The sequence below is a fragment of the Bradyrhizobium sp. SZCCHNRI20481 genome (assembly GCF_032485055.1).
GTDB lineage: Bacteria > Pseudomonadota > Alphaproteobacteria > Rhizobiales > Xanthobacteraceae > Bradyrhizobium.
This window is the reverse complement of record NZ_JAUEUE010000010.1, coordinates 1-57,671: the sequence shown is the minus strand read 5'-3', so window position 1 is coordinate 57,671 and position 57,671 is coordinate 1. Positions and strand designations below refer to the sequence as shown.

Below are 57,671 nucleotides of genomic sequence, written 5' to 3'. Positions count from 1 at the left end.
AGCGGACCGAGTTGACCTTGGCGAGCACCTCGGTGAGCGCCTGGTTCGGATCGAAGTTGAGCTTGATGAAGACCTGGATCGTGCTGGTGCCCTGCACCGAGGACGAGGTGATGTAGTCGACGCCCTCGGCGGACGCGACCGCCTGCTCCAGCGGCGTCGTGATGAAGCCCTGGATGAGGTCGGCGGAGGCGCCGGGATAGACGGTCGTGACGTTGACGACCGTGTTGGACAGCTTCGGATATTGCCGGATCGGCAGCTCGAACGCCGCGCGCAGGCCGAGCAGCAGGATGAGCAGGCTGACGACGACCGACAGCACCGGGCGCTTGATGAAGATATCGGTGAAACGCATCGCGGCAATCTCGTCAGCAGGAGGCGGGTGAGGTGCGGGCGGGCCGCCTCATGGCGGCGGCCCGACATTGGCTCAGAGGCTCGCTCAGTAGCGCGGCGGCTTCGCCGGCACCGGCGGCGGCGGATCGGTCGAGATCGCGACGGCAGCGCCGGACTGGATCTTGAGCTGGCCGACGGCGACGACGCGATCGCCCTCCTTCAGGCCCTTCAGGATCACCGCGCGGCCATTGATGCGATCTCCGGTCTGCACATAGATCCGGTCGGCCGTCAGCGCGGTCTTGCCGTCGTCGGTCTTCTTCTCGTTGATCACGAACACCGAGTCGCCATAGAGCGTGTAGTCGACCGCGGTCTCCGGCACCGTCAGCACCGGCGGCTTCTCCGGCAGCACCACGGTGGCGGTGGCGAACATGCCCGGCTTCAGGATGCGCTCCGGATTGGCGATCGTCGCCTGCACGCGGATGTTGCGCGTGTCGGTCGCGATCTGCGGCTCGATCGTGGTGATCTTGCCTTCGAAGGTCCGGCCCGGATAGGCATCGACGCCGATGCGGACGGTCTGGCCGACCTTGAGCTGGCCGCTGTCCTTCTCCGTCACGGTGAAGTTCACCCACAGCTCCGACAGATCGGTCAGCGACACGATCTGCGTGCCGGCGCTGAGATACTGGCCGACCTCGACCTTGCGGACGCCGAGATCGCCGTCGAACGGCGCGCGCACCAGCTTCTGCGCGATCAGCGCCTCGGTCTTGGCGATGCCGGCCTGCGCCTGGTCGTAGGCGGCCTGGGCCTGGTCGACGGTCGCCTGCGGCCCGAACTGGCGCGACGCCAGCTGCTTGGCGCGATCGAGCGACAATTGCGCCACGGTCACCTGGGCCTTGTAGTTGGCGAGATCGCCCTGATCCGGCGCGTCATAGAGCTGCACCAGCGGCGCGCCCTGCTTCACCGTGGAGCCCGGCGTGAACATGATGTCGGTGATGCGGCCGCTGACGTCCGAGGTCACGTTGACTTGGTGCACGGCGGCGAGATCGCCGACGGCCGTCAGCAGGTTCGGCACGGTCTCCGGGCTCGCGGTCGCGACGGTGACGCTGATCGGCGGCGGCTTCATGTTGGCGAAGAACTGCGCGATCATCTTGTCGCGGAACATGTTGAACCACACGAGGCCGCCGACCAGCGCCGCGAGCAGGCCGCCGATCACGATGAACCACAGCACCGGGCGGGTGCGCTTGCGCGGCTTGTCGTCGACCGGCTTTCCGGAGAGCTTGGGTTCGGTCGCAATGTTCATGTCATGCACTTTCTGCCGTCGCCGGCCGGGCCGGAGGTTGCGACAATTCGTGATCGAGGTAGCACGCAATGGCGGCGTCGGTCAGTCCGATGCCGCGCAGGATGAATTCGCTGAGCTGGCGCTCCAGGCTCGCCGCAGTTCCATACGGCACACATGGAACGGATGGAAGCCGCGTCAATGCCGCCATCAACACGGTGTGATGCGCGAACCAGAACAGGTCGCGGGGCGCGGCCACTAAGCGCACGGCGTCGCCGGAGGCAACGGCTGTCACCAGCGAGTCAACGAACTTGGCGCCGATCAGATCATCGATCTTCGCATACAGCAGCCTTGCGAATTCGCCATCATCGAGATGGCTCGATGCCATCAGCCGCAGCCGCTGCTCTTCTTCCTCATTGGGGCCGTCGGCAATGCCGAGGAAATGCCGGACCATCCCGGCCATCAGCATGACCAGCGTCGCGGTCGAAGGTTCCTGGCTGAGCAGCACCTCGAAATCCGGATCGGTCTCGCACTCCTCGGTGAGGATCTCCGCATACAGCGCCGCCTTGGAGGAGAAATGCTTGAACAGCAGCGCTTCCGAGATCGCCGCCGCGGCAGCCACGCTCTTGGTCGTGGTGCCGGCATAGCCATGACGCGCGAAGCAGCGCTTGGCTGCACCGAGGATCAGCTGCCTGCGGAGATCGCTTGTCATGCGCAAAGTGGACATCGGCCGTGAGTAAATACTCACTTGATCTATGTCAAGAAAGATGCCGCGGCGCAGCAGGGTTTGGCGGCCAAGTCCCTGAAATCGCTGGCGGGATTTCACCGTCGCCAAAGGCAATTCTATACCTCTGAAAGCGGCGGATCTGCGGCAGGGCGGGCGGTCCGATCCTGCCCTCGGTGCCCGGCACTGCCGGGTGGCGCATTTTCTTCTACTGCCGGCCGTGCGACGGTCGCAGCAACAAACGAGACTCGGCCGGGAGGACGATCGATGACCGACGACGCAGCGCTCGCCAGCCAGTTCGATCTCGAGCGCCTGACGCCTGAGTTCTACGCCGATCCCTACCCGACCTACCGCGCGCTGCGCCAGCATGCGCCGGTCAAGCGCCTCCGCAGCGGCTCCTATTTCCTCACCCGCTACGACGATCTCGTCACCGCCTACAAGGCGACGAAGACGTTCTCGTCCGACAAGAAGCGCGAGTTCGCGCCGAAATATGGCGACACGCTGCTCTACGAGCATCACACGACGAGCCTCGTGTTCAACGATCCCCCGGCGCACACGCGGGTGCGCCGCCTGATCATGGGCGCGCTGTCGCCGCGGGCGATCGCCGAGATGGAGCCCGCTCTGATTGCGCTCGTCGATGGGCTCCTGGACCGGATTGCAGCGAAGGACAGATTCGAGCTGATCGAGGATTTCGCCGCGGCGATCCCGATCGAGGTCATCGGCAACCTGCTCGGCGTGCCGCACGAGGAGCGCGGCCCCTTGCGCGACTGGTCGCTTGCCATCCTCGGCGCGCTGGAGCCGGTGCTGACGCGCGAGCAGCTTGCCCGCGGCAACCAGGCGGTCGGCGATTTCCTCGCCTATCTGGAAACGCTGGTCGCACGCCGCCGCGCGGCACCCGGCAATCCGGAGCGCGACGTGCTGACGCGCCTGATCCAGGGCGAGGCCGACGGCGAGCGGCTGAGCGAAAAGGAGCTCCTGCACAATTGCATCTTCCTGCTCAATGCCGGACACGAGACCACCACCAATCTGATCGGCAACGGCCTCGTCCTGCTGTGCCAGCATCCGGCCGAGCGCGAGAGGCTGATCGAGGCCCCCAACCTGATCCGCACCGCCGTCGAGGAAATCCTGCGCTACGAGAGCTCCAACCAGCTCGGCAACCGCATGACCACCGAGCCGGTCACGCTCGGCGACATCACGCTCGAGCCCGGCACCTCCGTTACGCTGTGCATCGGCGCTGCCAACCGCGATCCCGCCCAGTTCGACGATCCCGAACGCTTCGACATCACCCGCCTCGCCAACCGCCACCTCGCCTTCGGCACCGGCGCCCATCAATGCGCAGGGATGGCGCTGGCAAGGCTGGAGGGCGCGGTGGCGATCTCGCGGTTTCTGGCGCGGTTTCCGAACTATCAGCTCGACGGCGCCCCGGTGCGCGGCGGACGGGTGCGGTTTCGGGGATTCATGAACGTGCCTTGCGTGGTCGGCTGAGGCGAGGATCACGTTGTGCGGAGTGACCGGAGCACCTCAGTCTGTGATTTGTAGGGCGGATGAGCGAAGCGTAATCCGCCGCTGACACGGCCGGATGCTGTCGAAAGACCCGCATTTCATCAGCGATATCTCCTCGCCGGTCACAACCAGCGCTCAAGCGACGCCTTGTGACATGCATGTTCACTGCTGCCGGCGCGGCGGATTACGCTTCGCTCATCCGCCCTACGCGCTGCTGTCGGAAAGTCTGACCGGCTACATAAAGAAGGCGATACTCGCCCGCTCCGGCCGACACCCACTCCTCGAAAAAATCTCTTTCTTTTTTTCAGAATTGATGTATACGTTCTCCCGTCCCGCCTCACAAGAGGGGCGCTTCGCGGTCGTCACGAACGTCGAGTGCGGGATGCGGTGGGCGTGTTGGTGCTGCAGCGTGGGTGATCCCTGCGCCGACGAACGGCAGCGATGCGCACGGTCAAGTCGCGTGGTCCTGATACCCCGATGCTGGTATTACGCCTGCGTTGGCGCTCACGCGTCGCGCGGGCAACGGTGGCCAGAAAGCCCGGCGCACCGGGGAGAACGCGAAGCAGCCGTGAAAACCATCGCGCGGGGAATGCCGGGTGTTCTCGGCTGAACCTGTGGTTCCTGCCGCCTGCATTTTTTCCGCAGGCGGGCCATGGGTGCGGCCAGCGCCCGGCATTCCCCGTGCCCTCTTCCCAAGGAGGGCAGGACGATCAGCAAAGCTCGGACGCGAAAACGCGCCGCGAGATGGTGAACTCATGTCTCACCGCCCCGACACAACTCTCACCATCGTCATTGCGAGCGAAGCGAAGCAATCCAGGGCCGCGCACGCGACTCTGGATTGCTTCGTCGCTTCGCTCCTCGCAATGACGGGGAGACAGACGGGACTCAACGGTCGGGCGGACGATCGAGTAGGTCAGCCCCTGCTCCAGCAGATGCGCTTCGAACGCCAGCTTGGCCTTCTGGAACGCCAGCAGCGGCTTCTGCACGCAGATGGCGGACAGCAGGACGAAGTGACTCACACCAGCACTCCGTGCAGCATCCAGCGCGTTCACATGGGCTTGATAGTCGATCGCCTGGGCATCCGTCGGCTCGGCTTCGACCTCACGCCGCCGCGCGCGGCGTCTTCTCCAAAATCAGCGTGTGGATGCCGCAGGTGCCGCTGTAGAGGCTCATCACCCGCGTGCCCGGCTTGCGGCCGGCGCGCGGCTCGGAGACCTGCAGGCCGGCGGCGAGCAGCCGCGCGCGCGTCGCCTCGATGTCGGCGACACGCCAGCTCAGGCCCCACAGCTTGTCATGGGCCTTGTCGTTGCCGGCGACCGGCCGCTTCACCACCTCGACGATCAGGTCGCCGCAGCGGAAGAACATCAACTGCCCCCATTCCTGATGGCTGCGGTCGAGCGCCATGTCGAGCCCGAGCCGCGCGCCGTAGAGCGCGGCGGCGCGTTCGGGATCCTCGGTCGAGATCACGATATGGTCGAGGCCGAGCACGGCCGTATCGGCGGTCTTGGCGGACGGCGGGCGCGGCTCGGCAAGCTCGAGGAAGAACATGCGCACGCCACGCGTGAGATCGGTCATGGCGCGGGTGCGCTTCCAATGCAGCGTCTGGCCCGAGACGCGATCGGTGTTCTCGACCTCGGTGATCGGGTCCGGCTTCAGCGCCACGCGCTCCAATCTGCGATGCATCTTGGCGATGTCGTTGGTGGCAAAGCAGATGCTGGCGAGCCCCTCGCCCCAGATCTTGATGACGTTGCGGATGCGGTCGGCCGCCACGCTCTGGCCCATCGGGGCCATCAGCTCCAGGCTCATATTGTCGAGCGTGAACAGGACGCGATCGGCGCCCTCGCCCGAATTCTGCCAGGACGGCTTGCGCGCCAGCAGCGTCTCGAACGCGGCGCTGCCGGCCTGGACGTCCTGCAGCAGGACGACGACGTGGTCGAGCCCGGTGATCACGGAAACAGCCCTCGCGAGTTCTTGGCGGCGCGCACCTTCTCCACTCCGATCGCCATCGCCGCGGTCCGGTGGGAGATGCCGTCGGCCTTGCCGCGCGTCAGCATGCGCTCGAAGGCACGGTCGAGGATCTGGTACTCCCTGCGCATTACCTCCTCTTCCTCCCAGAACAGCTGCTGCAGATCCTGCACCCATTCGAAATAGCTGACGATGACGCCGCCGGAATTGCAGAGAATGTCGGGAATGAGGAAGATCTCGTTGCGGCGCTGGTCGAGCACCAGATCGGCATCCGGCGTGGTCGGGCCATTGGCGGCTTCCGCAATGACGCGGCATTTCAGGTTCGCCGCCACCTTGGCGTCGATCACGCGCTCGACAGCCGCCGGCACGAGGATGTCGCAGGCCAGGGTCAGGATCTCCCGCGGATCGAAGGCGAGCTCGGTGGAGAAGCCGGCAATGCTGCCGTGCCTGGCGGCGTGCGCCATCAAGGCCGGGATGTCGAGACCGCGCGGATCATGGAGGGCGCCGGTGTGATCGCTGACCGCAATCACCTTCATGCCCATCTGGTGGAAGCCGAGCGCGGCATAGGAGCCGACATTGCCAAAGCCCTGCACGACCGCGGTGGACTTGGTCGGGTCGATGCCCAGCTCATCCATCACCCGCCTCGACACATGGGCGACGCCGCGGCCGGTCGCCTCGCGGCGACCCAAGGTGCCGCCGGAGAACACCGGCTTGCCGGTCACGATCTCCATCACCGTCTGCCCCTGGTACATGGAATACGTGTCCATGAACCACGCCATCACCTGCTCGTTTGTGCCCATGTCGGGCGCCATCACGTCGGTGTGCGGCCCGACGAAGGGGATCATCTCCTGCATGTAGCGGCGGGACAGCGATTCGAGCTCGCGCCGGGACAGCTTGGACAGATCGACGTTGACGCCGCCCTTGGCGCCGCCATAAGGCAACCCGACGAGGGCGCACTTCCAGCTCATCCAGATCGCCAGCGCCGCCACCTCGCCGATGTCGACGGTGGGAGCAAAGCGCGTGCCGCCCTTGGTCGGTCCCATGGTCAGGAGGTGCTGGACCCGGTAGCCTTCATAGACCGCGATCGTGCCGTCATCCTTGTGGATCGGACACGAGACGGTGATCGCCCGCTTCGGCAAGAGAAGCCGGTCCCGCTCGTCGGCTGGGATGCCAAGATGGTCGGCGATCACGTTGAACTGATTGGTGGCCATCTCGAAGACCGGACCCGCATAGACAGTCATATTCCACTCCCGAATCTGCGTTTCTGCAGGCCGGCAACCATAGCGCGACCCGAGCGCCGGCGGCAGGGGGCCACCGGTAGCAGAGGGCCGATCTCGACCACCATGGTGACGATTTGACGAAGAATTTCAGCGTTGATCCGCTTTGATCGCTTGCTAATCTGCGGCGCCGGGGCCGCAATCACCCCTTAGTGAGACAGAAATGGCAATGCAGGCCCTCTTCATCGGACAGACCTACATCGACGTTACGTTCATCACCGACCACATGCCGACGGGGGACGAGAAGCACGTGGCCTCCGACTATGCCGTCTCGTTCGGCGGCAATGCGGTGACTGCGGCATTTTGCTGCGCCAAGCTCGGCATCGTGCCCGACCTGATCGCCACCGTCGCGAATGACTGGCTCGGGCGGATGTTCCAGGACATGACCGCGAAATACGGCATCTCCGTCCACCCCCGGAAGGTCAATGCCTCCTCGCTGTCCTTCATCATGCCGAAGGACGGCAAGCGCGCCATCGTGCGTTGCCGCGACGATGCGCATATCCACCCGTTCCCGCTGCTCAATCTCGGCAGTTGCCGGGCGCTGCATGTCGACGGCCACCAGCCCGACGCCGCGTTGCATTATGCCAGGCTGTGCCGCGAGGCCGGCGTCCTGACCTCGCTCGACGGCGGCGGCCTGCGCACCAACACCCATGAGCTCCTGGAATATATCGACGTCGCGATCGTGGCCGAGCGGCTGTGCGAGCAGATGGATCTCACGCCGGAGAAGATGCTCGACTACCTGAAGAGCCGCGGCTGCCGCATTGGCGGCGTCACCCAGGGCGAGAAGGGCCTGCTCTGGTATGATGAGGTCGGCGCCGTGCATACGCTGCCGGCCTATCCGATCCCGCGCGAGCGCGTGATCGACACCAACGGCGCCGGCGACGTCTTCCACGGCGCCTATGTGTATTCGTACCTCGCCAATCCGGCGAAGGGCTGGAAGGAGCATTTCGAGTTCGCGCGCGCGGCCTCGACGTTCAAGATCCAGAAGCTCGGCAACGAGGCCGGCCTGCCGACCCTCACCGACATCGAGCTGGTCAGGCAGGAATTCGAGGCGCGCGTCTAGCGGTTGTGGGGAGCAAGCGGATGGGGCGGATCGTCGTCGCCGGCAGCATCAACATGGATGTGGTGGCGACGGCCGAGCGCCATCCGCGCATCGGCGAGACCGTCGCCGGCCGGTCGGTGATGTACTTTCCCGGCGGCAAGGGAGCGAACCAGGCGGTCGCCGCAGCCAAGCTCGGCGCGCCGACGGCGCTGATCGGCCGGCTCGGTCGCGACGCCTTCGGCGAGCAGTTGCGCGCATTTCTCACGGCTCAGGGCATCGATCTCACCGCCGTGAAGGACAGCGCGGGCGCGTCGACCGGAACGGCGATCATCACGCTCGCACAAGCCGACAACACGATCGTGGTGATATCAGGCACCAACGCCGAGGTCAGCGCCGACGATGTGGCGCAGGTGTCTCTTGGCTCGGGAGACGTGGCCGTCAGCCAGTTCGAAATTCCGCAGGCGACCATTACCGCGTTCTTCCAGCGTGCCAAAACGGCCGGCGCCACCACGATCCTCAACCCCGCCCCGGCGAGCGCCTTCGACAGCACGCTGTTCGCGCTGGTCGATGTGCTCGTGCTGAACGAAACCGAGCTCAGTTTCCTGGCCGGGATCGAACTCGGCAACGCGCCGACGCCGCAGCAGGTGAATGAGGCGGTTCGCGCGCTCAAGCCTCGCGACGACCAGACGGTCTGCGTCACGCTCGGCGCGCGTGGCGCGGTCGCGGTTTCTGGCGCCGAGGCCCGGCTGGTCGAAGGCCGCGCGGTCAAGGCCGTCGACACCACCGGCGCCGGCGACTGCTTCGTCGGCGCGCTCGCCGCGCGGCTGTCGCAGGGCGCGGCGATCGCGGATGCGATCGGCTATGCCAACATCGCCGCATCGATCTCGGTGCAGCGGATGGGTGCCGGCCCTTCGATGCCGACCGCAGAGGAGGTGCGCGCGCTGCTCTAAGCGAGAGCGCTCTTCAGATCGAAGCTGGGATCAGCGGCGTTGGCTGCATCCAAGGTGCCGCCCGCAGCAAGCAACTTGCGGCCGAACATATGGTCGCCGGCACGGTTGACGGACTCGATGCCGACCAGCCTGCCCTCTTTGTAACAGAATGCGGAGAATGCCTTTTGCGTGGGATCACCGCGCAGCACGACCTGGTCATAGCCGGTGGTGAGCCCCGCGATCTGGAGCTTGTCATTGCCCTGGTCGCTCCAGAACCACGGCTGTCCGTCATAGGGCTTGACGTCGCCCGTCAGCCGCGCCGCGACGCAGCGGGCGTGATCGGTGGCGTTCTGCACCGACTCCAGCCGCAGCGTCCCGCCGAAGCGCTGGCTGACGAACAGGGCGCAGTCGCCGATGGCCGAGATGTGCGGATCGCTGGTGAGCAGATATTCGTCGACGACGATGCCGGAGGCGACCTGCAATCCAGCCTCGGCGGCGAGCTCAACATTCGGCAGCACGCCGACGCCGACCACGACGAGGTCAGCGGGGATGTGCCGACCATCGCTGAGGCTGACGCCGGTGACCTTGTTGCCGTCGGCCTCGATGCTGGTGGCCTGCACGCCGAGATGGATGCGCACGCCGGCTTCCGCATGCTGCCTCTGGAAGTAGTCCGAGATCTCGGCGGTCACGGCCCGCGCCATCACCCGCGCGCCGAGCTCGAGCACGTCGACCTCGAGCCCTTTGATGCGTGCGGTCGCCGCGAATTCGAGACCGATGAAGCCGGCGCCGATCACGACGACCCGCTTGGCATCGCCCAGCAAGGTCCTGAGCGCTTCGCTGTCATCGAGGATGCGCAAGTAACGAACCGCCGGAAGATGGGCGTTGGGGATGTCGAGCAGGCGGTTGCGAGCACCGGTCGCAAATACGAGGTGTCCGTAGTCCAGGGACTTGCCCGAGGCGAGCAGCACCTTGCGGGCTTCGCGCTGAACCGCGACCACACGGTCGTAGACGAGATCGATGGTCTGGTCGGCGTAGAATTTCTGCGGCCGGAACATCAAGGTCTCCGGGCCGCCCGTTCCCTTGAGATACGCCTTCGACAGCGGCGGGCGCTGATACGGCAGATGCGGCTCGTCGTTGATCAGGTGAATGGGATCGGCAAAGCCTGCCTGACGCAGCGAGGTCGCGAGCTGGAAACCCGCATGCCCCGCACCCACGATCACAACCGGTCCCTTCGTCACTGCGTCCTGCCCCATTCTGTCCATATCCCGTGTTTGCACGCCTTGTCTGCTGCGGGTTTACCTCCCGTCATGCCAGCCGAGCCGGGTTGTCGCAGACTTCCCCGGCATTGTCACCGGCCTGCTGTGCGCTTTAAATGCGGCAACAACCATGCAAGGGAGGATTGAATGTCGGACGCAGCCGCGGACCCCGCTCGCCTGAGCATTGACGGCCCGATCGCGACCATCACGCTGGACCGACCGGCAGCGTTCAACGCCATCAACCTCGCCATCGCGCAGCGCCTGGAACAGCTCGCGGCGCAGGTCGAGGCGGACCCGACCATCCGGGTGCTCGTCCTCAAGGGCGAAGGCCGCGCCTTCTGCGCCGGCGGCGACCTGCAGACGATCGGCGCTGCCGCCGAGGCCGACACCATCACGCCTGTCGTGAGCGAGCTGCTGCACCACTACCACGCCTTCATCGCGAGCCTGCGGCGCATGCCCAAGATCGTGCTCGCCAGCGTGCACGGCTCCGCCGCCGGTGCAGGAATGTCGCTGGCCTTCGCGGCCGATCTCTGCATTGCGGCCGAGGATGCGCGCTTCACGCCGGCCTACGCCAAGCTCGGTGTCTCGCCCGACGGCGGCGGGACGGTCGGCGTCGTTGCGACCGTGGGTGTGCGGCGCGCCCTGCAGATCTTCCTGGCCGAGGACAGCTTCACCGCGGCGCAGGCTTACGAATGGGGACTGGTGGCGAAAATCGTCCCCGCCTCGGAGCTTGCTGCAGCCACCGACGCGCTGGCCGCGCGGCTGGCGCAAAACGTGCCGGCGGGGATCGCTACGACCAAGGCGCTGATCCATCGCGCACCGACCAGCTCGGTCGAGGACCAGCTCGCCGCCGAACGCGATGCCATCGTCAACTGCATGCACACGGATGAATTCCGCGCCGCCGTGAAGCGGTTCACCAGCAAAGGAAAGTAGGACTGCGCTCACCCCTTCCCTTTGCGGCGCATGAAGTCGAAATCGCAGCCGTCGTCGGCCTGCAGGATCGTCTCATGAAAGAGGTGCGCATAGCCGCGCTCCGCCCATTCCGGCGTCGGCGCTTGCTTCAGGGCAGCACGGCGCCGGTCCAGCTCGGCGTCGTCGACCAGCAGGTCAATGCTGCGCTTGGCGACGTCGAGCCGGATCATGTCGCCGGTCCGGACCAGCGCCAGCGGCCCGCCGACGGCGGACTCCGGAGTGATGTGAAGGACGATGGTGCCAAAGGCGGTGCCGCTCATGCGCGCATCGGAGATGCGCACCATGTCCTTGGTGCCGCCGCGCGCGAGCTTCTTCGGGATCGGCAGATAGCCGGCCTCGGGCATGCCCGGGGCGCCTTTGGGGCCGGCATTGCGCAGCACCAGCACGTCATCGGCCGACACATCGAGAGCGGGATCATCGACCCGCAGGGTCATGTCCTCCACCGACTCGAACACGACGGCGCGCCCGGTATGCTGCAGCAGCTTGGGGCTCGCTGCCGAATGCTTGATGACGGCGCCGCGCGGCGCCAGGTTGCCGCGCAGCACCGCGAGCCCGCCCTCCGGCTTGATCGCGTCGTCGCGCGAGCGGATCACGTCCTGCCCCGGCACGTCCTCGGCGGCGGCCACGATGTCGCGCAGCGGTTGGCCGGTGATCGAGCGGCAATCGAGATCGATGAGATCACCGAGCTGCTTCATCAGCTTCGGCACGCCGCCGGCGTGGTGGAAATGCTCCATGTAGTGATCGCCGGATGGCTTGAGATCGACCAGCACCGGCACCTCGCGGCCGATGTGGTCGAATACATCGAGATCGATTGTGTGCGGGGTCCGGCCAGCGATCGCGGTGAGATGCACCAGGCCATTGGTAGAGCCGCCGATTGCCTGCAGCACCACCTGCGCATTCTTGAAAGCGGACGGCGTCAGCAGCTCGCTCGGTTTCGGCCCCTTGGCCTTGGCCATCTCGGCCGCGACGCGTCCGCTGGCTTCGGCCGAACGGAAGCGCTCGGCATGCGGCGCGGGAATCGTTGCGCTCATCGGCAGCGACAATCCGAGGGCCTCGGTGATGCAGGCCATCGTCGAGGCCGTTCCCATCACCATGCAGGTGCCGACCGACGGCGCCAGCCGGCCGTTGACCGCCTCGATCTCGCTGCCGTCCATCTCGCCGGCGCGATACTTCGCCCACAGCCTGCGGCAATCGGTGCAGGCGCCGAGCACCTCGCCCTTGTGATGACCGACCACCATCGGACCAACGGGGATGACCACCGTCGGCAGGTCGGCCGACACCGCCGCCATGATCTGCGCCGGCAAGGTCTTGTCGCAGCCGCCGATGACGACAACCGCATCCATCGGCTGGGCACGGATCATCTCCTCGGTTTCCATCGCCATCAGGTTGCGCAGATACATCGAGGTCGGATGCGCGAAGCTCTCGGCGATCGAGATCGTCGGAAACACGAACGGCATCGCGCCGGACAGCATGACCCCGCGCTTCACCGCTTCTAGGATCTGCGGCACGTTGCCATGGCAGGGGTTGTAGTCGCTGTAGGTGTTGGTGATGCCGACGATGGGCCGGTCGAGCGCGTCGTCCGAATAGCCGGCGGCCTTGATGAAGGCCTTGCGCAGGAACAGCGAGAAGCCGGCATCGCCGTAGGCAGTCAGTCCCTTGCGCAGGCCATCGGTCATGGTCTTCTCTTCTTTCATTCTCAACGTCATTCCGGGGCGCGCGAAGCGCGAACCAGGAATCCAGAAGTTGTCTTGCGCTCTCACATCGAGATTCCGGGTTCGCGTCCTGCGGACGCGCCCCGGAATGACGACGCCCAATTACCCCCAGTCGATGATCCGGCTGGTGTCGCCATCGAACTCGGTGGTGCAGAAAGCGCCGCCCTGGAAGTAGTCGCCGATCGGATCGGCGGGCAGCTTGGCTTGCTCCGCAAAAGCATGCTCGCGGAAATCCTCGGCGCGGCCGGTCGGGCGATAGCCGAGATCGTAGGCGCGCTGATTGTCCCACCAGGCGCGCTCGTTCAACGAGGCGCCATAGAGCACATCGAAATGAATGTCCGGATGCTCGAGGCCGATGCGGCAGAGCTGGACCAGATCCTCCGGCTTCAGCCAGATCGACAGCCGGCGCCGGTCGAGCGGCTTGTCGCCGAAATTGCCGATGCGGATGCACGTCACCTTCAGCCCGTGCTTGTCGGCATAGAGCGAGCCGAGCGCTTCGCCGAACACCTTGCTGACGCCGTAGCGGCCGTCGGGACGCGGTTGCACGTCGTTGTCGATCTTGCGATGGCGCGGATAGAAACCAACCGCGTGGTTCGACGACGCGAACACCACGCGCTTGACGCCCTTGCGGCGAGCCGCCTCGAACAGGTTGTAGCCGCCGATGATGTTGGCCTGCAGGATGTCATTCCATGGACCTTCGACCGAATAGCCGCCGAAATGGATGATGCCGTCGATGCCATCGCACAGTGCTTCGACCTGGGAGAGGTCGGCAAGATCGGCCGCCTTGAACGTCTCCTGGCTGGAGAGATCGGCAGGCGGTCGGAGATCGCTGAGCAGAAGGTCCGGATAGATCGGCGGGAGCAGCTTCCGCAAGGAAGTGCCGATTCCACCGCTCGCTCCGGTCATCAAGATACGTGGCATTTCATCCCTCGTGTTCGGCCCGCAGGTTTGCGGTCATTGCTTGCGGATGATAGCAGAGATCGTAACGGTGCAATAACAGGACCGGCCAGATGTCCGACGGAAACGCTCACGCCCAGGGCTTTCGCCCTGCCACCTTCTATCCCGATCCGGCGATCCAGACGCTCGATCCGCGCTTCGAGAAATACTGGCTCAAATTGTCGGCCGTCGAGCGGCTGGCGACGGGCCTGCGCTGGGCCGAAGGGCCGGTGTGGTTCGGCGACGGCCGCTATCTCTTGTGCAGCGACATTCCCAACCAGCGCATCCTCAAATGGGAGGAGGAGACCGGGGCTGTCTCGGTGTTCCGCAAGCCCTCCAACTTCGCCAACGGCAACACCCGCGACCGGCAGGGCCGGCTGGTCACCTGCGAGCATGGCGGCCGCCGCGTCACCCGCACCGAATATGACGGCTCGATCACGGTGCTGATCGACAGCTTCGACGGCAAGCGGTTGAATTCGCCGAACGACGTCGTGGTCAAATCCGACGGCTCGATCTGGTTCACCGATCCGACCTTCGGACTGCTCGGCAATTACGAGGGCTACAGGGCCGAGCCCGAGATCGACGCCAACGTGTACCGCATCGACGGCACCACCGGCCGGGCGACCATCGTCGCCGAGGGCGTGCTGGGACCGAACGGGCTGTGCTTCTCGCCCGACGAGAGCATCCTCTACGTCGTCGAATCCCGCGGCGCGCCGACCCGCAAGATCCTCGCCTACGACGTCTCCGGCGACGGTACCAACCTTACTAACAAGCGCATCCACATCGATGCCGGCCCGGGCACGCCGGACGGCATGCGCTGCGACATCGACGGCAATCTCTGGTGCGGCTGGGGCATGGGCACACCCGAGCTCGACGGCGTCATGGTGTTCGCGCCCGACGGCGCGCCGATTGGCCGCATCGCTCTGCCCGAGCGCTGCGCCAATCTCTGCTTCGGTGGGCTGAAGCGCAACCGGCTGTTCATGGCCGCCAGCCAGTCGATCTACGCGCTCTACGTGAATACGCAAGGCGCGCTGGGGGGCTAAGCTTCCACCGAGTAGGGTGGGCAAAGGCGCGGAGCGCCGTGCCCACCAGCTCTGTTGTTGGCGTGAATGGTGGGCACGCTGCGCTTTGCCCACCCTACACGTCCTCACGCGATCAAGCCGCGTTGTAGCCCGCGACCGCCTTGACCTCGAGATATTCCTCGAGACCGAAGCGGCCCCATTCGCGGCCGTTGCCGGACTGCTTGTAGCCGCCAAACGGCGCGGTGCGGTCGTTCGGGACACCTTGAAGGTTGACGTTGCCGGCGCGGATCTTGCGGCCGACCTCGCGGGCCTTCTCGATCGTCGGGGCCGTGACGTATCCGGCAAGACCATAGGGCGTGTCGTTGGCGATACGCACCGCCTCGTTCTCGTCCTTGGCCCCGATGATCACCAGCACCGGCCCGAAGATCTCCTCGCGCGAGATCGTCATCTCGGGCTTGACGTCGGCGAAGATCGTCGGCCGCACGTAGAAGCCCTTGTTGACGCCCTCGGGCAGGCCGGGACCGCCGGCGACGAGCGTGGCGCCCTCCTCGATGCCCTTGTTGATCAGGGCCTGGATCTTGTCCCACTGGCCGCGATTGACGACCGGGCCGATCGTGGTGCCTTCGCCACGCGGATCGCCGGCCTTGGTCTTGTCGGCAACGCCCTTCGCGATGGCAGCCACTTCCTTCATCCGTGCGGCCGGCACGATCATGCGCGACGGCGCGTTGCAGGACTGGCCGGAATTGTTGAACATGTGCATGACGCCGCCCGTCACCGCCTTGACCAGATCGGCCCCCTCCAGGATCACGTTCGGCGACTTGCCGCCAAGCTCCTGGCTGACGCGCTTCACGGTCGGCGCGGCGCGCTTGGCGACGTCGATGCCGGCGCGGGTCGAGCCGGTGAACGAGATCATGTCGATGTCCGGATGCTCGCTCATGGCGGCACCGACCTCCGGCCCGAGGCCGTTGATCAGGTTGAACACGCCCTTCGGCACGCCGGCCTCGTGCAGGATCTCGCCGAAGATCAGCGCCGAGGTCGGGGTGAACTCCGACGGCTTCAGGATCATGGTGCAACCCGCGGCCAGCGCCGGGGCGACCTTGCAGGCGATCTGGTTGAGCGGCCAGTTCCAGGGCGTGATCATGCCGACAACGCCGACCGGCTCGCGCACCACCACGGACGCCGGCAGCGTCTCCTCGAACTCATATTTCTTCAGCACATCGAGCGTCGACATCAGATGGCCGAGACCGGCGCCCGCCTGCAGCTTCTCCGCCATCGGCAGCGGCGCGCCCATCTCGTCGGAGATGGCAGCACCGATTTCCTTCATGCGGCCCTTGTAGACGGCGATGATCTTCTCGAACAGCGCGACGCGCTCCTCGCGCGAGGTCTGCGAGAACGTCTCGAAGGCGCGCTTGGCGGCGGCGACCGCCTTGTCGACATCGACCTTGGAGCCCAGCGCAACCTCGTACATCGCCTCTTCAGTCGCCGGATTCACGACCGGCGTGGACTTCTTGACGACCGGATCGACCCAGGCGCCGTCGATGTAGAATTGCAGGCGATTGACCATCGGAAAACCTCTTCACGTGGAAGCATCTGGAGGGGGCGGCAGCACGCGGCCGGCATCCTGGCACGCGCGATCCGCGGGATGAACCCGCCACATGCGGGGACCGGGGTTGCGTCCCGCGGATATAGGAGCAAGGCCGCGACCGGCGCAAGCCGACGGCCCTGCGTTTCGTCGCCGCTCCATTTTGCATCGCAGCAAATGCGATTGCGGCGATCATTCCGGATGGCAGAATTCCCAGTCCGCAGATTCATTTTCAACATGTGAACTGCTTCACATCGTGGCCCGGTCGTGCCGGTTACTCTCTCCTTCATAGACAGCCCAGCATCTCGAAAGGACGCTGGAAAACATTTCACAACGAATGACTTCGCCAGTTTTTATTGCGTGGCTTTTCAGCACCTAGCCCTTTTGCTCCAAGTTGCGACGCCGTCTCCTTCATCCAGGTGGGGGAGACGGCGCAGCTGTTTTCAGCTCCCTCTTCCCCCCGCCCTCACACCGCCATCTTGCGATGCCGCACCGGAGCGCCGGTGAGGCTCTCGGCCGCATCGATGATCGCGTTGGCATCCATGCCGTTGTGGCGATAGAGGTCGTCGATCGTTCCGGTCTGGCCGAACTTTTCGACGCCGAGCGCCTCGACACGATGGCCGCGCACCGAGCCGAGCCAGCCGAGCGTCGCCGGATGGCCGTCGATCACGGTGACGATGCCGCAATCGCGCGGCAGCGGCGCCAGCAGCTGCTCGACATGACTGAGATGCTGCACGCCGCGGCGATGCCGCCGCAGGCTGCGCGCCGCCGTCCATCCCGCATGCAGCCGGTCTGCCGAGGTGATCGCGAGCAGGCCGACGTCGCGCCGGGATTCGCCGATCAGGCCGGTCGCCTCGATCGCCTCTGGAGCAAGGGCGCCGGTATAGGCGACGATCACCTCCGCATTCGGCCCCGGCTTGCGCAGCCAATAGGCGCCGGCGGCGATGTCGGACTCCAGCTCCGGCGTCATGATCCGCTGCGGCTGATCGATGGTGCGCGTCGATAGCCGCAGATAGAGCGAGCCGCCCTCGCCTGCCTCGCGCTGCATGTGGGCAAAGCCCCATTTCATGATCGCGGCGAGCTCATCGACGAAGGCCGGCTCGAACGACGACAGCCCGTCCTGCGCCATGCCGATCAGCGGCGTTGCGATCGACTGATGCGCGCCGCCTTCCGGTGCCAGCGTCACGCCCGACGGCGTTGCCGCCACCATGAAGCGCGCATCCTGATAGCAGGCGTAGTTCAGCGCATCGAGGCCGCGCTCGATGAAGGGATCGTACAAGGTCACCACGGGCAGCAGCCGGGCGCCATTGATGGCGTGCGACAGGCCGAGCGCGGAGGCCATGATGAACAGGTTCATCTCGGCGATGCCGAGCTCGATGTGCTGGCCCTTCGGCGATGCCGCCCAGTTGAAGGTCGACGGGATCTTCTCGCTACGGAACAGGTCGGCCTTCTCGGCGCGCGCGAACAGGCCGCGGCGGTTGACCCAGGCGCCGAGATTGGTCGACACGGTGACGTCGGGCGACGACGTCACGATGCGCGAGGCCATCGCGGTGTCGCTGCGCGCGAGATCGTTGAGGATCAGGCCAAAGCCCTGCTGCGTCGACATCTGCGCCGCGGCCGTAAAGGTCAGCCGCTCCGGCACGTCGAACACGGCATCGTCAAGCCGGCGGCCGTCGCGATTGAACGGCACGGCGGCGAGAAACGCCTCCAGCTTTGCCGGGTCCTGCTTCAGGCCTTCGAACTTGTCCCACTCATGGCCGGGGCGGATGTTCTGCAGGGCGCGCCATTTCTCCATCTGCGCGACGGTCATCAGGCCGGCGTGATTGTCCTTGTGGCCCTGGAACGGCAGGCCAACACCCTTGATCGTGTAGGCGATGAAGCAGACCGGGCGGTCGTGATCGATGGACTCGAACGCCTCCAGCATGCTCGCCATGTCGTGGCCGCCGAGATTGGACATCAGCGCCAGCAGCTCGTCGTCGCTGCGCTTGTCGAGCAGCCGCGTGACGTCGCCCTGATCGCCGATGTCGTCCTGGATGTGCTTGCGGAAGGCGGCGCCGCCCTGGAAGCACAGCGCCGCGTAGAGCGCGTTCGGGCAGTTGTCGATCCAGCGCTTCAACGCCTCGCCGCCGGCTTCCGCAAACGCCTCACGCATCAGCCGACCGTATTTCACGATCACCACGTCCCAACCGAAATTGCGGAACATGGTCTCGAACTTCTCCCACAGGCCTTCGCGCACGACTGCGTCGAGACTCTGGCGGTTGTAGTCGACGATCCACCAGGTGTTGCGCAGGCCGTGCTTCCAGCCCTCCGCCAGCGCCTCGAAGATGTTGCCCTCGTCCATCTCGGCATCGCCGACCAGCGCGATCATGCGGCCTTCGCGGCGGTCCTTCATCCAGCCATGCGCCTTGACGTAGTCCTGCACCAGCGACGAGAACAGCGTCTGAGCGACGCCGAGGCCGACCGAGCCGGTCGAGAAATCGACGTCGTCGATGTCCTTGGTGCGCGAGGGATAGGACTGCGCACCCTTGAAGCCGCGGAAATTCTCCAGCTTCTCGCGGGTCTGCCGGCCGAACAGATACTGGATGGCGTGAAACACCGGGCTGGCATGCGGCTTCACCGCGACGCGGTCCTCCGGGCGCAGCACCGAGAAGTACAGCGCCGACATGATGGTCGCGAGCGAGGCCGAGGAGGCCTGGTGGCCGCCGACCTTGAGGCCGTCAGTATTCGGCCGGATGTGGTTGGCGTGATGAATGGTCCAGGACGACAGCCACAGCGCCTTGCGGGCCAGCGCGCTCAGCATGTCGAGACGGTCTGACGGTGCGGATGGCGTGGCCATGGCGCGGCTCCCGGGGAGTTTTGTTGGATTGCTGGATTCTAATCCTCTTGGGGCGGCCATTATTCTCAATTTTTCGCGTGCAGAGGACCATTATTGGGATATTTTCCCATCCAACAGCCACTTTCAGCGATTTGATCCCAATGCCCGGCCTCGATGCCATCGACCGCAAAATCCTCGGCCATCTCCAGGCCGACGGCCGCATCACCATGCAGGAGCTCGCCGACAAGGTCGGCCTGTCGGTCTCGCCCTGCCATCGCCGCGTCAAGCTGCTGGAGGAGCGCGGCGTCATCACCCGCTATCTCGCCACCGTCGACCAGAAGGCGCTCGGACTGCACGTCTCCGTCTTCATCTCCATCAAGCTGGCGCGGCAGAAGGAGGAGGATCTGAAGCGGTTCGAGAAGGCGATCTCGGCCTGGCCCGAGGTGCTGGAGTGCTATCTGATGACGGGGAATCGCGACTACCTCTTGCGCGTCGTCGCCACCGATCTCTCGTCGTATGAGGCGTTCCTGAAAACCAAGCTGACTCGTCTCGACGGCATCGCCTCGATCGAAAGTAGCTTTGCGCTGAGCCAGGTGAAGTATTCGATCGCGCTGCCGGTGTGAGGCCAGCTGCCTCAGCAATCTCAGCTGTCGTCCCGGCGAACGCCGGGACCCATACTCCGCGGCAGTTATTGTGAAGAAAGACTGGGTCGACATCGTGCGCAACAACATCTCCCTGGGGTTATGGGTCCCGGCGTTCGCCGGGACGACACTGGAATCCTGGGCGAGAGCGCTCGTCCCCCCAACGCCGGCGATCTATCGCCACATGCGTTCGCAGTCCCGCGGCGGGTTGCGCCCGAGCTATGCTGATCGCTTCACCCTCCTCGACAACAGAGGGCGCAGGGAAGGCCGGGCGCTGGCCGCGCCCGTGGCCCGCCTGCGAAAAAAAAATGCAGGCGGCAGGTACCACAGGTCTGGCCGAACACGCCCGGCCCTCCCTGCGCGATGGTTTTGACGGCTGCTTCGCGTTCTCCCCGGTGCGCCGGCTTTTGGCCACCGTGCGCGACGATGCGCTTTGCGCGCTCCGCCGCGGGACACCAGCATCGGGGTGCCAGGACCGCGCGACTTGACCGTGCGTGCATCGCTGTTCGTCCGCGCGAATGATCACGCTGCAACGACACACGCCCATCGCATTCCGCTGCCGACGTCCATGACGACCGCGATACGTCCCCTCCGACGCAACGGAACGGGCGGGACTCTAATGCTGATTTTACGAAATAGACAAGCGATTTATTTTTCCGCACAGGGCTGGACAGGATTTCTCGCGCACGCCCCGATTTGCCCGACGGGCAGCTTTCGCATGCCGCATCCCACGCACACGCGCCTTCATTGCGCCTGCGATCTGTCACGGTGAAGGCCGTCATTGATCCAGATCAAACGCACTCGAAAACAAACCTCGATCCAGATCAAATGCTTGATGCTCCTCGATTTGATCCAGATCAAACGGCCGCAGGCCCACCGCAGCATGGCCCAGACACGTCCATATTGGCCGTCAAAAAGCGCCACATCTCGTCGGCAGATTCCGCGGCACAGCATGCGCTGATGACGCGAACTAACAGGCCTGGCGGACGAGCACGTCTGGCCCGGCCTCGTCACACCAGCGCGCCGTGCCAAGTAACCAGCGTCCTGGAAAGCAATGCGAAACAACAGCGCTCAACGTTCGTCCCAATACGACTACGCTTCGCACCGTCGAGAGGCCCGGCCACTCACCCACGTAGCCGTGCAGGTGGCTCCCGCCAGGTATCAGCCGGCCGCGCAGCCCGGCAGCCGCAGCACCGGCCGGGCCGAGCGGCGATTCTGGCTGACCATGCAGACCGTCATGCTGGTCGTTGGCGTGCTGCTGGTGAACCTGCTGCTGTTCTTCCCTGCGCTCGGCATCGCCCTGATGTGGAATCTGCTGATTCCGGTCGCGCCGGCGCTGGTGACGATCTCGCCCGGCCTGTGGCGCAACATCTGTCCGATGGCGACCTTTCATCTCTTGCCGAACAAGATGGGCATCTCGCAGAACATCCGGATGCCGGAATGGGGCGCGGCGACCTTAGCGGTGATCAGCGTAACCTCGCTCTTCATCGTCGTGCCGATGCGGCGCATCGGACTCAATGTTGACGGGCCGTTGACGGCGCTCATGCTGCTGTCGGCTGCGGTCATGGCGTTCGCGATGGGCTCGGTGTTCGAGATGCGCTCGGGCTGGTGCACCTCGCTGTGCCCGATCCACCCCGTCGAGCGTCTGTACGGCACCAACCCCGCTCTCACCTTCAAGAACGCCCGCTGCAATATCTGCGAGGCCTGCAGCAATCCGTGCCCGGACTCGACGCCGGAGCTGACGCCGACCGCGGGCGTGCCGACGAAGGTGCAGCAGTTCCTCGGCAACTTCCTGATCGGCAGCTTTCCCGGCTTCGTCTGGGGCTGGTTCCAGGTGCCGGATTATCCGCCGCAGCAGGTCGGGAGTGCCGAGATCATCACTGCCTATGTCTGGCCGTTCGGCGCGGCCGTCATCAGCTACATCGTGTTCAGGATCGGCGAGCACATGCTGCGCTACAAGCCGGCCACCCGCACCCGGATGCACCGCATCTTCGCCGCGACGGCGGTCAGCACCTACTATTGGTATCGCCTGCCCGGTCCGGCGTCGCTGCTGCCGGACTGGTTTCCGCTGGTCTCGCACCTCGTCACGACGCCGTTCTTCTTCTGGTTCCTGGTGCTGCGCTCGCCGAAGGTGAGCTGGCTGAAGCGGCCGGTGATGGCGTCGAACTACTGGTCGAGCCGGTTCGAGAGCACGGCCAACAAGAACCTCATCCGCGTCTCACCCGACAGGGCGTGATCCCGCGGCGTCCTTCAGCCCACATTGTCACAGCGTATTCGATCGAGGAGTGAACCATGTCGAACTTCAGGACCGTCACCGTCAAGGGCCGCCAGTTCCGCGTCCGCGCGGGTGACGTGCTGCTCGATGGCGCGCTGGCCAACGGCGTCGAGATTCCGTTCGACTGCCGCGCCGGCACCTGCGGCACCTGCATGGTTCATGTCTCCAAGGGGCAGACGGTGTGCGGCGAGACGCATACGCAGGGCATGATCTATGCGTGCCAGGCGCGCGTCGTCTCCGACCTCGACGTCGAGATGGAGGACGTGCCCGAGATCGACACCTCCAAGGCGCGCCTGGTCGGCCTGCGCGAGGTCGCGCCCGACATCATGGAGCTGATGATCGCCCCGGAGAAGAGCATCAGCTATTTGCCGGGGCAGTACTTCAAGTTCACCTTCAACGGCTATCCGGCGCGCGCCTACAGCCCCACCGCCTCGTTCGACGGCCGCATCGGCGGCCGCGTCATCCATCTCAACATCAAGCGCGTGCGTGGCGGCCGCGTCACGACCGCGCTCGGCAGCGGCATCCGTCCCGGCCATCGGCTGCGCATCCAGGGGCCGTATGGGCATGCGTTCCTGCGCCCGGGCGGCACCGGCCGTCTCGTCCTCGCCGGCAGCGGCACCGGCTTCGCGCCGATCTGGGCGATCGCCGCGATGGCGCTGCGCGAGTCCCGCAACCGGCCGATGGTGATCATCGCCGGCGCCAAGAAGCTGCCGCAGCTCTACATGACGCCGATCCTGGCGCAGCTGGCAAGGCTGCCGAACGTCACGATCATTCCGACCGTCGAGGAAGGCCCGATCGATCATCCCTCGATCCGCACCGGCCGGATCGAGCCGCATATGCCGACGCTGACGGCCTCAGACGTCGTCTATGCCTGCGGCTCGCCGCGCATGGTCAGCGCGCTCGCAGGCATGGTCGAGAAGGCCGGCGCGACGTTCTATGCCGATCCGTTCGATTCAGCACCGCCGGAAGCGCCGTCCGGCCTGATCGGCCGCATCAAGACCCTGGTGGCGCGGCGGCCGGCCGAGCCGGAGCCAAGCCGCGACAGCGGCAAGGGCCGCGAGGCCTCGCTCGATCCGTTCGAGCGGGCGCTGTCGCTGGTGCCGAAGGATCCGATCGAGGATGATCTCGGCCTGCGCCGCCCCGAGCCGCGCCGCAGCGCGGCGGCCGAGCGCGACCATGCATTGTCGGTGGTGCGAGAGCGTGCCGCGCTGGGCGATCCCACGCAGTTGCAGGAGCGCGCCCGCCGCGCCGCCGGGCAGATGGCGTCGGGGCACGTGTGAGGACTGCGGCCGGGTATCCGCAACAGGGCGACCGCATACGAGGACCAGAGTGCCATTCCTCGTCTATCTCCACGTCGTCATGGCCGGGCTTGTCCCGGCCATCCACGTCATTCGGCATACGTGGGAGGACGTGGATGCCCGGGACAAGCCCGGACATGACGGAATAACGACTAAGCAAGCCTCAGATCAGCTTGCGCCGCGACAAACTCCGCATCAGGGCGCCGACGCCGAAGGTCCAGGGCTCGCATTCGTCGCTGTTGCGCATGCGGTTGACGAGGCGACCGAGCTGCGGGGCCGAGATGGTGACGATGTCGTCGCGCTTGTGGGTGAACCCCTGCCCTGGAGCGTCGCGGTCCTTGACGGGCGCGAACATCGTGCCGAGGAACAGCGCAAAACCGTCGGGATATTGGTGCACGGCGCCGATGGTCTGGGCGACGAGATCGGTCGGATCGCGGCTGATCTTGCTGATGGAGGAATGACCGTCGAGCACGAAGCCGTCGCTGCCGGTCACGGTCAGCGCGACATCCATCTTCCTGACGTCATCGAGCGAAAAGCTCTTGTCGAACAGCCGCAGCAGCGGTCCGATGGCGCAGGAGGCGTTGTTGTCCTTGGCCTTTGACAGCAGCAGCGCCGAGCGGCCCTCGAAGTCGCGCAGGTTGACGTCATTGCCGAGCATCGCGCCGACGATCCGGCCGCGGCTCGACACCGCCAGCACGACCTCCGGCTCCGGGTTGTTCCAGGTCGATTTCGGATGCAGCCCGGCATCCATGCCGGTGCCGACAGATGACAAGGTCGGCGCCTTGGTGAAGACCTCGGCATCGGGGCCGATGCCGACCTCGAGATACTGGCTCCAGGCATTCTGCTCGATCAGCACCTGCTTCAGGTGCATCGCCTGGTCCGAGCCCGGCTTGAGCTTGGAGAAATCGTCGCCGACGAGACGCACCACCTCCTTGCGGATCGCCTCGGCGGAGGCCGGGTTGCCGCGCGCGCGCTCCTCGATGACACGCTCCAGCATCGAGATCGCGAAGGTGACGCCCGCCGCCTTCAGCACCTGCAGGTCGACCGGCGCCAGCAGCCACGGCTTGGCCGGATTGCGGCGATCCGGCGGCGTGTTGGCGAGGATGGCGGCGAGGTCGCCGATGCGCTCGCCTTTCATCGCGCGCAGGGCCGCCGCCGGATCGTCGTGCTCGCAGAGGGCGCTGACGGTGGGGAAAGCCGAGGTGACGTCGAACACGCCGTCGTCGCGCACGGCGACCACGGCCGGTCCGTCCACATCGGGGCGCCAGACCCGGCCAACCAGCGTGCCGCTGCTGCCGTCGTCGGGCAGGACGGTCTCGGGCATCAGGTTGATCATGGCGTCGTGCTCCCTGTTGTTCTTGTTGCTCAGCGCACCCCTAGCATCGGTGCACGCCGGCTCCAAGCCACACGACGTCGCGCAATCACCAGCTGTAGCGCACCACGCCCTTGCCGGCGTAGGAGCGGCTAATGGTCGAGAACTCGCCCTCGAAGGTCGCAGCCGCCGACCAGCCGTTGCGCCAGGCCATTTCGGCCGAGGCCGAGGTCAGCGCAAGGTCGCGCGACTGCGCAGCGCCGTTGACGACGAAACTCATTCCCGGCAGCACCTGGAAGCCGGCGGTCATGGTGCGATCCGGGTTGAAATTGTGCGCCCAGGCGGCGCGGCCGCGCAGCGACAGCACGCCATCGGCGAGCGCAAACGACCGATCGACGCGCGCGCCGAGCTCGGTGCGCGCATCGGTGACAGTCTTGCCGGCATAGGTCAGCGCGAAGGTGCCGGCGCCGGAGAGCACCTGCTCGGCATAGGACGGTAGCACGTAAGCCGTCGCCTGGCCGCCGAGATAGGGCGTGATCCCGCCCCACGGCGTGGCATAGCGGCGGCCGGCCTCGAGGCGGGCCGAATAGGCCGACGCATTGAAGCGGGCGCGGAGCTGGTCGACGCCGGCGACGGTCACGGTGCGGTCGGTGGTCACGTCGTGCCAGCCATAGGCGAGCGCGGCCGAGAGATAGTCCGGACCATGGCGATAGCGGGCGAAGGCGCCGGCCTGGAACAGGTCGGAGCGGCCGCTGCCGCCGCCATTGACGCCGAAGCTGGTGCCGCCGCCCGACAGCGCCAAGCCGGCCAGCCAGCTCGGCGACACGATGTAATCGGCGCCAGCGGCCAAGCCGACCTCGCGGATCGTGACGTTGTTCGATCCGAGCGCGGCGTTGCCATCGGTGAACGAGCCGCCGCCGAACGGCGCGGCCCAGGTGCTCCAGCGCTCATCGAAGCGCTGGGCCGGTGTGGCCTTCACCGGCATGCGCGCGAAGGCATCGCGCGGCGCGGCGCCCCGCCCTGCGTCGGCGAACGCCGCAGCCGGACTAGATGCGTTCGCGCTGCGACCGGCGACGAAAGGATCGGTCATCAGGCCAAGAAAGATCTTCATCGATTCGAACATCGCCTGCTGCGGAGCGGTGGCGATCTCGCCGGAGACCTGCGTCAGGCCGGCCGGGGTCAGCGCGCCGAAGGCGAGCGGAATGCCGCCGGTGCGGTTGAAATAGCCGGTCGTGGTGTCCGTGACGTTCTGCTGGTTGGTGTTGTTGGTGCCGGTCGAGCCAAGCGTCAGGTTCAGATAGACATTGTTGGCGTCGTAGCTCAGACGAGAAGTGAAATTGGCCGGCAGGTTGGTGTTGACCAGCGCATTGAAGGTGCCACTGACGCCGCCGGTCGCATTGACGATCGTGTACTGCTTGTTGACGTAGCTACCGGGCGCGAAACTCGCCTGCACGGTGGCGCCGCCGAGCGTCGCCGTTCCCGTCACGTTGACCCGGTCGGCACTGGCCGGGGATACCTCGACCATGTAGCTCGCAGCCGTCGTGAACACGAGGTTGCCCTGCACGGTGAGCAGCCCGATCGAATTGCCCGGCGCGAGTGCGCCGCCGTTGATGAGCGTGCTGCCGACGATGCCGTTGCCGCCGAGCGCGCCGCCGGAATTCACCACGACATTGCTACCGGCGATCGAGCCGTTCACGGCGAGGATGCCGCCGTCGATCGTGGTCGTGCCGGTGTAGGTATTGACGCCGGACAATGTCAGCTTGCCGCTGCCAACCTTGGTCAGCGAGCCTGGGCCGATGGTGCCGCACCCGCAAGGATCGGTGTCGCCGATCACGCCGGAGACCTCGGTGGAGAGATTGTTGGCGCCGACCACCAGCGTGTTGAAGGCGCCGATGTAGTAGTTGCCGGAGCCCGCCAGCGAGCCGGCGGTGATGCGGCCGTCGCCATTGACACCCGTGCTACCGGAGAAATCGACCACGCCGGTGCCATTGGTGACGAACTGGGCGGTGCCGCCGGTCGTATTGTCGAGGAAGCGGGTGCGGCCGCCATCATTGGTGATGATCGTGGCGGAGCCGGCGCTGGCGTGATCGAAGAACAGCGTCGAGCCGCCGTCATTGGTGGTGACGGTCGCGTTCGCCGCGGTGGAATGGGCGTTGAACTGGACCTGGCCGTTCATGTTGTTGGTGATGGTGGCATTGCCGGCCGACGGGGTGTCGCTGCCGAAGCCGATCCCGAACATCACGTAGGAATTGCCGCCATTGGTGATGACCGCATTGGCGGCCGTGGCGGCATTGACGAACGCCAGCATGCTGAACGTGTCGTTGGTGATCGTCGCGTTGCCGGCGCTGGTATTGGCGTTGAACAGCGTGCGGCCCTGATGGTTGGTGATCACGGCGTTGCCGGCCGTGGCCGTGTCCGTGCCGCCGGCGACACCGAACGCGGTCGTGGCGATCGACTGGTTCACGATCGTCATCGTGCCGGCGGAGCTCGCACCGAGGAAGTTGGTGGTGCCGCCATCATTGGTGAGCGAGACGATGCCGGACGTGTCGGCCCTGACGATGTTGAAGATGCCGAAATTCGACACGTCGCCGACGATCCGGGCGGTGTGGGTGGCATCGCCGAGCTGCAGGGTCGCGACGCTGCCGACGAAGGTGCCGCCGGAGTAGGAATTGGTGCCGAGCAGGATGGTGGTGCTGTTGCCGAGCAGCTCGGCACGGACGCCGGCAACGGTCTCGCCGAGATTGTTGCCGATCGTGATCGTCTGGCCGGAATTGGCGTTGTTGATGAAGCCCCAGCCGGAGCCGGCGACGCCGAAATTCACGTCGGCGCCGCCGATCGAATAGGACTGGGCGTTGCTGAGGAAGATCCAGGAATCCGGATTGATCGGCGCCGTGACCGTGATGGTCGATGCGCCGGTGGCCCCGAACAGCGCCTCCTGGCCGCCCGATGCGGGCGGCGCGCCGGCCGGCGGGGTCTCCCAGTTGGTCGAGAGATTGTAGTCGGAGGTCGTCGTCGTGGCGCCGGGACCGCCCCAGGTGTAGTCGGTTTGCGCCTGCGCGGCCGTCGCCAGCCCGAGCCCGACCACGAGCACCAATCCGCCAACCCGCCAGCGGACAGCCCGGTCAGCCGTGTTGTCGCTCGACATCCCCACTCCGACACTCCCAAGCCCTGCTCTGCACGGTCTCGTGCAGTCCAAGACCTAGCAGCTCAGACTTGGTGGTCGGGGCGGGATGCGAATGCGTTTTTCCAATGATTTCAGATCATTACGCGTTTCGTACCGGTTGTGGCGATCGCGCAACGCATCCGCCCAAAAATTCACACCCCCGTATTCACCAGGGATGCGCGAGCGAGGGCTCACGGATTCGGCGAGCTCTCGCCGGCGACCTGCAGCAGTTGCGAGCGGCGGACGCGCTCGCGATGGGCGGTGTAGAGGCCGCTGGAGACGATGAAGGCGGCACCGACGATGGTCCAGACGTCCGGCACCTCGCCGAACACCACGAAGCCGAGGATGCTGACCCACAGGAGCTGGGTGTAGGAGAACGGCGCCAGCACCGAGGCGTCGGCATAACGGAACGCCAGCACGACGATCCACTGCCCCATGGTCGAGGCGACGCCGACCAGCACGCCGAAGCCGATGTCCTGCCAGGACGGCGTGGTCCAGACGAACGGCACGATTGCCGTGAGCACGCAGACGCCGGCGATCGACGAATAGGTCATGATCGTGATGGCGTGCTCGCGGCCGCTCATCATCCGCGTCATGATCAGCGTGCAGGCCCAGGCGAAGGCCGAGGCGATCGGGAACAAGGCGGCGAGATGGAACGCGCCGGTGCCGGGGCGGAGAATGATCAGCACCCCAAACAACCCGACCGCGGTCGCGATCCAGCGGCGCAGGCCGACCTTCTCGCTGAGGAAGATGATCGACAGCGCGGTGACGAACAGCGGCGCGACGAAGCCGGTGGCGGAAGCCTCGGCGATCGGCAGATAGCGTAAACCGGTGATGAACATCAGCGACGAGCCGAGCAGCGCAACGCCGCGCAGCAGTTGGAACTTGAGCCGCTCGGTGCGCATCGCGAACAGCGGCGAGCCCGGGATCATCGCCGGCACCATGATCGCTGCGAATATGACGAAGCGGATCCAGGTGATCTCGATCGAGGGCAGCGTCTTCGAGAGATATTTCGCTGTGACGTCCGAGGTGCCGAGGAACACGGTCGACAGCAGGATCAGCGCGATGCCGCGGAACGGCCGGTCGGCCCGCGCGGGCGCGCGCTTGCGCGTGGCCTGCGGCTTCTCCTGCACGGAGGTCGGCACGTCGTCGAGGCGCGCGGCTGCGGCCGCACTCGGTGGCGGGGTCACGGTCGAACTCGGGAGTTTTGGAACGGGGACGATTCGGTGAGTGGCGACAAAACGCCAATCGCGACGCCGCGACAACCCATCGAAGCGGGCAGCACTTATGCGTTGCCACGCGCCGGAGTAGCAAACATCCGTAATTTTCCGTGATGCTGCATTACAGCATGGGCAGCCCGCGCGGCTTCGGCCCGCGCGGAAGGGCGCGATCGATTGCGGCGATCTCGGCTGCGGTCAGCTCGATGTCGCCGGCCGCGGCATTCTGCTCGGCATGCTCGGGCCGCGACGCCTTGGGGATCGCGAGCAGCGACGACGCCCGCGTCAGGAAGGCGAGCGCGATCTGGCGCGGCGTTGCGCCATGCTGCTCCGCGATGCGCTGCAGCACCTCGCCGCCGGCGCTGCGACGTTCCGGAAAGTCGTCATGGCCGAACGGCGAGTAGGCGACGACGGCGACGCCATGCTGGCCGCACCACGGGATCACCGCGTGCTCGATGGCGCGCTCCTGCAGATGGTAGAGCACCTGGTTGCAGGCGATCTTGCCCTCGCCTGCGACCTTCAGCAGTTCATCGAGATCGTCGACGTCGAAATTGCTGACGCCCCAGGACCCGATCTTGCCGGCGGCCTTGAGCTCCTCGAACGCCGCCACCGTCTCCGCGAGCGGATAGGAGCCCGGCCAGTGCAGGAGATAGCAGTCGAGCCGGTCGGTCTTCAGCCGCTTCAGCGAGCGCTCGCAGGCGGTGATGGTGCCCTTGCGCGAGGCGTTGCTCGGCAGCACCTTCGAGACCAGGAACACGTCGTCACGCCGGCCGGCGATGGCCTCGGCGATGACCAGCTCGGCATCGCCATACATCTCCGCGGTATCGATGTGGCTCATCCCGAGATCGAGGCCGCGCCGCAACGTGGCGATGGCGCGGCTGCGATCGGCGTGGTCGAGATACCAGGTGCCCTGCCCGATGACGGAGACGCTGGCCCCGCCGGTTCCGAATGTCTTGTGCTTCATGCGCGGGAGCATAGTGGATGAGGCGCACGACGTCGATTGGGTGCCCTCCCTGCTCAAGGCATCTGACGCGCCTCCACACCCACGTCATTCCGGGGCGACGCGTCAGCGTCGAACCCGGAATCCCGGGCTTGTCTTGCGCTGTTTCATTTCGACCATGTCGAGATTCCGGGTTCGAGGCCGTTGGCCTCGCCCCGGAATGACAGTGTTCTCGGCTAGCTCGCCGCCGCGATCGGCGGGGCGTCCGTGGCCGTCTGCGCGATCAGCCGCTTCATCTCCGGAATGCACGAGCCGCAATTGGTGCCGGCCTTGAGCTGCGCGCCGATGGCGGCGGGCGTGCGCGCACCTGCCGTGATCGCATCGCAGATGGTGTCGCGGCCGACGCCGAAGCAGGCGCAGACGATCGGGCCGCCGCCGACGCCGTCGGGCGCGCGGCCGGACAGCAGCACGCGGCGCTGGTCGTCGTCGAGGCGATCGGCGGCGAACATCGTCTTCACGACGTTCCAGTCGCCGGCATCATGGCCGGGGCCGACGAAGAGACAGGTTTCGATGCGATCGCCGGCGAACGACGCGGCGCGATAGACGCCGCCGCCGACATCCATGTAGTCCGTGACGTCGTCGGTGGCGCGCGCCTTGAACCAGGCCGGCCAGCGCGACAGATCGCCGTTATCGGCGAACAGATAGCCCAAGCCGCCCTGCACCGTCGCGCGTGCCCACCACAGGTTGGACGGCAGCGTGAGCTCGTTGCGCGACAGGATGAAGCCGCGGAATACGTACTCATAAGAACTGATCGCAGCCGGGGTCGCCTTGGCCTCGGGCTGGCCGGAGAACGGATCGGTGTGGGAGGCGACCAGCGCGCCGACGCGGCCATGCGAGGCGTTGGTGGCGTTCCAATGGATCGGCGCGAACAGCATGCCGCGCTGCTGGCGCTCGCTGACCACGACCTTGAGGATGCACTGGCCGTGCTCGGTCGTCACCTTGGCGAAGCCGTCATGCATCAGGCCGTATTTCAGCGCGTCGTCCGGATGCACCTCGACGAACGGCTCCGGCAGATGCGCTGATAGCCGCGGGCTCAAGCCGGTGCGCGTCATCGTGTGCCACTGATCGCGGATGCGCCCGGTGTTCAGGCGCAGCGGGCGGGCGGCGGTGGTCTCACCGCGCAGCGCCGGCACTTCCGGCGCGACGAAGCGCGCTTTGCTGTCGTTGGTGAAGAAGGCGCCGTCGGCGAAAAAGCGCGGCTCGGGCGGCTTGCTCGTGCGCGCCGGCCATTGCACCGGCGCCATCGTCTCGTATTCGTCGTCGGTGAGCGAGGCCAGCGCGCCGATGTCGAAATCGCGCGTGCCGTCGTTCTCGAACCCCGACAGCGCGGCGTGCTCGCGGAATATATCCGCAGCAGAGTTGTAGTTGAAGGCGGAGGCGAAACCAAGCCGTTTGCCGACCTCGCTCAGGATCCACCAGTCTGGCATGGCCTCGCCGGCCGGCGCCAGGAAGGCGCGCTGGCGTGAGATGCGCCGCTCGGAGTTGGTGACCGTGCCCGACTTCTCGCCCCAGGCCTGCGCCGGCAGCAGCACGTGGACGCCAGCATCGACGGTGTCGTTGGCGCGGACGTTCTCGGACACGACGAACAGCTCGAGCTTCTTGAGCGCGGCGCGGACCAGATCGGCGTCCGGCAGCGACACCGCGGGGTTGGTGCCGATCACCCACAGCGCCTTAATCTCGCCGCGCGCGATCGCCTCGAACATCTGCACCGCCTTGAGACCCTCATGGGTGGCGATGTCCTTGGCCTTCCAGAAGCGGCGAACGCGGTCGATGTCTGGCGGCGTGAAGCCCATGTGGGCCGCGAGCTGGTTGGCGAGCCCGCCGACCTCGCGGCCGCCCATCGCATTGGGTTGGCCGGTCAGCGAGAACGGCCCCATGCCCGGCTTGCCGATGCGCGCTGTCGCGAGATGGCAGTTGAGGATCGCGTTGACCTTGTCGGTGCCCTGCGCCGACTGGTTGACGCCCTGCGAATAGAGGGTGACGACCTTGGGAGTATCGCGGAACAGCTTGAAGAAGGCGACGACGTCGACCTCGGACAGGCCGGTGGCGAGCGCGGTCGCCGCGGCGCTGCCGGCGAGGCTGCGGGCGCGAGCCAGGGTCTCGTCGAAGCCGCTGGTGTGAGCGTTGATGTAGTCGTGATCGAGCGCACCGCTGTCGGCGAGATGCACCAGCAGGCCGGAGAACAGCGCCGCATCAGTGCCAGGCTTCAATCCCAGGAACAGATCGGCTTCGCTCGACGTGTCGGTGCGACGTGGATCGATGACCACGAACCTGGCGCCGCGCGTCTGCTTGTTGGCCAGCATGCGCTGATACAGCACCGGATGGCACCAGGCGGCATTGCTGCCCACGAAGACCAGCAGATCGGCCTGATCGAGATCCTCATAGGTGCCGGGCACGGTGTCGGCGCCGAAGGCGCGGCGGTGGCCGGCGACCGACGAGGCCATGCACAGCCGCGAGTTGGTGTCGACATTGGCCGAGCCGAGAAAGCCTTTCATCAGCTTGTTGGCGACGTAATAGTCCTCGGTCAGCATCTGGCCGGAGAGATAGAACGCCACCGCATCCTCGCCGTCGCGGGCGACGATGTGCTTCAGGCGGGTCGCGACGTGATCGAGTGCATCGCTCCACGCCACCCGCTGCATGCCGCCCTTGCAGCGGATCATCGGGTACAGCAGCCGGCTCTCGAGCCCGAGCGTCTCGCCGAGCGCCGAGCCCTTCGAGCAAAGCCGGCCGAGATTGGCGGGATGCATCGGATCGCCGGAGATGGCAGCGCCGCCGCGGCCGTCGGGCGTGGCGAGCACGCCACAACCGACACCACAGTAAGGACACGCAGTGCGCACCGTCAGCAGCTTCGGATCGACCGTCGTCATCGTCGTGCGTGGCCCCTTCTCACGCTGCCTGCGGCCGCGCGCCCGCGCGGCCGAACATCATCGCTGTCCGGATCGCTGCGACCGGCTCGCGGCTCCGGATCAACTCGCGATACCACAACGCGTCCTGAGTCTCACCGATCAGCACGGCGCCGGTGAGGCGCCCCTCCGTGATGACAAGCTTCTTGTAGATGCCGCGTTTGGCATCGTTGAGCACGATCGCCTCGCTGCCCTCGGCGCCGATGAAGTCGCCCGCCGAGAACACGGATACGCCGGACACTTTCAAGTTGGTCGACACGACGCTGCCGCCATAGGCCGCCTGGCGGCCGGCCAGATGCCGCGCCAGCACCCGCGCCTGCTCGTAAGCAGGCTCGACCAGCCCATAACAGGTGCCGCGATGCTCGGCGCATTCGCCGAGCGCGAAGATGCCGGGGGCCGACGTCTGCATGGCGTCATCGACGACGATGCCGCGGTTGACGGCGAGCCCCGCCTCTTTCGCCAGCGCAACGTTCGGCCGGATTCCGGCCGCGAAGATCACGGCGTCGGTGGCGAGGCGCCGTCCATCGGCCAGCTCGACTCCTTCGACCCTCCCGTCCCCATGGATGGTCGCGGTGCTGGCATTGAGCAGAACCTCGATCCCCTTGCGCGCCACCAGCGCCTTCAGCAACGCGGCCGCCGGCGCATCGAGCTGCCGCTCCATCAGCCGGTCCATCAGATGCAACAGCGTCACCCTGGCGCCGGCACGCGCCAGGCCATAGGCCGCTTCCAGCCCGAGCAGGCCGCCGCCGACGACCACCACACGCCCCTTCTTCGCCGCGAGCGCCAACAGCACGTCGGTATCGCGGCTGTCACGGAACGTGTGCACGCCCGGCAGATCGGCGCCGGGCACGGGAAGCCGCAGCGGCAGCGAGCCGGTGGCCAGGACCAGGCGCGAGAACGCCACGTTCTCATCGTTCTCGATCTGGAGCTCGCGGCGGCCGACATCGATGGCGGTCACGCGCGCACCGTATTTCAGCGTCACGCCGCGCTCGCGCCACCAGGTGGCTGGCTTGAGCTCGATCTCGTGGGACGCGGCCTCGCCGGCCAGCACCGACGACAGCAGCACGCGGTTGTAGGCCAGACGCGGCTCCTCGCCGATGACGGCGATCGCGTAGCGGCCGAGCGCGGTCTGCGACAATTCCTCGGCCAGCTTTGCAGCGGCCATGCCATTGCCGACGATGACGAGCGGTTCACTCAAGACGTCTACTCCGCCGCCTGCGCCTTGCCGTAGGCTTCCGCGATCATGAAGCCGGACAGCGTGCCATAGGCCGCGGTCCAGGCCTCGGCGACCTCGGGCGTCCAGGCCTCGCCGAGCCCCTTTTCCAGGGTCCACAGCAGCGCAGAGCCGACCACCGGATAGTGCTCGGGCTTGGCACCATAATCGACGTGGCGCTTGGCCAGCGCGCTTGCTGCCGGCAGGATCGCAGGCAAGTTCGCCAATCCATTCACGACGACCGCCAGCGTCGCCATCAGCTTCTTGCGCTGCTCGGTGAGATCGTCTGGAAACATCGCCCGCACCTGCGGCGCGACCTCGAACAAGCGATCGTAGAAGATGCCCGCGGCCTGATCGGAGATCGGCGCGACCTTGGCAAAGCTGTCCTGAACCAATTCGATCTGAGACGGCGTCATGGGAAATCCTTCGATGATGGAGACGAGAACCCGTTAGTCGCCCGAGGCGGAGGGCGGTTCGATCCGTCCTCCGCGTTCGAATCGTCACGCCGCCTCGACGTAGCGATGGCGCTCATAGAGGAATTCCAGCACGCGCTGGCGGCACTTCACGTAGGTGGCGTTGGTCGCGAGCTCGAGCCGCTTGCGCGGACGCGGCAGCGCGACCTCGAGCACCTCGCCGATCCGTGCGCTCGGACCGTTGGTCATCATCACGATACGGTCGGACAGCAGCACCGCCTCGTCGACATCGTGCGTGATCATCAGGATGGTATTGCCGAGCTTCTGGTGCAGCGCCATCACGGAATCCTGCAGATGCGCCCGCGTCAGCGCGTCGAGCGCGCCGAACGGCTCGTCGAGCAGCAGGACCTTCGGCTCCATGGCCAACGCGCGGGCAATGCCGACGCGCTGCTTCATGCCGCCGGAGATCTCGTTCGGACGCTTGTCCTTGGCATGGGCCATCTGCACGAGGTTCAGATTGTGCATGGTCCAGGCATCGCGCTCGGCCCGGGTCTTGGTCTTGGCGAACACCTTGTCGACGCCGAGCCGCACGTTCTCATAGACCGTGAGCCAGGGCAGCAGGCTGTGGTTCTGGAACACCACCGCGCGGTCAGGTCCCGGCGAATTGACCTCGCGCTCCTCCAGCAGCACGCCGCCGGTCGTGGCCGTGGTGAGCCCCGCCACGATGTTGAGCATCGTCGACTTGCCGCAGCCGGAATGGCCGATGATCGAGACGTACTCGCCCTTCTCGATCGAGAGATTGATGTCCTTCAGCACTTCGGTGGTAGCGGTGCCGCGGGTGAAGGTCTTGTCGACGTGGTCGAGCTTCAGATAGGCCATGATCTCTACCTCTCAATTCGTCGCAGTGCCGCGGGTGACGATCTTGCCGACCACCGCGATCATGCGGTCGAGCACGAAGCCGATGATGCCGACATAGAACAGCGCGAGAATGATCTCGCTGATATGCGAGGAGTTCCACGCGTCCCAGATGAAGAAGCCGATGCCGACGCCACCGATCAGCATCTCGGCCGCGACGATCGCGAGCCACGACAGGCCGATGCCGATGCGCAGGCCGGTGAAGATGTAGGGCGCGGCCGCCGGGATCATGATCTTGGCGAAGAACTCCAGCGGATTGAGCTGCACCACCGCGGCGACGTTGCGGTAGTCCTGCGGAATGTTGCGGATGCCGACCGCGGTGTTGATGATGATCGGCCACACCGAGGTGATGAAGATGACGAAGATCGCCGACGGCTGGCCGTCGCGGAAGGCCGCCAGCGACAGCGGCAGCCAGGCGAGCGGCGGGATCGTGCGCAGCACCTGGAAGATCGGATCGAGGCCGCGCATGGCCCACACCGACTGGCCGATCAGCGTGCCGACACCGACGCCGACGACGACGGCAATCGCGTAGCCGAAGGCGACGCGCCGGAGGCTGGCTTCGAGATGCCAGAACAAGCCCTTGTCGATGCCGCCATGATCGAAGAACGGATCGAAGATCAGCTCCCGGGTGTCGCTGAAGACCCGGGAGGGCGGCGGCAGCGCCGAGCCGGCCCGGCGGCAGACCAGCTCCCAAATCAGCAGGAACAGCGCCAGCACGATCAGCGGCGGCACCACGCGCACCGCGGCCTCACGTGCCATCTTTACATAGCGCTCGGCCTTCGGCGGCGGCTTGGGCGTCATCGTTACGATGGACGCCGAGGTGGACGCCGCCGCGGTCGGCACGACCTGGGGAGCACTATCGTTGCTCAACGCTGGCATGGACATCGGAAACCTTTCTCCGTGCAATGAGAGGGGCCGCGCGCTTTCCGCGCGCGGCGAGAGTCCTGATCAGGCGTCGACGCGCTTGATCGACAGCGACTTCAGGTAGGCGGCGGGTTCTTCCGGATCGAACACCTTGCCGTCGAAGAAGGTCTCCTTGCCGCGCGACTTGGAGGTCGGAATCTCGGCGGCGGCGACGTTCATCTCCTTGGCGGCCTCGCGCCAGATGTCCTCGCGGTTGACCTTGGCGATCAGCGACTTGGCGTCGAAGCCGGCCTCATACTTGCCCCACCGGATGTCCTCGGTGATGAACCAGAGATCGTGGCTCTGGAATGGATAGGATGCGAAGTCGCTCCAGTACTTCATGATGTGCGGCGAGTTCTCGACGACCTTGCCGGTGCCGTAGTCGAACTTGCCGGCCGAGCGCCCGGCGACGTCCTCGACCGGGCAGTTGATCCACTGCCGCTTGGCCATGATGGTCGCGAGCTCCTGCTTGTTCTCCATCTTGTCGGCCCACTGCTGGGCTTCCATCACCGCCATCGTCAACGCCTTCGCGGCCTTCGGATATTTGTCGACAAAGGCGGCGCGCATCGCGAAGGATTTTTCGGGATGCTTGTTCCAGATCTCGCCCGTCGTGACGGCGGTGTAGCCGATGCCCTGGTTGACGAGCTGCGCATTCCACGGCTCGCCGACGCAGAAGCAGTCCATGGTGCCGACCTTCATGTTGGCCACCATCTGCGGCGGCGGCACCACGATGGTCTCGATATCCTTGTCGGGATCGATGCCGCCGGCCGCGAGCCAATAGCGGATCCAGAGATCGTGGGTGCCGCCCGGGAAGGTCATCGCGGCCTTCACGGACTTGCCGGAGGCCTTCTTCTTCTCCAGCGCGGCCTTGAACGGCGCGGTATCGAGACCGAGCTTCAGGTCGGCGTACTCCTTGCCGACCGAGATGCACTGCGCATCGAGATTGAGGCGCGCCAGGATGTACATCGGCGTCGGCTGGTTGTTCTGCGTCACCTTGCCCGAGGAGATGAGGTACGGCATCGGGGTCAGGATGTGCGCGCCGTCGATGCCGTTGCCCTCGGAGCCGAGCACGAGATTGTCGCGCGTCGTGCCCCATGAGGCCTGCTTCTGCACATCGACATCAGGCATGCCGTATTTCGCAAACAGGCCCTTGTCCTTGGCGACGAACAGCGGGCCGGCATCGCTGAGCGCGATGAAGCCGAGCTTGGCGCTGGTGACTTCCGGCCCCGCCCCTTGGGCGAAAGCTCCGCCCGGCAAGTTCAGCTTCGCGGCTGCAAGCAGCGCAGCCGTCCCTGCGCCGGCCTTGAGAAGCTGACGACGGCTGAGGCCGTTGCGGCGAGCAGGATTGGCAGTCTTCGTCATGAGTGCTGTCGTCCTTTGTCTGAAGAGCGCTCGATGGTGAATGGCCGTCCGTTGCGGGTCGCTGCACCACGCACAAAGGCGCGTTCCGAGGAGGCCTCGGAAGGGGCAGCGTCACGATTCGGATGAGGGTTGCGCGGACGGCATCGATGGCGTCGGACACGCTCTTTCAAGCTTCGTGCCAACGCGCCGATTCGGATTTGTCAGGCAAATTCAACCCTTTAGCGTTGCACAACAATCCATCAGAGGCAGCGGGCCGCATCCAAAATTTGCGATTCGCACACTTTGTGTGCGGCGCACACAAAATAAGCATGGAGAGATTGTTCCGTGAGCATCAGGGCACCAAAAGAGCCCTTTCAGGCAGCCGCAGCAGAGAAACTCCAGCGCAGTCGCTTGAAATCACTGACTTTCTCGGTGGCGTCAAATTTGGCACACGCATTGCTTCTGGTTCTGCAAGTCAACGATGACTGCGGTTCGCCGGACTGTCGACGCCTATGGCGCTGATCTCCGGGACGGATGCGCGCACGCGACCGAGGTCTCCTCGGCGCGGTCGTCGTGACGCCCTTCCCGCATTCGACATCCGATCCGCCTGCCCGTGGCGATGTCCCTCGAGAGCCAGAACCTCTCGCAAGGCAGCGCGCAATCGACTCCCGAGAGCAAGCAAAGGACGTTTGAATGTCGTATCTCGCGCCTTCAGAATTCGTCACCAAGATGGTGGACGCAGGCGAGTCCAAGATCTTCATGTCGACCCGCGACACCGTCATCCGCGCCTACATGGCGGGCGCGATCCTGGCGCTCGCGGCCTGGTTTGCCGTCACCATCAACGTGAACACCGGCCAGCCGCTCATCGGCGCGCTGTTGTTTCCGGTCGGTTTCTGCATGCTCTATTTGCTGGGCTTCGATCTGCTAACGGGTGTGTTCGTGCTGTCGCCGCTGGCCGTGATCGACAAACGTCCGGGTGCGACCATCGCAGGCGTGCTGCGCAACTGGGGACTTGTCTTCATCGGCAATTTCGCCGGAGCACTGACCGTTGCCTTCATGATGGCATTCGTGACCACGTTCGGCTTCACGCAGGAGCCGGACAAGGTCGGCGCTGTGATCGGCAATATCGGTGAAGGCCGGACGCTCGGCTACGCGGCGCATGGCGCGGCCGGAATGGCGACGCTGTTCATCCGCGGCATGCTGTGCAACTGGATGGTCTCCACCGGCGTGGTCGGCGCGATGATCTCGACGACGGTCCCGGGCAAGGTGCTGGCGATGTGGATGCCGATCCTGGTCTTCTTCTACATGGTGTTCGAGCATTCGGTGGTGAACATGTTCCTGTTCCCGTCGGGGCTGATGCTCCATGCGAAGTTCTCGATCATGGACTACCTGGTCTGGAACGAGATCCCGACCGTGCTCGGCAATCTCGTCGGCGGCCTCTCGTTCACCGGCCTGACGCTCTATGCCACCCACATCAGGACGCAGCCGAAGCGTGATGCCAAGATCGCGGCTCGCGCCGCGGCCTGATTCCGTTTCCCTTGGAGAGCCCGGCCCCGGTAAGGTCGGGCTCCCTTCATTTCGCCCGACAGCCCAGATGCCATTGCGGATCACAATCGGAGCGCATTCCGACAAAGGGCAGAAGCCGGGCAACCAGGACTTCCACGGCGCGCTGATTCCCGATGAGCCGGCGCTCAGCCTGAAGGGCATTGCGATCGCGATCGCGGACGGGATCAGCAGCAGCGAGGTCAGCCACATTGCGAGCGAGTCGGCGGTCAAGAGCTTCCTGACCGACTATTACTGCACGCCGGATGCCTGGTCGGTGAAGACCTCGGTGCGACGCGTGATCGCCGCGGCCAACTCCTGGCTCTACGCCCAGACCAGAGCCAGCCAATACGCCTATGACCGCGACAAAGGTTATGTCTGCACGCTCAGCGCGATCGTGATCAAGGCGGCCACGGCGCATCTCTTCCATATCGGCGATTGTCGCATCTATCGCCCCGCAGGCCATTCGCTCGAGCAACTCACCGACGATCATCGCGCCATCATCTCGTCGCAGCAGAGCTATCTGGGGCGTGCGCTCGGGGTCAATCCCGAGGTCGAAATCGACTATCAGGCCATTCGGATCGAGCGCGGCGACATCTTCGTGCTCGCGACCGACGGCGTTCACGAGCACGTGGGCAAGCGTTTTGTCGCCAACGTGTTGAAGGAGAATTCCCACGACCTCGACCAGGCGGCCCGCATCATCGTCGCTGAGGCACTGGCGCAGGGCAGTGCGGACAACCTCACGATCCAGATCGTGCGGGTCGACGAACTCGGCGCCGGCGATGCCGCCGAGATCCCGGTCCAGGCCGAGCAGCTCCCGCCGGCGCCGCTGCTGGACGCGCGGACGATCTTCGAGGGCTACCGGATCGTGCGCGAGATCCATGCCAGCAGCCGCAGCCACATCTATCTGGCCATCGACGTCGAGACGGAGCTCGCCGTCGCCCTCAAGGTGCCTTCGATCGACCTGCGCGGCGACGGCGCCTATCTCAAACGGTTCCTGATGGAAGACTGGATCGCGCGGCGGATCGATAACCCGCATGTGCTGAAGGCCTTCCCATCGACGCGGCGCCGCGATCATCTCTACGTCGTCACCGAATTCGTCGAAGGCCAGACCTTGGCGCAATGGATGATCGACCATCCCAAAGCCGATCTCGATGCCATCAGAGACATCATCGAGCAGATCGCCAAGGGGCTGCAGGCGCTGCATCGAAAGGAAATGCTGCACCAGGATCTGCGGCCGCAGAACATCATGATCGACCGGACCCGAACGGTGAAGATCATCGATTTCGGATCGGTGCGCGTCAGCGGCGTGGTCGAGGCCGACCCGGCTGCCGACCACGACAGCATCCTCGGCACCCAGCAGTATACGGCGCCGGAATATTTTCTCGGCGAGGGCGGCTCCGAATGGTCCGATCAGTTCTCACTCGGAGTCATCGCTTACCAGATGCTGACGGGGCGATTGCCCTACGGCGCGCAGATGGCGCGCGCAAGAACCCGGGCGCAGTTTCGCAAGGTCCGCTATCTGCCGGCCTCCGGCGATGACCAAGCCGTCCCGCTCTGGATCGATGGCGCACTTCGACGCGCCGTCCATCCCATCGCCGCCAAACGTTACGAGAGCCTCTCCGAATTCGTCTTCGACCTTCGGCACCCCAATCCGGCCTATGTCGGCGACAGCCGGACGCCCCTGATCGAGCGCAATCCGCTGCTGTTCTGGAAGGCAGCGACTGCGCTGCTCGCGATGGCAGTGATCATCCTGCTCGCGGCTCGCCACGGCGGCTGGTAGTCGGACCTGCCGGCCACCACAGCTCAGGCGGGTTCAGGCGCGATCGCGCCGAGCGGTCTCGGCGCCGCGCCCGCTCCCGGCTTCATGCGGAAATCATAGGTCATGAAGTGCCATGGCCCGACGGCCAGCTTGCCGTCCGGCATCACCGCGTCGCTGCGCCGCTCCACTTGGGCGACGAGGTCGTTCTTGACGCCAAACACGACATCGCTGTCGAGATATTCGTCACCGCCGACGAAGACGTGGGTGATCAGCGGCTCGTAGCCCTTGGCGTCCACCAGGAAATGCACATGAGCCGGCCGCATCGGATGGCGTTTGGTGCTCAGGATCATCTGTCCCACCGGACCGTCGGTCGGGATCGGATAGCTGCAGGGCAGGATGGTGCGGAAGAAAAAGCGACCATCCGCATCGGTGATGAAGCGCGCCCGCGACGACGGACCATCGCTCGCGTAGGACGGCCGCTGCGAATCGTAGAAGCCCTCGTCGTCGGCATGCCAGACATCGACCGCGGCGCCTGCCAGCGGGGCACCCGACAGATCGGTGACCCGTCCCTGGACGAACATCTTCTCGCCCTTGAGATCCGCCGAGATGTCGGTGCCGTGGGGCGTCACCTTGTGCTCGCCGACGTAGAACGGGCCGAGCACGGTCGTCTCCGTCGCCCCTGCCCGGTCGCGATGATTGATGGCGTCGACCAGCATCGACACGCCGAGCACGTCGGACAGCAGGATGAACTCCTGCCGGCTCGCGGTGCAGGTCTGTCCGGTGCGGGTGAGAAAGTCGATGGCGGCGGCCCACTCGTCGAAAGTGAGCTCCGTCCGGCGCACATAATCGTGCAGCGATTTCACCAATTCCTGCAGCAGGAATTTCGCGCGCGGATCGGGTGTCCCTTCGAAGCTCGCGACGACGGCCTCCGTGAGCTCGGCCTCGTTGAATTGTGTCATTGCCAATTCCTCCCGGCGCAAAGGGTACACGACGCATCCCTGGCCTGCCATTGGACGCGGCGCGTTTTTCGGCTATCACCCGGAACAAACGGCATGTGCGGCCGATCCTCGCGCAGGCCGCCAGAAACCGATCATAGCGGAGACGCCCGATGCTCGCCCCGACACCCGCCTCGCCCGAAACCGTCGGCATGTCGAAAGCCGCGCTCGATCGCATCGATGCCCATCTGCGGCAGCGCTATATCGAGGCCGGCCGCTTTCCCGGGACGCAGTTGATGGTCTATCGCCGCGGCAAGATCGTGCATGCGAGCTCGCTCGGCTATGCCGACGTCGAGCGCAAGGTCCCGGTCAGGGACGACACGATCTACCGCATCTATTCGATGACCAAGCCGATCACCTCGGTCGCCTTCATGATGCTGGTCGAGGAAGGCAAGGTCGCGCTCGACGAGCCGGTCGCGAAATACATTCCGGAGTGGAAAAATCTGGGCGTGTTCGTCGCCGGCACCGCGCCGGCCTTTGTCAGCCGGCCGCCGGCGCGGCCGATGCTGATCGTCGACCTCTTGCGCCACACCTCCGGCCTCACCTACGGCTTCCAGCAGCGCTCGAACGTCGATGCCGCGTATCGCGACGCCAAGATCGGCGCGGTCGAAAAGGCAGGAACGTTGCAGTCGATGATCGACGACCTGTCGCTCATTCCGCTGGAGTTCTCGCCGGGGGAAGCCTGGAACTACTCGGTCTCCACCGACGTGGTCGGCTATCTCGTCGGCAAGATCGCCGACAAGCCGTTCGAGCAAGTGCTGAAAGAGCGCATCTTCGATCCGCTCGGCATGAGCGACACCGACTTCCACGTCCCCGCCGCGAAGGCGCACCGGCTGGCGGCGTGCTACTCGGCCGATGCCGGCGGCGCCTTGTCGTTCCACGCGGCCGATCGCAAGGGCGGCCTGACCTTGCAGGACGATCCCGCCACCAGCTCTTTCTTGAGCCCGCCCGACTTCATCTCAGGCGGCGGCGGTCTGTGCTCGACCACGGCGGACTATCTGACGTTCTGCCGCGCGCTGGTCAATGGCGGCGAGCTCGGCGGGGTCAGGCTGCTCGGCCCGAAGACGCTGAAGCTGATGACCTCGAACCATCTGCCGGGCGGCGTCGACCTGCCGGCGCTGTCGCGCTCGATGTTCGCGGAAGCGGCCTATAACGGCATCGGCTTCGGTCTCGGCTTCTCGGTGACGATGGATCCGGCCAAGACGCTCATTCCAGGCAGCGCCGGAGAATATGCCTGGGGTGGTGCGGCCTCCACCGCGTTCTGGATCGATCCGGCCGAGGAGCTGATCACGATCTTCATGACCCAGGTGCTGCCGTCGAGCGCCTATCCGATCCGCCGCGAACTGCGCACGATGGTGTATGCGGCCATCAGCGAGAGCAACGTCTAGGAGAGGCGCTGTGGCGGTAAAGCCGCTCAGGGAACCGGCGATCGCCGCGCGTTGCGCTTGGCGTGCACGCGGTGCTCTCCTATGCTGACAGTCATGTGAACGGTTGCAACCGCCGAGCCCTTGCGGAGGCAGCCGCTCCAGCCTGAAATGCGCTCGCTGCACAAGTTCGCCTCCGCCCGACGCACCTCCCGCCTGCGTCAGTCCCAACGGCGATCAGCAGCGCCAGCTCAAACGGGGCATCCGTGCCAAAACTCTCCCTGCCGATCCGGCTTGCTCTTCTGGTCGCAGGGACCACGCTGCCGCTCATCCTGTTCGCAGGCGGAATCGTCTTGCACAACTACATGCAGGACCGCAGCGACGCCCGTCAGCGCGTGCTGGAGACGGTGCGCAGCATCCGGCTGACGCTCGATGCGGAAATGCAGCGCATGACTGGCGGCGTCCAGGTGCTGGCGCTGACCGATGCCCTGACCACCGGCGATTTCGAACGCTTCCGCCCGATCGCGATGGGCTTCCTCGAGCAGTACGGCAAGAACGGCACGATCGTGGTCGCCGACCGCAACGGACGCCAGCTGTTCTCGTCGGCGACGACGGATACGGCTCACCTGCCGACGCGCAACAACCGCGAGATCACCCGCCGCGTGTTCGAGACCCGGCAGCCGCAATATTCCGACCTTTTCTACGGCGTCGTGAAGAAGAGCCTGATCGTCACCGTCGAGGTGCCCGTCTTTCGCGACGGCGAAGTCGTCTATGACATCTCGTTCAGCCCGCCGATCGAGATGTTCCAGACCATCCTGGAAAAGCAGCGGCCGAACCCGGACTGGACCTTGTCGCTGCTCGACCGCAAGGCGACCGTATTCGCACGCGTGCCAAATCCGGCGGACACGATAGGCAAGCAGGCCTCGCCATCGGTGTTTGATCGCATGCGCAGCGAGCAGGAGGCGACGCTGTCGAGCGTATCGCTCGAGGGCGTGCCGCTGCTGTCGAGCTTCACCCATTCCACCCTCACCGGATGGACCATCGGCGCCGGCATCGCCGAGGATTCGCTTGTGGCGCCGCTGTGGCGCAACCTCGCCGTCACCAGCCTGCTCGGCGGCATCATGCTGGCGATCGGTCTGGCCTTCGCGGTGCGGATGGCGACGACGATCGCGCGCGCCGAGATGCTGCACGACCTGCTGATCGAGGAGCTCAATCACCGGGTCAAGAACACGCTGGCGATCCTGCAGGCGATCGCGGTGCAGACCTTCCGCAGCGCCAGCCGCCATGAGCGTGAGAAGTTCGAGGGCCGGCTCGGCGCGCTCGCCGAGGCGCATAATCTGCTCAGCAAGGAGAAATGGCAGGGCTCCGAGCTGCAGGACGTGATCGAGCGCGTGCTCAAGCCCTACCGCCTCAACACGCCCGACCGTATCGGGATTTCCGGCCCGAAGGTGGCGCTGTCGCCGCGGCTCGCCGTCGTGCTGTCGATGATCGTGCACGAGATCGCAACCAACGCCGCCAAATATGGTGCGCTCTCCAACGACACCGGCACGGTCGATCTGTCCTGGGAGCTGGCGAGCGCGGCCGACGCGGCGAAGAAGCTGCCGGCACGGCTGCGGCTGGTGTGGCAGGAAACCGGCGGCCCGGTGGTCTCGGCGCCGATCCAGCGCGGCTTCGGCTCCCGCCTGATCGAGCGCAGCGCGCGCGATCAGCTCGGCGGCGAGGCCACGGTCGACTTCCTGCCGCCGGGCGTGGTCTACACCATCACCTGCAAGCTCGACGATTGAGCCGCATCAGCCGAACCTCTGCAGCGCCGGGAACGTCTCGAGCAGCCAAATGCTGAAGGTCGAGACCGCGCCGGTGAGAAAGCCGATGCCGGTGGCGATCATCAGCACGCCCATCGCGCGCTCGATGTTCACGAGATGGCCACGCATGCGGATGAACAGCGCCGAGAACTGTTCGATCATGAACGCCGCGACCAGGAACGGAATGCCGAGGCCGGCGGAATAGACGGCAAGAAGCCCGGCCCCCTTGGCGACTGTCGTCTCCGCGGCTGCGATCGAGAGGATCGCCGCCAGGATCGGCCCGATGCACGGCGTCCAGCCGAAGGCGAAGGCGAGCCCCATGACGTAGGCGCCCCACAGGCCGACCGGCTTGGGGATCGGCAGCCGACCTTCGCGCATCAGGAACGCGATCCGGGTCAGGCCGAGGAAGTGCAGGCCCATCACGATGATGACGATGCCGGCGAGAATGGACAACTGCTCCGACCAGGCCCGGATCAGGCCGCCGATCAGCGAAGCGCTCGCCCCCAACATCACGAACACGGTCGAGAAGCCCAGCACGAACAGTGCAGCCGAGATCATCACGGCGCGGCGCGACGCGGCCGGAGGCTCCTCGCTCTCGATGTGCTCGATCGTGGCGCCGGTGAGATAGACCAGATAAGGCGGAACCAGCGGTAGCACGCAGGGCGAAAGAAAACTGACCAGGCCAGCAATGAACGCGGCCGGAATCGATACGTTCTGGATCATGCGAGTCCCGCGATACGCCCCTCCAGGCGCAAGCCGGGGCACGACGCTTCTTGCCGCCGATGCCGGGAATACGCAACAGACGTGCCGAAGTTACGGCGGCCACCGATGATCACCGCCTGCGGGCTTTCGCGAGGACAGAGCCCGACGTCCCCGGATCGGGGGCCTCATTGGCGAAGTCCCCCGCCGCGATGGGAGTGTCCGCCTCGTTCCAACCGGCTCGTCTGCGAGCCGGTGCGCGCTCACTGTGGGATCACGACATATCACAAATGCGCTAAATGCACCCTTGTGCACACATCGAACTGTGCTATTTCACCACTCGAAGCAACGGTGGCCGGCGCTGACCCGGCTGTAGCTTCGCATCGCGCAGCTTGTCGGGATTGTCAGCTTGAACCATCTCATCGCAGAGCGATTTCAGATCGTCTTCGCTCAGACGGTTCAGCTTCATACGCAGGTCGAGGATGGCAACCGAGACCAAATGTGCCGATTCGCGATTGCCCGTTGCCGCGAGCATGGCGCGGCACTGCTCCAGGGATGCAAGCACTGCAAGCATTTGTTCGTCTGAATTGGCCACAGGCGTCGTTTCCGTTCTAGCGTGCGACGAGATGGAGCCGAGCAACTCCCGACTCGCGGATGGCTTCCAAATACGTCATGTCCTTGCTCCCCTGCGCTTTGCCCATGCGGCTCAGTCCTGGCATGACGCAGGGTGAAGATACGCCACCGCTCCCGGCATTCGATGAGTCAGCGCCACGATCCGTTCATCAAGATAGCATGACAACGGACCATCTTCGAATACCATTTCATTGCGGTCCAGGCAAAAACCGTCGATCTTAGAGTCGATCTTAGATTCGACTCGCGCTAAGCGTGTCCTTGTCCTACATGATGTGTCAGACCGCGCGTCTGCCGCCGGTAAGACCATGCTGCAGAGAACTGAAGGTAGCAGACTCATCGACCCTCGATCGCTCAACCAAATCATGGCACGAACGTGTCTTGCCCGTAATTTATCGGAATCACTCTAGCAGGCGGAGAGAGCTTGTATGCGCGTTGCGGCGGAACGGGGCGTTCCTCAGAAGGAACGCCAGGACCTAGCCGAGACCCCTGCGACGCTGGCGCCAGGGGAGCACGGCGACTCGTCTGCTGCGGCAGGATCGAGCATCGAACTGAGCCGAGAGAGTGGCGGCGCCAGGGGCGCAGCGGCGAGCAAGCCGGCAAGAACTGTGACGGGCCGGGCCCCCCCGGCAAAGTCAACCATGAGCAAATCGGCGCTGGCAAGTCTCACCGACTGGGATGCAGCGCGGATCTTCCTCGAGGTTGTCAGGGCCGGCAGCTTCCGCTCCGCGGCCGAGCGGCTGACGCTCTCGATCAATGCCGTACGGCGGCGCATCGATGATTTCGAGCGGCAGATCGGCGCGACGCTGTTCACGCGCGATGTCCACGGCGCTCGGCTGACCGACGAAGGCGCGCTGGTGGTCTCCGCCGTCGAGCACATGGAGGCCGCGTCATTCGAACTGCTGCGCGCGGGCGATGGTCTCGCCGGCGCTGCGTCGGGCGAGGTCCGAGTCGCGGTGACCGAGGGGCTCGGCACGTTCTGGCTGGCGCCCCGGCTGGTCGAATTTCAGCAGAGCTTCCCCAACGTCATGGTCGACCTCTATTGCGCGATGCGCTCGGCCGATGTGTCGCGTCACGAGGCCGATGTCGCCATCCACCTCACCCGGCCGGCGGCGCTCGACGTCAAGCTGGTCCGGCTCGGCCGCATGCACCTGATGTGCTTTGCGAGCGAGAAATATCTGGAGATATTTGGCATCCCAAAGACGATTGACGATCTCGTCAAACATCGCTTGGTTCTGCAGGTGGCGGACGAAGCCGCCGCCAACGCCGCCTTCGCCACCATCTTTCCCGGTTTTGAGCAGCGGGACCTGATCGCGATGACCACCAATGTCTCGAGCGCCAATTACTGGGCGGTGGCGCACGGCGCCGGTATTGGAGTCTTCCCAACCTACGCGAGTGCCCTGGGCGGGAAGATCATACCGCTTGAGGTTGATCTCAAGTGGTCCTACGACATCTGGCTGTCTTACCATGCCACCACTGGACGCATCCCTAGGGTGCGTCACATGATCGACTGGCTGGTGGAGGCCTTTAACCCTGGCAAATACCCGTGGTTTAAGGACGAATTCATCCATCCACAGCAACTTAAAACAGTATATATGGGTGAACCCCTGACCCATCTTTTCGGGGGCTTTCCGATGGAAGGACGGTAAAATCAGTATGAACAAATCAGCGGCAAAGAAAATGAAGCAGCGCAGTGCGGGCAAGCCCGACATCGAGCTCGGCAAGCGGATTCGCCTGCGGCGTGTAGAGCAGAAGATCTCGCAGGCTGAGCTCGGCGAGAAGCTCGGCGTGAGCTTCCAGCAGGTCCAGAAGTACGAGAAGGGCGTCAACCGGGTCGGCGCTGCGCGTCTGCAGCAGATCGCCACCGCGCTCGACGTGCCCGTGACGTTCTTCTACGACGGCGACAGCAAGGCCCGTGAGGTCGAGAGCCTCCTGTTCCTGGACAGCGCCTTCAGCCTGCGGTTGCTGCGCGCCTACAGCAAGATCAAGGACCAGACGGTACAACGTCAGCTGGTATCCTTGATGGAATCGATCGCAGCGAACGAAGAATAGGCAAGGCTGTCTGATCCGTCAGACAGGTCTGCCCGTGATGGTTATGGGCCATCTTCGCTCGAGGGCGCAACTTGGGGGCGCCAGGCGATCTGCCAGCTCGGGCGAGTTCACTGCCTCGGCTCAAGGCCGAGCGATCGGCGTGGCCGACACACCGGCCCTTCTCGTCCGCCCAGCGATCGCTGCGCGGTCTGAGGCTTCGTCGCCTTTATTTTTTCGTGCTCCCCTGCCGTCATAGGAAGTGGCGGCATGCCGGCGTTTCGGTCCCGTCCGGCCGACGCTGATCGTGAAGGGCTCGCGTTCTCTCCTGGACGATCCGTGCACAGGTCGAGAGCATCGGCCCGGACGTCCCTTGCCTGCCCATCATGTCCTGAACCCACATTGACGCCGTCACCGGCGCGGTGAACGATGCCGGCCGCCTGCCCTCCTGCCGACGGACCCTCCATGCCGATCATCTCCGAGCTCCCCACCACCTTCGCCGGGGACAAGATCCTCATGACCAGAGCGGGCGATGGCGTCGGCATCATCACCATCAACAACCCGGACAAACGCAATGCGATGTCGCTGGAGATGTGGGAGGGGCTCGGCCAGGCGCTGGTGGCGCTGCGCGACGACGAGGCGATCCGGGTCGTGGTGCTGACCGGCGCCGGCGACAAGGCCTTCGTGTCCGGCGCCGACATCAGCCAGTTCGAGCAGAGCCGCCACAACGCCGCAGCCTCCGAGGCCTATGCCGAGCGAAGCGCCGCCCAGCGGGCGCTGCTCGCCGGCTACCCGAAGCCGACGATCGCCTGCATCCGCGGCTTCTGCCTCGGAGGCGGCCTGCAGATCGCGATGCTGACCGACATGCGCTTCGCCGCCGCGGACAGCCAGTTCGGCATCCCCGCCGCCAGGCTCGGCATCGCCTACGGTTACGACGGTCTCCGCAATCTGGTGTCCCTGGTCGGCCCGTCGCAGGCGCGGCTGCTGCTCTATACGGGCCAGCGGATCGATGCCGCGGAGGCGCTGCGGATCGGCCTCGTCGATCGGATGATGAGCATCGACGAGCTGCTGCCGGCCACGCTGGAGATCGCCCGCACCATTGCCGGCAATGCGCCGCTGGCGGTTAAGGCCGCCAAGATCACCATCGCCGAAGTGCTGAAGGACGAAAGCCGCCGCGACACAGCCGCGATCAAGCGGATTGGCGATGCCTGCATGGATTCGGAGGATTTCCGCGAGGGCCGCCGCGCCTTCATGGAGAAGCGCAAGCCGGCCTTCAAGGGACGCTAATTAAATCATGATGCGTTTCCAAGAAAACGCATCATGATCCTATCTCTCATTGTTTGAGCATGATCGTTTCGGAAAACCGGTTCCCACTTTTCCGGATCATGCTCTAAAGCGCCTCCAGCACCGCCTTCGTGACGTCGATCGTGCCGGCATTGCCACCGAATTCGAACGGCTTGAGGCCGGATGCATAGACCTGGTCGACGGCCTGCTCGATCCGCTGGGCCGCCTCGGCTGCGCCCTCGATGCCATGGGTGTCCGCCAGCCAGTCCAGCATCATCGCGGCCGACAGGATCATCGCGGTCGGGTTGGCCTTGCCCTGCCCCATGATGTCGGGCGCGGTGCCGTGGCAGGGCTGGAACACCGCATGGCGGTCGCCGATGTCGGCCGAGGGCGCCATGCCCATGCCGCCGACGAGGCCGGCGGCGAGATCGGAGAGGATGTCGCCGAACATGTTCTCGGTGACCAGGACGTCGAAATCCCAGGGGCGCTTCACCAGCATCAACGCGCACGCATCGACGTAGAGATGATCTGCCTTCACATCCGGATGAAGCTGAGCGACCTCGTCGAAAATCTTGCGGAAGTAGGCGAAGGCCTTGAAGACGTTGGCCTTGTCGACGCAGGCTAATGTCCCCGAGCGGCCGCGATCCTTGCGGCGGGCGGCGAGCTTGAAGGAGAAGTTGAAGAGCCGCTCGGACGTCCTGCGGGTGATGACGAGCGTCTCGCGCGCCTCCTCATGTGTCACCACACCTTTGCCCATCGAGGCGAACAGGCCCTCGGTCGACTCGCGGATGACGACGAAGTCGATGCCGTGCTCGGCGGCGCCGACGATCGGGCTCGGCACGCCCGGAATCAGCCGCGCCGGCCGCACGCCGGCATAGAGATCGAAATGGAAGCGCAGCTCGATCTGCGGCGCGATCTCGGTGTTGTCGGGATAGCGCACCGACGGCAGACCGCAGGCGCCAAGCAGGATCGCGTCGGCCTGCTCGCACAGCCGGACCGTGGATTCGGCGATCGAGACCCCGGTCGCAAGATAATTGGTGGCGCCGGCCTGGGCCTCGGTGAAACGGAACGACAGGCCGGCCCTCGCCTCGACCTTGCGCAGCACCTCGAGCGCTGGCGCCATGACCTCCGGCCCGATGCCGTCGCCGGGAAGGACTGCGATGTGGAGTGCGTTGGTGGAGGGCATGTTTTCTTCACAATACGAGTGAGTTAGCTCGGTCATTGCGAGCGAAGCGACGCAATCCAGGACTCAGGTTGAGACTCTGGATTGCTTCGTCGCTTCGCTCCTCGCAATGACGGGATTGGCTGGGAGTTACGGCGTCAACACGGCGCGGCCGACGAGTTGGCCCTTCTGCAGCTCGCGCAGGGCATCGTTGGCCTTGGCGAGCGGCATCGGCGTCACCGGGATCGGCGCGATGTTCTTGGCGCGGACCAGATCGAGCAGCTCCTTCGTCTCGCGGAGATTGCCGACATAGCTGCCCTGGATGGTGACCGCCTTGATCGGAATGAGCGGCAGCGCCCACGGCGCACCGCCGCCGAACAGGCCGACGATGACCAGCTTGCCGCCCTTTGTCAGGCAGTCGAAGCCGAGCTGCGCGGTGGCGGCATTGCCGACCAGGTCGATGACGGCCCGGATCGGCTCGCCTGCGGCCTTGTTCAATTGCTCGAGCGCGTCCGGCGCCTTGCCGTCGACCGCCGCCAGCGCGCCGGCCGCCAACGCGGCCTCGCGCTTGCGCGCGTCGATATCGACCACGATCGCGCCCTTGCCGCCCATGGCCTTCAACAGCGACAGCGCCATCAGCCCGAGCCCGCCGGCGCCGAAGATCACGATCGGCGTGTCGAAATCCTTCTCGACCTTCTTGAGCGCGCTGTAGGTCGTCACGCCCGAGCAGGCGTAGGGCGCGGTCGTCACCGGATCGAGCCCCTTGAGATCGATCAGGTGGCGCGGATGCGGCACGGTCATGTGGTCGGCATAGCCGCCGTCGCAATAGACGCCGAGCGAGGCCGGCTTCAGGCACATGTTCTCGTCGCCGGCAAGGCACGTGGCACATTTGCCGCAGCCGATCCAGGGATAGACCAGCACGACGTCGCCGACCTTCAGCCCGCCCTTCTCGGCTTCGGTGACCTCGGGCCCGAACGCCACGATCTCACCGGCGCTCTCATGGCCCATGGTCCGCGGCAGCGACACGCCGCGATCCTTGAGGGACAGCGGCTTGCGGCCGTGGCCGAGATCATAGCCGCCTTCCCAGATGTGCAGATCGCTATGGCAGACGCCGGCCGCCTTCACCTTGATCAGCACCTGTTTGCCGAAGGGCTGCGGTGTCGGCTCGTCGACCTCGGTCAGCGGTGCATTGAAATCGGTGACCTTGAAGCTCTTCATGCTTTCACTCCCGTAGTCCGATGCGGGCGGGACCGGACGGCGCATCGACGGGACGAGCGGCGAGGCTGCGCGCGGCAACGTCGCCTTGGACCTCCTCCCGGCATGAGCGCGTCCGGCTGGTCCGGACTGTTCTTGCGATATCGCGACATTGGCTGGAAACACGTGGAGCGGCAAGGCTGCGCGCAACATGTGCGGTCATGGCAGCCCTGCAGCGGATTGGCTCACGAGCTCAAGGTCTTGCAGCGTCGCTTACGCCAGCCCCCCGCAGGATTTCCACGGTGTGCTCTCCGAGGCTTGCAGCCCGCGGGCCCGCCGCAACCTTTGCCTCCGACATCCGGAACGGCAGGTTGACGACCTTGAAGGTCCCGGCGGCATCCTCCACGTCGGCCAGCGCGCCGCGATGCGCGATCTGCGGATCGGCCAGCGCATCGGCCACGCTGCGGTAGGCCGAGCTGGGCACGCCGCCCGCGTTCAATGCGTCCAGGCATTGGGCGACGGTGAGCCGGCGCGACCAGGCCTCGACGCCATCCATCAGCGCGCCCCAGTTTGCCCGCCGGTCGGAATATTTTGCGAATCTGGGATCATCGACCCAGTCCGGATGTCCGATCACCGTCATCAGGTTCTGGAACGTCTTCTCGCTGGCGATGGCGATCATCACGAAGCCGTCGCGACACTCCGCCGGGCCGAAGGTCGGCCGCGACGGCTGCGCGACGGGAAATTGCGACCATTGGATCTCGTTCAAGGTCAGGCTCAGCATCGATTCCAGCATCGAGCAGTCGATGTGCTGGCCGCGGCCGGTGCGCTCGCGCTGATACAGGGCGGAGGCGATGGCGCCGAAGGCATAGGTCCCCGTCACCACGTCGGCGTGATAGATGCCGCAATAGTCAGGCCGGCTGCGCCCGGGCTGGTAGGCGAGATGCGCCATGTCATAGCCCGAGGCCGCGTGGATCACCGGCGCATAGGCCGGGAGCTCCGCCGAGGGGCCGGTCTGGCCGTAGCCGGAGATCGAGCAGTAGATCAGCTGCGGGTTCAATTTGCGCAAGGTCGCATCGTCGAGCCCGAGCCGCAGCATCACGCCGGGCCGGAAATTCTCGACCAGGATGTCGGCACCTGTGACGAGCCGACGCACCGCCTCGCCGCCGTCGCGCGATTTCAAATCGAGCACGACACTCTTCTTGCCGACGTTGAGCTGACCGAAGGCGGTGGAGCAGCCGCCGCGCATCGGAGGCCGGATGCGCATGGTTTCACCTTCGGCTGACTCGATCTTGATCACCTCCGCACCCATGTCTGCAAGCATGCGTGCACAATGCGGGCCGGCGATCGTGGTCGAAAAATCCAGGACGCGCAGCCCCGCGAAGCATCCTGTCAAACGGCTCTCATCGTTTCCAACTAGACTCACGAGCGCAGCTCCCTGGTGGAGTTCTCTTTTCCGCACGCCGAAGCCGGCATGATCCACTTCCTCTTCGCCGATTCACGAAGCGTAAGCCATCGGGCGCGGTGCGTGGGGAGTCTAGTTCGAACCATTCGATGTCGAAAGCGTTTGGCCTTCCGCCGCGGTGGGGCGACGCTTTTCTTCACGACTGAATTTGGACCTTTTCTTGCATAGGACGAACATGGGGCTTGATCGAGGACATCTCTTGCGGGTTCTGTTCGTTACGACCGAAATGGACGATTTCGTCCGGGTGGGCGGACTGGCTGCCGTTTCGGCGGCACTCCCCCGGGCACTGCGCTCACACACCGACGTCAGGATCATGCTGCCCGGCTACCGGGACGTGATCGAGCAACTCACTCACATCGAGATCGTCGGCCAATGCGCTCCTCTGGCAGAGATGCCAGGCTGCGCGCTGGGACGGTCTTCGACCCGCGACGGCCTGCCGGTCTACGTCCTGCTCTGCGACGAGCTCTATGACCGTCCGGGCAATCCCTACGGCGACGAGAACGGGCAGGACTGGGCGGACAACGACATCCGCTTCGGCCGTCTCGCCGCCGCCGCTGCCGAGCTGGCGGCGGGCACGCTGGATGAGAACTGGGCAGCCGATCTGGTGCACGCCAACGATTGGCAGGCCGCATTGGTGCCGGCCTATCTGGCATGGCGCGGGGTCGAGGTTCCCTCGATCCTGACCATCCACAACCTCGCCTATCAGGGCCTGTTCCCGCGCGAGTCGCTGCGCCGGATCGGCGCCCCCGAATCCTCGTTCCACATCGACGGTCTGGAGTTCTACGACAAGCTGTCCTTTCTCAAGGGCGGCCTGGTCTATGCGTCGCATCTCACCACGGTCAGCTCGACCTATGCGCAGGAGATCACGACGCCGGAGCTCGGCTGCGGGCTGGAGGGCCTGCTCCGGCAGCGCTCCAACGCCCATGAGCTGACCGGCATTCTCAACGGCATCGACGAGAGCTGGGATCCCCGTTACTGCCAGCAGCTGGCGCAGCCCTTCGCCGCCGGCGACTGGAAGGGCAAGAAGGCCAACGCCGACTACGTCCGCAAGCAGTTCGGCCTCGCCGTGTCGCGCGGTCCGATGTTCGGCATCGTCGCGCGCCTCGTCCATCAGAAGGGCATCGACCTGGTGCTGGAAGCCGCCGACGAGATCGTCGGCGCCGGCGGCCAGATCGTGGTCACCGGCACCGGCGAGCCCGCCATCGAGCGCGCGCTGATGGAGGCTCACCGCCGCCGGCCGGACGCGATCGGGGTCGCCATTGGCTTCAACGATGCGCAGGCGCGGCGCATCTTCGCCGGCAGCGACTTCACCCTGATGCCGTCGCGCTTCGAGCCCTGCGGCCTGAGCCAGATGTATGCCCAGCGCTTCGGCTCGCTGCCGATCGGCCACCAGACCGGCGGCCTCGCCGAGACCATCACCGATGGCGAGACCGGATTCCTGTTCGAGAAGCCGTCGGCGGAATCCTTCCTCGGCGGGGTGAAGCGCGCGTTTTCGGCGTTCACCAGCACCGAACGGCTGAACGAGATGCGGCTGTCAGCGATGGCACGCTCCTTCAGCTGGAACCTGTCGGCCGCCTGCTACAACGCGCTGTACCGGAAGATGCTGGCGTCGTAGCCCGCTCCCGTAGCCCGGATGAGCGAAGCGACATCCAGGTTCATCTCGTCCTGTCGAACAGGCCCCGGATATCGCTTCGCTCATCCGGGCTACGGTCAAACAACAAAAGCCCGGACGTCGTCCGGGCTTTTTCTTGTGCGCTTGAAAGGCGGGCTTCTTACGCTGCGCGGACCGCTTCCAGGAAGCTGCCGACCTCGCGCTTGAGCCGGTTGGAATCTCCGGCGAGCGACTTGGCCGATGACAGCACCTCGGCGGAGGCCGAGCCGGTCTGCGAGGCGCCGCGCTGCACGTCCGTGATGTTGGACGAGACCTGCTGGGTGCCGTGGGCGGCCTGCTGCACGTTGCGGGAGATTTCCTGCGTCGCAGCCCCCTGCTCTTCGACCGCCGCCGCAATGGCCGCGCCGATCTCGGCAAGCCGCTCGATCGTCGAGCTGATCGCCTGGATCGAATTCACCGATTCCTGCGTCGCGGCCTGCACGCCTGAGATCTGCTGCGAGATCTCCTCGGTCGCCTTCGCCGTCTGCTCGGCCAGCGCCTTGACCTCGGTCGCGACCACCGCGAAACCGCGCCCGGCGTCGCCCGCGCGCGCCGCCTCGATGGTGGCGTTGAGTGCGAGGAGATTGGTCTGTCCGGCAATGCTGTTGATGAGCTCGACGACGTCGCCGATGCGGGCTGCGGCCTGCGACAATTCAGCGACGCGCCCATTGGTCTGGCGCACCTGCTGCACGGCGTCGCCGGCCATGCGCGCCGACGCCTGGACCTGACGGCTGATCTCGGTCACCGACGAGGAGAGCTCCTCGGTGGCGGAGGCGACCGACTGAACGTTGGCGGAAGCTTCCTCCGACGCAGCCGCCACCACAGTGCTGAGCTCCTGCGAGCGGTTGGCGGTGTTTGTCAGCATATCCGCCGACGTTTCGAGGCCCGAGGCCGCCGACGACACGGTGTTGACGATGTCGGCGATCGTCGACTCGAAGTTGCGCGTCAGCGCATCCAGCCGCCGGGCCCGATCGATCTGCGCCTGTGCGTCGCGCTGCGCGGCCTCGTCCGAGGCCTTCTTGGCGATCAGCGCATCCTTGAAGATCTTCAGGGCGCGCGCCATCGCGCCGATCTCGTCCTTGCGGGACTCGTTCGGAATGTCGGCGCTCAGCTCGCCATTGGCGAGCCGCAGGGTCACGCCGGTCAGTCCGACCAGCGGGCCGACGACGCCACGGACGATGCCGATGACCACGGCGACCGACACGATTGCCACCAGCAGCAGAACGCCGAGCGCGATGAACAGCCGCAGCCGCGCCGCGCCGATGGCCTGATCGATGGCCTGATGCGCGGACTTGAGCGCAGCATCGCGCAGCACGATGACGTTGTTCAGCATCGGCGTCGTCCAGCGGCCCCACTCCTCCGCCGTGACCGGCGACGGCTGTCCGTCGCGCCCCGCCGTGACGAGTTGACGGTAGCGCTGTTCGCCCGCGCCCATCAGGGTCGTGCGAACGTGCTCGAGCGCTGCGGACACTTCCGGCGTATTGCGAACGCTGCGCGCCGCAAGCTCGATCTGCTGCCACAGCAACGTCACCTGGCCGCTCTGCTCGGTCACCTCGGCAAGACGCGCCGGGGTCCAGCTGGTGTTCTGGATGAAGAAGCGCAACACGGCGGAGCGCGCGCCGTTGATCGTGCGCATCGATTGCGCCAATTGCGCAAGCTGGGCCGACGGCAACAGGTTCTCGATCTCGCCGCCGGCCCGCGACAGCTCGATCGCGGACTCGTCGATGGCGGCATTCAGAGACTCGGCCGCGCGACCGAGGCCATCCGTGGTCGTCGCCTGGATGTTCGCCGGACGCTGCGCGGCCGGAAGCGGTGCCGCGCTGCGCGCCGCGGAACGGACGCCGCGCAATGTCGTCGCTGCGGCATCGAGATTGGTGGTCGGCAGTCCCGCTACTTGCGCGGCGGTCTTGGCCTGGACCAGCGACTCGTCCGTCGTGGCGATGGCCTTGTCGAGCTTGGCGACATCATCCGCCGAGGCGGACCCGGCCGCCGCGAGCAGATTCCACTGGCCGCGCTCGAGCGGGATCTGCGCATTGACCTTCAGTGCCAGCTCGAAGGCGTCCAGAACCCGTGCCGCCTGCTCGCGCTTGCGCAAGTCGCCCCACCCGCTCCATGCGAGCGCAAAGGCGAAGGCCATCGCGAAGAAGCCGGTCAGCAGATTGCCGGC

The 57,671-nt window shown here is 65.7% G+C and carries 44 protein-coding genes and 1 pseudogene (1 of these 45 running past the window's edge); 17 read left to right on the top strand and 28 right to left on the bottom strand.

Translation table 11 applies throughout. The features are described 5' to 3' along the window. The 3 genes from QX132_RS17515 to QX132_RS17505 all read right to left on the bottom strand — a co-directional run. Positions 1-349 carry the start of a MexW/MexI family multidrug efflux RND transporter permease subunit gene (locus QX132_RS17515; RefSeq protein ID WP_316162148.1) on the bottom strand. It extends 2,750 nt beyond the left edge of the window, so the window shows 349 of its 3,099 coding nt (coding positions 1-349); it begins with the start codon at positions 347-349; its stop codon lies beyond the left edge, outside the window. Positions 350-433: 84 nt separating this feature from the next. After that, positions 434-1,624: an efflux RND transporter periplasmic adaptor subunit gene (locus QX132_RS17510; protein WP_315737192.1), complete on the bottom strand. Its 1,191-nt coding sequence runs from the start codon at positions 1,622-1,624 to the stop codon at positions 434-436. Position 1,625: 1 nt separating this feature from the next. Continuing rightward, positions 1,626-2,312 carry a helix-turn-helix domain-containing protein gene (locus QX132_RS17505; protein ID WP_316162296.1) on the bottom strand — a complete coding sequence of 229 codons (687 nt, stop codon included), beginning with the start codon at positions 2,310-2,312 and terminating at the stop codon, positions 1,626-1,628. A 279-nt stretch (positions 2,313-2,591) separates the two neighbouring features. On the opposite strand from QX132_RS17505, the gene QX132_RS17500 reads away from it, so the two are divergent. Next, the gene (locus QX132_RS17500; RefSeq protein WP_315779550.1) at positions 2,592-3,809 is read left to right on the top strand and encodes a cytochrome P450; all 1,218 of its coding nucleotides are present in this window, start codon (positions 2,592-2,594) and stop codon (positions 3,807-3,809) included. 908 nt (positions 3,810-4,717) lie between these two features. Here QX132_RS17500 and QX132_RS17495 read toward each other — a convergent pair. From QX132_RS17495 to QX132_RS17485, 3 genes and pseudogenes are all read right to left on the bottom strand, one after another. Next, positions 4,718-4,915: pseudogene (locus QX132_RS17495) on the bottom strand (NAD(P)H-binding protein); the annotation flags it as partial. Positions 4,916-4,928: 13 nt separating this feature from the next. After that, the gene (locus tag QX132_RS17490; RefSeq protein WP_315776415.1) at positions 4,929-5,777 is read right to left on the bottom strand and encodes a VOC family protein; all 849 of its coding nucleotides are present in this window, start codon (positions 5,775-5,777) and stop codon (positions 4,929-4,931) included. Further along, a complete protein-coding gene (locus QX132_RS17485; RefSeq protein ID WP_315737188.1) occupies positions 5,774-7,033 on the bottom strand; it encodes a Glu/Leu/Phe/Val dehydrogenase in 1,260 nt (419 codons plus the stop codon). The genes QX132_RS17490 and QX132_RS17485 overlap by 4 nt, the downstream gene beginning before the upstream one ends. A gap of 205 nt (positions 7,034-7,238) precedes the next feature. On the opposite strand from QX132_RS17485, the gene QX132_RS17480 reads away from it, so the two are divergent. Both QX132_RS17480 and rbsK read left to right on the top strand, forming a co-directional pair. After that, positions 7,239-8,132, top strand: coding sequence for a sugar kinase (locus tag QX132_RS17480; protein ID WP_316162294.1), 894 nt, complete (start codon positions 7,239-7,241; stop codon positions 8,130-8,132). Between the two features lie 20 nt (positions 8,133-8,152). Next, positions 8,153-9,061 (top strand): ribokinase, encoded by a 909-nt coding sequence (gene rbsK / locus QX132_RS17475; protein ID WP_316162146.1) that lies wholly within the window; start codon positions 8,153-8,155, stop codon positions 9,059-9,061. On the opposite strand, the gene QX132_RS17470 is transcribed toward rbsK, so the two are convergent. Continuing rightward, positions 9,058-10,293 (bottom strand): NAD(P)/FAD-dependent oxidoreductase, encoded by a 1,236-nt coding sequence (locus tag QX132_RS17470; RefSeq protein ID WP_316162144.1) that lies wholly within the window; start codon positions 10,291-10,293, stop codon positions 9,058-9,060. The two genes, rbsK and QX132_RS17470, sit on opposite strands and share 4 nt — an antisense overlap. Positions 10,294-10,443: 150 nt before the next feature. On the opposite strand from QX132_RS17470, the gene QX132_RS17465 reads away from it, so the two are divergent. Then, on the top strand, positions 10,444-11,229 hold the full coding sequence (locus tag QX132_RS17465) for an enoyl-CoA hydratase/isomerase family protein (RefSeq protein ID WP_316162143.1): 786 nt from the start codon (positions 10,444-10,446) through the stop codon (positions 11,227-11,229). An 8-nt stretch (positions 11,230-11,237) separates the two neighbouring features. Here the strand turns inward: QX132_RS17465 and QX132_RS17460 are convergent, their stop codons facing one another. Both QX132_RS17460 and QX132_RS17455 read right to left on the bottom strand, forming a co-directional pair. Next, positions 11,238-12,944: an IlvD/Edd family dehydratase gene (locus QX132_RS17460; RefSeq protein WP_316162293.1), complete on the bottom strand. Its 1,707-nt coding sequence runs from the start codon at positions 12,942-12,944 to the stop codon at positions 11,238-11,240. A gap of 138 nt (positions 12,945-13,082) precedes the next feature. Beyond that, on the bottom strand, positions 13,083-13,901 hold the full coding sequence (locus QX132_RS17455) for an NAD(P)-dependent oxidoreductase (RefSeq protein WP_315776410.1): 819 nt from the start codon (positions 13,899-13,901) through the stop codon (positions 13,083-13,085). An 89-nt stretch (positions 13,902-13,990) separates the two neighbouring features. Here QX132_RS17455 and QX132_RS17450 point away from each other — a divergent pair, with 89 nt between their 5' ends. After that, entirely contained in the window at positions 13,991-14,959 is a 969-nt protein-coding gene (locus tag QX132_RS17450) for an SMP-30/gluconolactonase/LRE family protein (RefSeq protein ID WP_316162142.1), read from the top strand. A 112-nt stretch (positions 14,960-15,071) separates the two neighbouring features. Here the strand turns inward: QX132_RS17450 and QX132_RS17445 are convergent, their stop codons facing one another. Further along, positions 15,072-16,502, bottom strand: coding sequence for an aldehyde dehydrogenase family protein (locus tag QX132_RS17445; RefSeq protein WP_316162141.1), 1,431 nt, complete (start codon positions 16,500-16,502; stop codon positions 15,072-15,074). Between the two features lie 484 nt (positions 16,503-16,986). Continuing rightward, positions 16,987-19,356, bottom strand: a complete 2,370-nt coding sequence (locus QX132_RS17440) for a transketolase (protein WP_316162139.1) — start codon at positions 19,354-19,356, stop codon at positions 16,987-16,989. 140 nt (positions 19,357-19,496) lie between these two features. On the opposite strand from QX132_RS17440, the gene QX132_RS17435 reads away from it, so the two are divergent. The 3 genes from QX132_RS17435 (at position 19,497) to QX132_RS17425 (ending at position 23,531) form a co-directional block, all read left to right on the top strand. Then, positions 19,497-19,958: an Lrp/AsnC family transcriptional regulator gene (locus QX132_RS17435; RefSeq protein ID WP_316162137.1), complete on the top strand. Its 462-nt coding sequence runs from the start codon at positions 19,497-19,499 to the stop codon at positions 19,956-19,958. A gap of 1,072 nt (positions 19,959-21,030) precedes the next feature. Continuing rightward, on the top strand, positions 21,031-22,212 hold the full coding sequence (locus QX132_RS17430) for a ferredoxin (protein WP_316162136.1): 1,182 nt from the start codon (positions 21,031-21,033) through the stop codon (positions 22,210-22,212). A gap of 56 nt (positions 22,213-22,268) precedes the next feature. Next, on the top strand, positions 22,269-23,531 hold the full coding sequence (locus tag QX132_RS17425) for a 2Fe-2S iron-sulfur cluster-binding protein (protein WP_316162135.1): 1,263 nt from the start codon (positions 22,269-22,271) through the stop codon (positions 23,529-23,531). A 181-nt stretch (positions 23,532-23,712) separates the two neighbouring features. On the opposite strand, the gene QX132_RS17420 is transcribed toward QX132_RS17425, so the two are convergent. From QX132_RS17420 to QX132_RS17375, 10 genes are all read right to left on the bottom strand, one after another. Beyond that, positions 23,713-24,885, bottom strand: coding sequence for a fumarylacetoacetate hydrolase family protein (locus QX132_RS17420; protein WP_316162134.1), 1,173 nt, complete (start codon positions 24,883-24,885; stop codon positions 23,713-23,715). 85 nt (positions 24,886-24,970) lie between these two features. Next, on the bottom strand, positions 24,971-28,006 hold the full coding sequence (locus tag QX132_RS17415; protein WP_316162132.1) for an autotransporter domain-containing protein: 3,036 nt from the start codon (positions 28,004-28,006) through the stop codon (positions 24,971-24,973). Positions 28,007-28,215: 209 nt separating this feature from the next. After that, positions 28,216-29,169 carry a DMT family transporter gene (locus QX132_RS17410; protein ID WP_316162292.1) on the bottom strand — a complete coding sequence of 318 codons (954 nt, stop codon included), beginning with the start codon at positions 29,167-29,169 and terminating at the stop codon, positions 28,216-28,218. Between the two features lie 196 nt (positions 29,170-29,365). Beyond that, a complete protein-coding gene (locus tag QX132_RS17405) occupies positions 29,366-30,205 on the bottom strand; it encodes an aldo/keto reductase (RefSeq protein ID WP_316162130.1) in 840 nt (279 codons plus the stop codon). A gap of 212 nt (positions 30,206-30,417) precedes the next feature. Beyond that, the gene (locus QX132_RS17400; protein WP_316162129.1) at positions 30,418-33,108 is read right to left on the bottom strand and encodes a molybdopterin-dependent oxidoreductase; all 2,691 of its coding nucleotides are present in this window, start codon (positions 33,106-33,108) and stop codon (positions 30,418-30,420) included. Positions 33,109-33,127: 19 nt separating this feature from the next. Then, positions 33,128-34,342, bottom strand: coding sequence for an NAD(P)/FAD-dependent oxidoreductase (locus QX132_RS17395; protein ID WP_316162127.1), 1,215 nt, complete (start codon positions 34,340-34,342; stop codon positions 33,128-33,130). 5 nt (positions 34,343-34,347) lie between these two features. Then, positions 34,348-34,773 (bottom strand): globin family protein, encoded by a 426-nt coding sequence (locus tag QX132_RS17390; RefSeq protein WP_316162125.1) that lies wholly within the window; start codon positions 34,771-34,773, stop codon positions 34,348-34,350. An 84-nt stretch (positions 34,774-34,857) separates the two neighbouring features. Then, positions 34,858-35,649 (bottom strand): ABC transporter ATP-binding protein, encoded by a 792-nt coding sequence (locus tag QX132_RS17385; RefSeq protein WP_315737171.1) that lies wholly within the window; start codon positions 35,647-35,649, stop codon positions 34,858-34,860. Positions 35,650-35,661: 12 nt separating this feature from the next. Next, positions 35,662-36,570, bottom strand: coding sequence for a nitrate ABC transporter permease (ntrB, locus tag QX132_RS17380; protein ID WP_316162123.1), 909 nt, complete (start codon positions 36,568-36,570; stop codon positions 35,662-35,664). 63 nt (positions 36,571-36,633) lie between these two features. Next, positions 36,634-37,950 carry a CmpA/NrtA family ABC transporter substrate-binding protein gene (locus QX132_RS17375; protein ID WP_316162121.1) on the bottom strand — a complete coding sequence of 439 codons (1,317 nt, stop codon included), beginning with the start codon at positions 37,948-37,950 and terminating at the stop codon, positions 36,634-36,636. Between the two features lie 146 nt (positions 37,951-38,096). Between QX132_RS17375 and QX132_RS17370 the strand changes: the two genes are divergently transcribed. From QX132_RS17370 to QX132_RS17360, 3 genes are all read left to right on the top strand, one after another. Beyond that, entirely contained in the window at positions 38,097-38,414 is a 318-nt protein-coding gene (locus QX132_RS17370; protein WP_315776395.1) for a hypothetical protein, read from the top strand. A gap of 208 nt (positions 38,415-38,622) precedes the next feature. Then, positions 38,623-39,456, top strand: a complete 834-nt coding sequence (locus QX132_RS17365; RefSeq protein ID WP_316162119.1) for a formate/nitrite transporter family protein — start codon at positions 38,623-38,625, stop codon at positions 39,454-39,456. A 67-nt stretch (positions 39,457-39,523) separates the two neighbouring features. Further along, positions 39,524-41,254, top strand: coding sequence for a bifunctional protein-serine/threonine kinase/phosphatase (locus QX132_RS17360; protein WP_316162117.1), 1,731 nt, complete (start codon positions 39,524-39,526; stop codon positions 41,252-41,254). Between the two features lie 23 nt (positions 41,255-41,277). On the opposite strand, the gene QX132_RS17355 is transcribed toward QX132_RS17360, so the two are convergent. After that, a complete protein-coding gene (locus tag QX132_RS17355; RefSeq protein ID WP_315779524.1) occupies positions 41,278-42,192 on the bottom strand; it encodes an intradiol ring-cleavage dioxygenase in 915 nt (304 codons plus the stop codon). A 149-nt stretch (positions 42,193-42,341) separates the two neighbouring features. Here QX132_RS17355 and QX132_RS17350 point away from each other — a divergent pair, with 149 nt between their 5' ends. Beyond that, entirely contained in the window at positions 42,342-43,616 is a 1,275-nt protein-coding gene (locus QX132_RS17350; RefSeq protein WP_315812760.1) for a serine hydrolase domain-containing protein, read from the top strand. Positions 43,617-43,858: 242 nt separating this feature from the next. Then, a complete protein-coding gene (locus QX132_RS17345; protein ID WP_316162114.1) occupies positions 43,859-45,376 on the top strand; it encodes a sensor histidine kinase in 1,518 nt (505 codons plus the stop codon). Between the two features lie 6 nt (positions 45,377-45,382). On the opposite strand, the gene QX132_RS17340 is transcribed toward QX132_RS17345, so the two are convergent. Continuing rightward, the gene (locus QX132_RS17340; RefSeq protein ID WP_315758506.1) at positions 45,383-46,117 is read right to left on the bottom strand and encodes a cytochrome c biogenesis CcdA family protein; all 735 of its coding nucleotides are present in this window, start codon (positions 46,115-46,117) and stop codon (positions 45,383-45,385) included. 304 nt (positions 46,118-46,421) lie between these two features. Next, positions 46,422-46,667, bottom strand: a complete 246-nt coding sequence (locus tag QX132_RS17335; RefSeq protein WP_315737708.1) for a hypothetical protein — start codon at positions 46,665-46,667, stop codon at positions 46,422-46,424. Between the two features lie 484 nt (positions 46,668-47,151). Here QX132_RS17335 and QX132_RS17330 point away from each other — a divergent pair, with 484 nt between their 5' ends. The 3 genes from QX132_RS17330 (at position 47,152) to QX132_RS17320 (ending at position 50,038) form a co-directional block, all read left to right on the top strand. Further along, positions 47,152-48,372: a LysR family transcriptional regulator gene (locus QX132_RS17330; protein ID WP_315799032.1), complete on the top strand. Its 1,221-nt coding sequence runs from the start codon at positions 47,152-47,154 to the stop codon at positions 48,370-48,372. 7 nt (positions 48,373-48,379) lie between these two features. Then, complete coding sequence (locus QX132_RS17325; RefSeq protein WP_015668220.1) at positions 48,380-48,775, top strand: helix-turn-helix domain-containing protein; 396 nt, start codon at positions 48,380-48,382, stop codon at positions 48,773-48,775. 441 nt (positions 48,776-49,216) lie between these two features. Beyond that, entirely contained in the window at positions 49,217-50,038 is an 822-nt protein-coding gene (locus tag QX132_RS17320) for an enoyl-CoA hydratase (protein ID WP_316162112.1), read from the top strand. Between the two features lie 103 nt (positions 50,039-50,141). Here the strand turns inward: QX132_RS17320 and QX132_RS17315 are convergent, their stop codons facing one another. The 3 genes from QX132_RS17315 to QX132_RS17305 all read right to left on the bottom strand — a co-directional run bounded on the left by QX132_RS17315 (position 50,142) and on the right by QX132_RS17305 (position 53,814). After that, a complete protein-coding gene (locus QX132_RS17315) occupies positions 50,142-51,221 on the bottom strand; it encodes an isocitrate/isopropylmalate dehydrogenase family protein (protein WP_315758501.1) in 1,080 nt (359 codons plus the stop codon). 126 nt (positions 51,222-51,347) lie between these two features. Next, positions 51,348-52,415, bottom strand: coding sequence for an alcohol dehydrogenase (locus tag QX132_RS17310; RefSeq protein ID WP_315776388.1), 1,068 nt, complete (start codon positions 52,413-52,415; stop codon positions 51,348-51,350). A gap of 229 nt (positions 52,416-52,644) precedes the next feature. Continuing rightward, positions 52,645-53,814, bottom strand: coding sequence for a CaiB/BaiF CoA transferase family protein (locus QX132_RS17305; RefSeq protein ID WP_410052869.1), 1,170 nt, complete (start codon positions 53,812-53,814; stop codon positions 52,645-52,647). A gap of 238 nt (positions 53,815-54,052) precedes the next feature. Here QX132_RS17305 and glgA point away from each other — a divergent pair, with 238 nt between their 5' ends. Next, entirely contained in the window at positions 54,053-55,468 is a 1,416-nt protein-coding gene (glgA, locus tag QX132_RS17300; protein ID WP_316162111.1) for a glycogen synthase GlgA, read from the top strand. Positions 55,469-55,625: 157 nt separating this feature from the next. Here glgA and QX132_RS17295 read toward each other — a convergent pair whose 3' ends face one another. Next, positions 55,626-57,641 (bottom strand): methyl-accepting chemotaxis protein, encoded by a 2,016-nt coding sequence (locus QX132_RS17295; RefSeq protein WP_410052871.1) that lies wholly within the window; start codon positions 57,639-57,641, stop codon positions 55,626-55,628. Positions 57,642-57,671: the final 30 nt, after the last annotated feature.

What these genes read in the sequence shown, in the direction of transcription:
- QX132_RS17510 (WP_315737192.1), bottom strand. Translation starts at nt 1,624, where the DNA reads ATGAACATTGCGACCGAACCCAAGCTCTCCGGAAAGCCGGTCGACGAC.
- QX132_RS17505 (WP_316162296.1), bottom strand. Translation starts at nt 2,312, where the DNA reads ATGACAAGCGATCTCCGCAGGCAGCTGATCCTCGGTGCAGCCAAGCGC.
- QX132_RS17500 (WP_315779550.1), top strand. Translation starts at nt 2,592, where the DNA reads ATGACCGACGACGCAGCGCTCGCCAGCCAGTTCGATCTCGAGCGCCTG.
- QX132_RS17485 (WP_315737188.1), bottom strand. Translation starts at nt 7,033, where the DNA reads ATGACTGTCTATGCGGGTCCGGTCTTCGAGATGGCCACCAATCAGTTC.
- QX132_RS17480 (WP_316162294.1), top strand. Translation starts at nt 7,239, where the DNA reads ATGCAGGCCCTCTTCATCGGACAGACCTACATCGACGTTACGTTCATC.
- rbsK (WP_316162146.1), top strand. Translation starts at nt 8,153, where the DNA reads ATGGGGCGGATCGTCGTCGCCGGCAGCATCAACATGGATGTGGTGGCG.
- QX132_RS17470 (WP_316162144.1), bottom strand. Translation starts at nt 10,293, where the DNA reads ATGGGGCAGGACGCAGTGACGAAGGGACCGGTTGTGATCGTGGGTGCG.
- QX132_RS17465 (WP_316162143.1), top strand. Translation starts at nt 10,444, where the DNA reads ATGTCGGACGCAGCCGCGGACCCCGCTCGCCTGAGCATTGACGGCCCG.
- QX132_RS17460 (WP_316162293.1), bottom strand. Translation starts at nt 12,944, where the DNA reads ATGACCGATGGCCTGCGCAAGGGACTGACTGCCTACGGCGATGCCGGC.
- QX132_RS17455 (WP_315776410.1), bottom strand. Translation starts at nt 13,901, where the DNA reads ATGCCACGTATCTTGATGACCGGAGCGAGCGGTGGAATCGGCACTTCC.
- QX132_RS17450 (WP_316162142.1), top strand. Translation starts at nt 13,991, where the DNA reads ATGTCCGACGGAAACGCTCACGCCCAGGGCTTTCGCCCTGCCACCTTC.
- QX132_RS17445 (WP_316162141.1), bottom strand. Translation starts at nt 16,502, where the DNA reads ATGGTCAATCGCCTGCAATTCTACATCGACGGCGCCTGGGTCGATCCG.
- QX132_RS17440 (WP_316162139.1), bottom strand. Translation starts at nt 19,356, where the DNA reads ATGGCCACGCCATCCGCACCGTCAGACCGTCTCGACATGCTGAGCGCG.
- QX132_RS17435 (WP_316162137.1), top strand. Translation starts at nt 19,497, where the DNA reads ATGCCCGGCCTCGATGCCATCGACCGCAAAATCCTCGGCCATCTCCAG.
- QX132_RS17430 (WP_316162136.1), top strand. Translation starts at nt 21,031, where the DNA reads ATGCGAAACAACAGCGCTCAACGTTCGTCCCAATACGACTACGCTTCG.
- QX132_RS17425 (WP_316162135.1), top strand. Translation starts at nt 22,269, where the DNA reads ATGTCGAACTTCAGGACCGTCACCGTCAAGGGCCGCCAGTTCCGCGTC.
- QX132_RS17420 (WP_316162134.1), bottom strand. Translation starts at nt 24,885, where the DNA reads ATGATCAACCTGATGCCCGAGACCGTCCTGCCCGACGACGGCAGCAGC.
- QX132_RS17415 (WP_316162132.1), bottom strand. Translation starts at nt 28,006, where the DNA reads ATGTCGAGCGACAACACGGCTGACCGGGCTGTCCGCTGGCGGGTTGGC.
- QX132_RS17405 (WP_316162130.1), bottom strand. Translation starts at nt 30,205, where the DNA reads ATGAAGCACAAGACATTCGGAACCGGCGGGGCCAGCGTCTCCGTCATC.
- QX132_RS17400 (WP_316162129.1), bottom strand. Translation starts at nt 33,108, where the DNA reads ATGACGACGGTCGATCCGAAGCTGCTGACGGTGCGCACTGCGTGTCCT.
- QX132_RS17390 (WP_316162125.1), bottom strand. Translation starts at nt 34,773, where the DNA reads ATGACGCCGTCTCAGATCGAATTGGTTCAGGACAGCTTTGCCAAGGTC.
- QX132_RS17385 (WP_315737171.1), bottom strand. Translation starts at nt 35,649, where the DNA reads ATGGCCTATCTGAAGCTCGACCACGTCGACAAGACCTTCACCCGCGGC.
- ntrB (WP_316162123.1), bottom strand. Translation starts at nt 36,570, where the DNA reads ATGTCCATGCCAGCGTTGAGCAACGATAGTGCTCCCCAGGTCGTGCCG.
- QX132_RS17375 (WP_316162121.1), bottom strand. Translation starts at nt 37,950, where the DNA reads ATGACGAAGACTGCCAATCCTGCTCGCCGCAACGGCCTCAGCCGTCGT.
- QX132_RS17370 (WP_315776395.1), top strand. Translation starts at nt 38,097, where the DNA reads ATGGCGTCGGACACGCTCTTTCAAGCTTCGTGCCAACGCGCCGATTCG.
- QX132_RS17365 (WP_316162119.1), top strand. Translation starts at nt 38,623, where the DNA reads ATGTCGTATCTCGCGCCTTCAGAATTCGTCACCAAGATGGTGGACGCA.
- QX132_RS17360 (WP_316162117.1), top strand. Translation starts at nt 39,524, where the DNA reads ATGCCATTGCGGATCACAATCGGAGCGCATTCCGACAAAGGGCAGAAG.
- QX132_RS17355 (WP_315779524.1), bottom strand. Translation starts at nt 42,192, where the DNA reads ATGACACAATTCAACGAGGCCGAGCTCACGGAGGCCGTCGTCGCGAGC.
- QX132_RS17350 (WP_315812760.1), top strand. Translation starts at nt 42,342, where the DNA reads ATGCTCGCCCCGACACCCGCCTCGCCCGAAACCGTCGGCATGTCGAAA.
- QX132_RS17340 (WP_315758506.1), bottom strand. Translation starts at nt 46,117, where the DNA reads ATGATCCAGAACGTATCGATTCCGGCCGCGTTCATTGCTGGCCTGGTC.
- QX132_RS17335 (WP_315737708.1), bottom strand. Translation starts at nt 46,667, where the DNA reads ATGCTTGCAGTGCTTGCATCCCTGGAGCAGTGCCGCGCCATGCTCGCG.
- QX132_RS17330 (WP_315799032.1), top strand. Translation starts at nt 47,152, where the DNA reads ATGCGCGTTGCGGCGGAACGGGGCGTTCCTCAGAAGGAACGCCAGGAC.
- QX132_RS17325 (WP_015668220.1), top strand. Translation starts at nt 48,380, where the DNA reads ATGAACAAATCAGCGGCAAAGAAAATGAAGCAGCGCAGTGCGGGCAAG.
- QX132_RS17320 (WP_316162112.1), top strand. Translation starts at nt 49,217, where the DNA reads ATGCCGATCATCTCCGAGCTCCCCACCACCTTCGCCGGGGACAAGATC.
- QX132_RS17315 (WP_315758501.1), bottom strand. Translation starts at nt 51,221, where the DNA reads ATGCCCTCCACCAACGCACTCCACATCGCAGTCCTTCCCGGCGACGGC.
- QX132_RS17310 (WP_315776388.1), bottom strand. Translation starts at nt 52,415, where the DNA reads ATGAAGAGCTTCAAGGTCACCGATTTCAATGCACCGCTGACCGAGGTC.
- QX132_RS17295 (WP_410052871.1), bottom strand. Translation starts at nt 57,641, where the DNA reads ATGGCCTTCGCCTTTGCGCTCGCATGGAGCGGGTGGGGCGACTTGCGC.